We start from the raw sequence: 56,744 nt of genomic DNA, 5'->3' as shown, positions 1-56,744 counted from the left end.
TGACCCACAACACCGCCGGTGACGAAGGCGGCGGGTTGGCCAACGACGACGGAAACGTGACCGTGAGCCACGTCGTGATCAGCGACAACACCGCTGACGACGGTGGCGGCGTGCACGGTGACGGCGACCTCACCGAGATCGTCCACAGCGCCATCACCCGCAACACCGCCAGCGGCCTCGGCGGCGGTATCTACGACGACGGTGACGAATCCCTCCTGCTCCAGCACGTCAAGGTCACCGACAACACCGCCACCTCCGGCGGGGGGCTCTACCTTCTTGAGGACATCGGCGCCACCATTGAGGACAGTAAGATCGTTTACAACACCGCCACCACCGGCAACGGCGGCGGCATCGCCATCGTCGGCGTGGAAGACGGCGACCCCGTGGTGGCCCTGCGCCGCACCACCGTCTCCGGCAACCAGGCCGGGGATGTCGCCGGCGGCATCTACTTCAGTCCATTCAACGACACCACCGTCCTCACCCTCACCGACGTCCGTGTCACCGACAACCTCGCCCAAAACGACCCCGGTGGCGTCTACAACGGCGGCGTGATCGACGTCTTCGGCAAGGTCATCATCATCAACAACCGACCCAGCAACTGCACCGACAGCCCCAACCCCGTACCCACCTGCTTCGGCTGACCGATCCACCACAGCTGACGCCCCCGGCAGTCGCCGGGGGCGTCAGGCGTGCAAGCGGCACCCTTGGGAAGCGGTCCGACACACGTGGTCCCGCCAGCTACTGGGAGGTCGATCGCCCCGACTGGTCGCCGATCAGCAACAGTGACTTGCCGACCGTGGCGCGCATGGCCAGTGCGCGGTGAGCGTCAGCGGCCCGTTCCAGCGGGTAGGTGGCGCCGATCACCGGGTGCAGGCGTCCCCGCGTGGTCCGTTCCAGGGCCAGGCCCAACAGTTCGCGTACGGTCTGTCGGTCCGGCGGGCCGTCCAACAGTGGTGCGAATATCCGAATGCCGCGGCCCGCGGCCGAATCGGGGTCTGGGGTCGCGAGGCCGTCGGCGGTGCCGTAGGTGACGAGCCGTCCGCCGTCGGCGACCGCATCCAGGGTGGCCGTGCCGGTTGGGCCACCAGCCCCGTCGTAAACCAGCGCGACACCGCCGCCTGTTGCTTCCCGCACCTGATCGATCCAGTCCGGTCGGGTGTAGTCGATAGCGATCTCCGCGCCCAGTTGGCGGGCCAGCACCAGCTTGGAGTCGGTGGAAGCGGCGGCTACCACCCGCGCGCCGGCGTTGACGGCTAGTTGCACCAGCAGTGATCCGGCTCCACCAGCGGCAGCGGAGACCAGTACCCACTCTCCTTTCCGCGGCGTGCCCAGTTGGTCCAGGCGGAGCGCGGTCACGCCGTCGTGCACCAGTGCCGCGGCTGCCTCGATGGCCAGGCCGTCGGGAACTGGCAGGATCTCCTCGACGTGCGCGGCGACTCGTTCGGCGTAGCCGGTGCTGGTCTGTACGACTACCCGCCGGCCAATCCATGCCGGGTCCACCCCGTCGCCGGTCTGCACGACTACGCCTGCTCCGCCGCCACCCGGCACATAGGGCAACGTGCGGGGGAAGAAGTCCTGTCCCCAGCCGCTGCGCAGCAGGGTGTCGAGGAAGATGACGTCCGCCGCGGCTAGGGCGACGACAACCTGGCCGGGGCCGGGCGCCGGGTCGGGCAGTTCCGCAGGCGACAGCACCTCTGGACCGCCGAAGGCGGTTACCTGGATTGCGCGCATGTGTAAGTAGCACCCCTTTGGGACAGACAGCATCCCGACCAGGGTTCAACCTAAACCTCGGTTGAGGTCAAGCCACCCGCTCCGACTGTCCGACGTCGCCACCGCCTACGAAGTGGCAGGGCTAGGTTCAGCGACCCAGTGCCCTGCCCCTGACCCCTGCTACGAAGGTGGCCTATGCACTTGGGTCGCAGGGGAGGTGGTGGCCTTCCTGGACCGGGTGCGACCGGTGACCGGACCTTGGGTCATCCACCTGCCCGCCGCCGTGAACGACCTGCTCTCCGCCCAGCGGCTCGACCGGGTGGTGGCGCACTGGGTCCCTGCGATCGGCTCATGCCCGGCGGCCTACGCTGCCGGCTCTGGCCCGACCACGCCGGGGTCTGCGCCCGGCATCCCCGGCGGCGGTGATCCCGGCGGTCTCAGCGCGGGGCGAGGCGGTCGGTGCCGAGGCGGTCGCGCAGTACCTCCGGCACCAGGACACTCCCGTCGGGCTGCTGGAACTGCTCCAGGATGGCCGGGAACAGGCGGCTGGTGGCCAGCGCCGAGCCGTTCAGCGTGTGCACGAAACGGGTCTGCTTGCCACCCGGCTCGCGGTAGCGGATCGCCGCCCGCCGGGCCTGGTAGTCGCCACCCCAGGAGACCGACGAGACCTCCTTGTATTTTCCGGTGCTCGGCATCCAGACCTCGATGTCGAGGGTCTTGCGCATCGCGGCGCTCGAATCGCCGGCCGCGAGCAGGCTGCGCTGGTAGTGCAGGCCCAACCGCTCCACCAGGCCCTCGGCGTGGGCGACCATCGCCTCCAGCGCCGCGTCGGCCTGCTCCGGCAGGACGAACTGGAAGACCTCCACCTTGTTGAACTGGTGGCCGCGCACGGTGCCGCGCTCGTCCGAGTGCGACCCGGCCGCCTCCCGGCGGTAGCACGGGGTGTACGCGAACACCTTCAGCGGCAGCTTCGTGGCGTCCAGGATCTCGTTCTGGTACGCCCCGAGGATCGCCGTCTCGGCGGTCGGCAGCAGGAACTGACCACGGGGGGCGGACTGCCGGCCCAGGTGGTAGACGTCGTCGTAGAACTTGGGGAACTGCCCGGCGGCGAAGCCGGCAGTCTCCAGCAGCAGGTGCGGCGGGAGCAGGAACTCGTAGCCGGCCGCGATGTTCTGGTCGATCAGCCAGTTGACCAGCGCCCACTCCAGCCGGGCGCCCAGCCCGGTGTACATCCAGAAACCGGAGCCGCCGAGCTTCACGCCCCGCTCGTGGTCGACCAGGCCCAACCGTCGGCTCAGCTCGACGTGGTCGCGCACCTTCTCGATCGCCGGTGGCTCGCCGAAGGTCTTCACCACCCGGTTGGCCTCCTTGCCGCCGGGCACCACGTCCTCGGCGGGCAGGTTCGGCAGCTCGCTCATGCGCACCCGGAGCTGGTCCTGCACCTGGCCCAGCTCGGTCTCCAACTCGGCGAGCTGCCGGCGACCGGCGTCGGCCACCGTCGGCTCCGGCTCGCGGCCGGCCCGCTTGGCCTCCGCGTACGCCCGGGCTTCCGCCTTGCGGCGTTGCCGCTCGCCGTCGATCTCGGAGATCAGACTGCGCCGCTGCTGGTCAAGCTGCGACAGCTCGTCCAGCGCCTGGCTCACCTCCGCCGGGTCCAGTCGCTTGGCCAGCGCGGACGCCACCGCGTCGCGGTCTTTCCGGATCAACTCCATGTCGAGCATGCTGCTCCGTACGCCTCCGTCCGGATATCAGGTGGACCATCAGATGCTACCGTCGCGGGCCCACCGCCCCCGGCCTGCCCTCAGCGTCGGCTCCGGCTACCGCACGCGGAAGGTGATGTCGGCGCGTTGGAGCCGCTCCAGCAGGGCATCGCCCATGGCGGTGACCGGGGTGACCTGGCCGGTGGTCGCGGGCAGGTCGTCCAGGGCGAGGCAGAGCGCCGACTCGGCGAGCATCTTCGCCGTCTCGTCGTAGCCGGGGTCACCACCGGCCACCTCGGTGCGTACCTGCTGCCCGCCGCTCTCGGCGAGGAACCGCAGCTGGAACCAGGAGCGGGCCCGCCGTTCGGGGCTCGGGCCCTGCCCGGGGCGCAGCCGACCGAACAGCCAGCGCCGGGTCGGCGGCAGCTTCACCAGCACCGTCACGGCGGCGATCCCGGCCGCCCCAGCGAGCAGGGTGGGGAGCCGCCGTACCGCCGCGAAGTGCCGGTAGCGGAAGTCCGGCCCGTACTCCGGGCGGGCGGCTGCCGAGCGGCGGACCACCTGGGGGTCGATCGTCGGTAGCGGCACAACCCACGTGCCGAGTTCGGGGGAGCGGGCGATCCGGCCGGACACCGCCCGGACCCGTCGGCCCTCCGGTCGCGGCTCGACCGCCCGCCGGGCCGCGGCGGCCCGGCTCGTCTCGCCGGTCCGGGAGAACGCGGTCAGGGCCGAGTGGTACGTGCCGCCGGAGAAGCGGCCCCCAGCCCGGACGAAACCGTCGATGCTGATCGGCGCGCCCGTCGGGAGCTGCTTGAGTGTGAACCAGACACCCAGGTCGTACGGGATCGAGTCGAAACCGCAGGTGTGCACCAGCCGGGCGCCGGTGCGGACCGCTGTCTCGTGGTGTCGTACGTACATCAGGTCGACGAACTCCGGTTCGCCGGTGATGTCGAGATAGTCGGTGCCCGCCGCGGCGCAGGCGGCCACCAACGGCTCGCCGTGGTGGATGTACGGGCCCACGGTGGAGGCGACCACCCGGGCGCGCTCGGCCACCGTCCGCAGCGACGCGGGGTCGGTGACATCGGCGGTGAGCAACGGCAGCTCGGCCAGGGTTGAATCGATGGCGGCGAGTCGACTCCGGACGGCTGTGAGCTTGTCCGGGTTCCGCCCGGCCAGCGCCCAGCGCAGCCCGGGCGGCGCGTGCTGGGCCAGGTATTCGGCGGTCAGGCTCCCGGTGAAGCCGGTGGCGCCGAACAGGACGAGGTCGTACGTCCGCTCCGGAGGCATCTGCCGAGTCTGCCACCTGAGACGGCTATCCGGCAGGGGGCAGATCCGGGCTGAAGACGGCCCGAACGCAGCCGTCCCGTCGGTCCCGGAACAGCGCGTACCCGCGCGCCCCCTCCTCCAGCGGCAGTCGGTGGGTGGCCAGGTACTCGGTCCGTAACTCGTCGCGGGCCATCCGCTCCAGCAGCGTCGGCACCTGCCCCGCCCCGTGTTGCCGCGCACCCCGCACCCGCAACCCCTTGGCGCCGACCGCGTCCAGCGGAAAGGCGTCCACCTGCCCGGTGAACTCGCCGAGCACGACCACGGTGCCGCCCTTTCGGCAGGAGTGCACCGCCTCGCGGACCGCCGGGGGGCGCTCCGCCGCGTCGGTGAACCGCTCGGCCAGGGAACGCGGCCGTCCGTCCCAGGCTGGTCCGACCGCCTCCACACAGATGTCCGGCCCCCGCCCGCCGGTTCGTTCGCGCAGCTCGGCGGGGATGTCCGCGTGCCGTGGGTCGACCGTCTCCGCGTCGGTGTGCCGTCGTGCCATCCGCAGCCGGTCCTCCTGCGGATCCAGGATTATCACCCGGTCGGCGCCGAGCAGGCTGGCCGCGTGGGCGGTGAGTTGACCGACCGCCCCGGCACCCCAGACCGCCACCACGGCTCCCGGGTGGACCCCGCCCAGCTCGGCGGCGAGCCAACCGGCGGGGGCGGCGTCCGCGGCGAAGAGTGCCCGTTCGTCGCTGACCGCGTCTGGGACGCCGTACGCACCGACATCGGCGTACGGGACGCGGACGTACTCGGCGTGCCCGCCGGCGAACCCGCCCGCAGCGGTGGGTCGCCCGAAGGCGCCGGGCACGGCTTGGCCGTACGCCAGCTCGCTCGCCTCCGGCACCAGGCTTCCGTTGTCGCAGCACCACGGTGCGCCGGAGCGGCACTGCCAGCAGGAGCCGCAGGCCACGGTGGAGCTGGCCACCACCCGGTCGCCGACCCGGTGCCGGTGTACCTGTGGTCCCACCGCGACGACCTCGCCCAGGAACTCGTGCCCGAGCACATCCCCGTCGGCCAGGTACGGTGCCCGACCGGCCAGGAGGGGCAGGTCCCCGCCGCAGGTGGCGCTCAGGCGTACCCGCACGATGGCGTCGTGGCCGTTGCGCAGTTCCGGATCGGGTACCTGCCGGACCGCGACCCGGCCGGCGCCCATCCAGCACAGCGCCCTCATCCGGCCAGCCCCCGGTCGATCGGCGAGCGGTCGGCGCGGAGCACCTCCCCGGTCTCGGCGAGCTGCTTGGCCTGTCGCAACGCGGTCCGCACCACCCGGTCGGGGTCGTTGCCGGCCACGTGCGCGGCGAGGCCCGGAAGGGTCGCACCAGGACGGATCCGCGCCGCCAGCTCGGTGCCCCGGCCCGCTGGCGCGGGCCAGACGTCCACCTGGATGGCGCGGCCGAGTCGACGCAGCGGCTCCGGCCGTCGCCCGCCGGGCAGTACCTCGTTGGGCGGCCGGTTGACCGTCACCACCTCCCAACCACCGCCGCCCGGCGGGGCATCGGGACGCGGGTCGGCCGGGTGAAACCGCCGTCGGGCACCGGCGAGCCTCGCCAGCATCCCGGCAGCGGTCCCGGCCCGTCTGGTGCGGTGTCTCACCCCGTGCCTCCCGTCGGGTCGGTCCGTTTGCCCGGGTTTCCGGCTTCCCGCCGGACGCCACTCTTCCCAGCGTCGGCTCAGCCTGGGTGAACCGGGTTCCCCCGGAAGGGGTGAACCGGCACCGGCCGGGTAACCGCGGACCTGGGGAGAACGTGTCCGATGGGGGTGGGCCGATGCCGGCGGAGCGACGGCAGACCACGGGGGCCGGTGCGCCGCTACTGGCCTCCCGACTGACCCCGGGTCCACTACCCGGACCGGTGGTCCTGCGGCCCCGGCTGCTACGGCAGCTTGACGAGGGCACCGCCGGACCGGTGACGCTTGTCGCCGCGCCGGCGGGCTGGGGCAAGACGACGTTGCTCACCTCCTGGTATCAGGCCGCCACCGGCGGCGACCCGGTGCGGGGCGGTCCGGTGACCGGCGCCGCCACCGGGGATCGTGTCGGGTCGCCGACGGAGGTCGGGGCGCGTGCGCCGGGCCCGTCGGAATCGGGGTCCGGCCGGTCCCGGCCGGACCTGGGCTGGGTCTCGGTGGAGGCCGGTGACGACGGCGAACGCCTCTGGTCGTACCTGGCGGCGGCGCTGCGGCCCGACCCGCCGCGGTCGACGGCGTTGGCCGGTCCGCCGCGACTGGACCAGCTGGAGGTGCTGGCCGCGGCACTTGCTGCCCGGGAACGGCCGGTGCTGCTGGTCCTGGACGATCTGCACCGGATCACCGACCCGGCGGCGGTCGCCGGATTGGAGTTCCTGCTCCGCCACTGTGAGCAGCGGCTGCGTCTGGTGGCCGGGGCTCGTGCCGGGGTGCCGTTGGCGGTCCACCGGTGGCGGCTGGCCGGCGAGCTGAGCGAGCTCGGTCCAGACGACCTGGCCTTCACCGGCGACGAGGTCGCCGACCTACTGACCGCACATGGGACGGCCCTTCCGGCGGAGGGGGTCCGGCGGCTGCGCGAGCGCACCGGTGGGTGGCCGGCGGTGCTCCGGTTCGCCGCGCTCGCCTTGCCCGGGCAGCCGGACCCGGCCCGGTGGGTGGGGCGGCTCGGCAGTGACCAGCCGGACATCGCCGGCTACCTGCGGGAGGAGGTCCTTGGCGGGCTGGATCCGGACGACCGGGAGCTGCTGCGAAGCACGGCGGTGGCGGACGCCGCCTGCGCCGGCCTCGCCGACGCGGTGACCGGCCGCCCGGACAACGCCGCGAGGCTGGCCGGGCTGGCCGGCGTCGGCGGCGTACTGCGGCACGACGACGGCCGACCCCCCTGGTACCGCTGTCATCCGCTCCTGGCCGATCTGCTCCGCGACGAGCTGGCCCGGTGGCCCGCCGTTGAGGCGCGGGAGCTGCACCGGCGGGCCGCTGGCTGGTATGCCGACAACGGGCGGCCCGCCGACGGCCTACGGCACGCGCTCCAGGGCGGCGACTGGTCCGGGGCCACCGAGCTGTTCCGCACGACCTGGCCGGAGCTGGCGCCGTACGACCGGGAGTGTTCGCCCGCGCCACCACCACCACCTGCCGAGACCCTGGCGCGGGACCCGGAGCTGGCCGTGGCATGCGCGGCGGAACGGGCGTACGCGGGGGACCTGCCGGCCGCCGAGGGGTATCTGCGGTCCGCCGGGGTGGTGAGTGAACTGCCGGCGCCCCGCCGGGAACGCTTTGCCCGGTTGGTCGCCGCGGTGGAGCTCGCGGTGGTCCGCTGGTCCGACGACATTCCGGCGGTACGCGCCGCCGCCGCCCGGTTACTCGCCACCCATTCGGCGACCGGGGCATCCGGGGGGCAGGACCGTATGCCGGCCACCGCCGAACCGCGCGAGAGCACCGTCGAGGACGCCGACGGGTGGGCGGTGGCGGGCACCGCGCTCGGCCTGGTCGAGGTCGCGGTCGGTGAGTTGGCCAACGCGGAGCGACAACTGGCGGCGGCGTCCCGGGCCGCCCGGGCCGCCGGATGGGTACGAACCGAGCTGGCCGGTGCCAGCCGGGTAGCGCTGTTGCGCGCGGTCCGCGGTGACCTGCGGCAGGCGGAGACCGGGGCCCATTCCGCGCTCGCCCTTCCGCCCGGCCAGGGGTGGTCCTGCCGGACCGACCGCGGGTACGCGTACCTGGCGCTGGCGGTGGTGGCGCTGCTGCGGGACCAGCCCGAGGAGGCGGCGGCGAACCTGGCGTTGGCGGAGCCGGCGACCGGGGAGCCCGCCGCCGGGGCGGTGGTGGCGTGGTGCTGGTCCCACCTGTTGCGGGACTCCGGTGACCGCACAGGTGGGTACCGGCTGCTCGTCTCGGCCCGGGAGCGGCTGGGTGGTCCGCGGGAGCAGTTGGGCGGTCCGCGGGGGGAGCTGGAGCGGTGGCTGCGGGCGGCCGAGGCCGACCTGCATGTGGCTCGGGGTGACCTGGACGTCGCCCGCGAGCTGCTGGTTGGGGCGGGCCCCGAACTCGCGGTGGGCCTCGCTCGGGTGGAGCTCCGGGCCGGTGATGTCCGGACGGCCGAGGCGGTCCTGCCCGACTGGCAGGCGCCCGAGGCGGCGGACTGGCCGCTACCGGTGCGGGTGGAGGCCGCGGTGCTGCACGTGGTGCTGGCCGAGCAGGTGGGCGATGGCCGACGGGCGCACCGGACCCTGGAGGCCGCCCTCGACCTGGCCGGAGCGGAGGGGGTCCGGCGGCCGTTCACCCGCGCCGATCCGGAGATCCGCGACCTGCTGGCAGCGCATCTGGATACCGGAACGGCGCATTGGTCGGTGGTGAGCGACCTGGTCCGCGGGGCGGAGGATCCGGACGAACGGGCCGGGCCGGCCAGGGCCGCGCTGGCCGAGCCACTGACCGAGCGTGAAGTGACCATCCTCCGCTACCTGCAGAGCATCCTTTCCAACGTGGAGATCGCGGCCGAGCTGTCGTTGTCGATCAACACGGTCAAAACCCATGTCCGCAACATCTATCGCAAGCTCGACGCCACCCGCCGCCGGGAGGCCGTCCGTCGGGCCCGGGAACTGCGGCTGATCTGATCTGAACGGCGGCGGCGACCAACACCGCCACGGCGCCGGTCATCCCCGGTCGGCGCCGTCGACCGCCGCCAGCAGGTCGGCGAGGTCGTATCCACCGTTGTGTCGGGCACCGTTGACGAACAGGGTCGGGGTGGCCTGCACGCCGCTGCGGATGCCGCCGACGAAGTCGCGCCGGACTCGGTCGCCGTGGGCCTGCTGATCGGTTTCGGCGTCGATTTCGGCGGCGGAGAGGCCGAGTTGTCCGACGCCGAGCGAGAGATGCACCGGGTCGAGCTGGTCCTGGTGTTCGTACAACCAGTCGTGCATCTCCCAGAACCGGCCTCGGACGCCGGCCGCCTCGGTGGCATGGGCGGCGTTGTCCGCGTACGGGTGCACGTTGGAGATCGGGAAGTGTCGGTAGACCAGCCGGACCGTGTCGGCCCGTTGCCGGAGCAGTTCGGCGAGGTTGGCGTAGGCCACCCCGCAGAACTGGCACTGGAAGTCCGCGTACTCGACGAGGGTCACCGGCGCGTCCACCGGTCCCCGGATATGGTCGCTCTCCGTCACCGGGGTTCGGAGGAGTGGGGTGACCTGGTGTGGGGTCGTCATCACCGCACCACCAAACGGTTGCCGCATGCCGACTGGGCCGGCACGTTCGGATCGGTCATGCCTACCACTGTCGCCGGCAGCGGGGTGAGGAGGGCTCACCCGGCCCGGATGGTTCCCGACCCCGGGCGCCGACGCGACGAGGCGGTTGTGGGGCCGGGGTGCCGGCTGAGCGCGTGCTGGGCGACCACGCCGGGTGGCCTGGGGTCTCCGCCTTTCGTCGCATCGGGCCGCTACATTGGGCCGTGACTGTTTCGGGTCTCGGGTACTTTGGCCCTTGACTGTTTGGGTGGAGAACTGTTCAGGTGGATAGCTGTTCAGGTGGAGAACTGTTCGGATGAGGGCTGTTCGCGTTGGGGGTTGTTCCCGTAAAGACAGTCCCGTAACCGAAGGGTGAAATATTCGGATAAGGCTGACCTGGCATTCGAACCACAAGAACTACTCATCCCAGGGGGTGGCGACCGAGTGTGTGGGAGGAATACTCTCGGTCGCGGCCTGCGTACTGATGAGGCGCCTGTTGACGGGCGAGTGGAGGTGCTCGCGTGAGCCTGTCGATCGTAAAGTCGGTCCTACCCGGGAGCGTCGTGGAGATCTCACCACGCGGTGAGATTGATGTCGATACCGCATACGAGGTGCGTGAGGCGGTCGCTGAGGCCCTGGCCAAGAGCCATCCTCGCCGCATCGAGTTGAACATGCGGTTGGTGACCTTCATCGACTCTGTCGGCATCAGCGCGATGGTTGCCGGCTTCCAGACCGCCGAGGTGAGCGGTGTGCGGCTGGTGGTGACCGAGCCGAGCCGATTCGTACACCGGCAGCTCTGGGTCGCTGGCCTACTCGGCCTCTTCGGCGCCCCCGAGCCCTACTTTGCTCAGGCGACGGCCCCGGAGGTCCTGCCGGGGGGCTGACCAGCTCGTGCTCCGGCGGTGCGCGGGCCGGGAGCTGTTCGTCCGCGGACGGCTCCCGGCCCACGCACCCGGGTTAGTAGACCGACAGGTGCACGTGGTTTGTGTGGTCGCTGGAGGGATCGCCGGCGGCCCCGCTGTACGACTTCCACCCACTGCTGGGCAGCCAGATCTGCCGATACCAGATCACGTACAGCACCGCGAGTTGGTCGGCGTTGCCCACCAGGAACGCCGCCAGGTTGTTGCCGTATGTTCGGTCGTCGCCGGTGGCATCTCCGCCGAAGCCGTCCTGCTGAGCGGCGAAGTCGCAGGCCCGGCCCTTTGGGTGCTCGCCGGAGCTGCCGGGGCGATAGCAGGACACATAGCGGGTGAAGCCGGCCGCCTTGGCCTCGTTCAGCGCATGCAGCGTTCGCGGGGTAATGCAACCATCCGCCGGCGTGGGGTCATTGACGCTGCAGGTTTCGGCCGGCCAGGAGCCGTCCGGGTTGCGCGGGGCCGGGGCTGCCTGGGTCGAGTTCTGGGTGGTGTTGGTGGCGGCGGCTGCGGCGCTGGCCTGCTCGTTGGCGACCGCCAGCGCCTGCTCCGCCTGCTGCTTGCGCTTGGCCATCAGGGCCTCTTGCTTGCGCTGTTCGATGATCTCCGCTTCGCCCGCGCGGGTGTCCTGCGCGATCTGTTCCTGGGTCTGCTGCAACTCGTGTAGAGCACGGTTCTCGTTGGCGGCCATCGCCTCCAGCGTCGCGACGCGGTCCAGGAAGTTCGCCGTTGAGGTGTTGTCAAGCAGCACCGACGCCGTGCGCAGTGGACCGGTCCGATATGCCTGGTCGGCGATCTGCTCAACCAGCTCGGTGCGCTCGGCCTGCTCGGTCTTGGCGGTCTTGAGCTTGGCGGTGAGCTGCTGCTGCCGCTGCACCGACTCGGTCAGGGCCTGTTTGGCGTCCAGGTACCCCTTGCTGGCTGCCTCGAGCTCGGCACGGAGGGCAGGGGTCCCGCCCTCCGGATCGTCGTTCACCGCGATCTGTCGAGCAGGGGGAGCGGCTGCTGCAGGGCCGACCGGGGCAAGGCCGACGCTGAGGGTGAACGCCACGACGATCAGTGCCGCCACCCGGGCGGCGCGGCGTCGTACGGGTGCCACTGCTGGCATATGCAGATGTCCTTCCGTCGACCACCGACCGGGTTAGCTGACGGGTTCGGGACGGAAGATCCCTACCGCTGACGCGGATGCACCCCAGGTACCTGGTTCCCCGGCTCACCCTGGCGGGTGATTAGGCGGCGGCCCCGCCGGCACCGGTGGGTGCCGCCTGGCGAGGCCGGCCCAGAGCCTAACCGGTGCTCCTGAGCCGGGCGTACTCGGCAGTTGGTCAGGGACTACTACCACCCGACGGAACCGCAGTCCCCACTGGTTGGCGCCGGCTCGACCTGTATTGTCGCGTGCTCGATTCGGAAGTCCTCCTTCAGCGCGGACCGGGCGGCTTCGAGGACCGTGCCAAGGTCGGCGGCGGGGGCGATGGTGAGGTGCGCGGAGACTACCTCCATCCCGGAGGTGAGGGTCCAGATGTGCAGGTCGTGCACGTCGCTCACCCCGGATACGGCGACCAGTCGGTCGTGCACCGCGGTGACTTTCAGGTGTTCCGGCGCGGCCTGCACCAGGATGCGTAGGGCCGCCCGGCCGAGCCGCCAGGTCCGCGGCAGGATGAACAGCCCGATCGCCACCGCGACGAGCGGGTCGGCCCACCACCAGCCGGTGCCGGCGATGACCAGTGCCGCCGCGATCACGCCGAGGCTGCCGAGCAGGTCGCCCAGCACCTCGAGGTAGGCACCCTGGATGTTGATGCTCTCCTGTGCCCCCGGGCGTAGCAGCGCGAAGGCGACGATGTTGGCGAGCAGACCCAGGATGGCCACAACCAGCATGGGCCCGGTGCTCACCTCGGGCGGATCACCGAACCGGCGGACGGCCTCCACCAGCACATAGATCGAGACGGCGGAGAGGAGTACGGCGTTGGCGAGGGCGGCCAGCACCTCCAGCCGGTAGAGCCCAAAGGTTCGCTGCGGGTCACTGGTGCGGCGCCGGGTGGCGGTCAGCGCGGCGAGGGCCATGCCGATGCCGAGGACATCGGTGAACATGTGCCCGGCGTCGCTGAGCAGGGCCAGAGATCCGGTGCGGACGGCGGTCACCGCTTCCGTCACCATCAGGGCGGCGAGCAGGGCGAAGGCGGCCCAGAGGCGCCCCCGGTGCCGTTGCCCCGCGTTGGCCACCGCCCCGTGGTGGTCATGTGCTGAACCCACTCGGACACCTTCCGTCGGCTGTCCGGTCCTGCGCCCAACCTATGTTCACATTGCCATGTGTATAGCTATCTGCGGGAAATCGCCCTGAGCCGTGCCGCGAAACCGCGACCAGCGGTGACACCCCGGCGCCCCCCCACCCCGGAAGGTGACACCCCGGGCGGCGCGAACCGGTCGGGCCCCGCTCAACCGGACAGGTCAACCGTGGTGAGCCGTTGGGTGGCGCGGGACAACGCGACGTACAACGTCCGTACGCCCGACCCCGGCTCCGCCCGGATCTCGCCCGGGGCGACCAGGACGACGCCGTCGTACTCCATGCCCTTGGCCTCCAGGCTCGTCACCACCTGCAACCGGGGTGCGTCGATTCCGTCCAGCCAAGCGGCGACCTCGGCCCGGCGCGGCACCGGCGTGACCACGCCGACCGTGCCGGGGACCTCGGCGAGCAGGGTGTTGACCACCGCCAGCACGGTGGTCTCCAACTCAGCCGGCGGCACGCTCAGCCGCACCGGGTCAACCCCGGTGGAGCGGACGGCGGTCGGCAGCGGGAGGTCCGGATCAACCCGTCGGATCTCGGCCGCCGCCACCGCGAAGATCTCCGCCGGGTTGCGGTAGTTGGTGGTCAGGGTGAAATGGTGCCGCGCACGCCGGCCGAGGGCCTGGTCGCGGGCTCGGGACAACTCCGCCGGGTCGCCGGTCCACGCCGTCTGCGCGGGGTCGCCGACGACGGTCCACGAGGCCAACCGCCCCCGGCGGCCGACCATCCGCCACTGCATCGGCGACACGTCCTGGGACTCGTCCACCACCACGTGCGTGTACTCGCGATAGTCCTCGGGGCGTTCCCGGGCCGCCGCTCGGGCGGCGCGCTGCCGATCGCTGAACGTGCTGAGCTCGCGTACCCCGCCGGCCAGCTGGAACGGGTCCCGCCGAGGCCGGGCCGGCTTCATCGGCTTGCCCAGCAGGGCGTCCAACTCGTCGAGTAGCGCGACGTCGGCCACGGTCAACCCAAGGGCGGCCCCGGCCCGGTACGCCTCGTTGAGCAGGCGGACCTCGTCGGCGGAGAGCACTCCCGCGGCGTAGCGGCGCAGCCGTTCGGGCTGGGCCAGCCAGCCGAGTACGTGCCGCGGGTGGAGCCGCGGCCACCACGCCTTGAGGAACTCGCGAAAGTCCGTCCGGTCGGCCAGCTCATCCTCGAACGCCCGCTGCTGCGGCAGGCCGGGAATGCCCACCTTCCGGGCCTGCGCCCAGAGCGCGGCGAAGACGCCGTCGAAGCCGACCCGGCGTACCTCGTTGCGCCGCGCGCCCCGCCGCAACGCCCGATCGCGGATCGCGGTCAGCTCGCGACGAGTCACCCGCAGTAGCTCCCCCCGGTAGAGCAGCCGCAGCTCGTCCGGGGTGCCCGGCGCGGCGTCCCGGGCGGCCCGCTCCAAGACCTGCCGCATCCGCAGCGAGCCCTTCACCGCGGCGACCTCCGGTGGGTCGGTACGGGTCGCCCGGACCCCCGGGAAGAGCCCACCGAGCGCGGCGAGGGTGGCGGTCTCCTCGCCCAGCGACGGCAGCACCGAACCGATGTACTCGACGAACACGGCCGACGGCCCGACCACCAGAATGCCGCCGCCGGCGTACCGGCTGCGGTCGGTGTAGAGCAGGTACGCCGCGCGGTGCAGGGCCACCGCCGTCTTGCCGGTCCCCGGGCCGCCGGAGACCACGGTGACACCGGAGCCCGGCGAGCGGATCGCCTCGTCCTGCTCCCGCTGGATGGTCGCCACGATGTCCCGCATCCCCCGCCCGGTTGCCTGGGACAGGGCGGCCAGCAGGGCACCATCGCCGACCGTCGTCATATCCGGCGGAGTGGCGGCCGGGTCGAGCAGGTCGTCCTCGATCCCGGTGACGCGCTCTCTACTCGAGGAGATCATGCGGCGACGGATCACGCCCAGCGGCTGTGCCGGGGTGGCCCGGTAGAAGGCGGCGGCGGCCGGGGCCCGCCAGTCCACCACCAGTGTCCTGGCATTCTCGTCCCGGATGCCGAGGCGGCCGACGTGCAGCACCTGCCGGTTGTGCAGGTCGAGTCGGCCGAAGACGAGCCCCTCGTGCTCAGCGTCGAGCAGGTGCCGGCGCTGCGCCGCGTGAAAGACCATCGCGTCTCGCTCGACCAGCGCGCCGAAGTTGCCGACCCGGGCCAGGCGGTAGCCGTCGGACTCGGCGCGGACCGCCGCCTGGCGCAGTTCGGCGAGGCGCGCGTACACCCGGTCCAGGTGCCGCTGCTCGACGGCGATCTCCTGTTCCAGCTCGGTCCGGTCGGTCAACGTTCGTTCCTCCTGGCGTCGGCGACCAGCGCGGTGGTCAACCGCACGAGGGTACGCCCCGGCCGTGTCCCGCAAGTTTCAGGTTCGGTGTGGCCCTACCGGACGACCGGCGCGGGGCCGTCGAGAACCTGGCCCAGCACCCCGGCCAGGGCGGTCAGGGTCGCCAGCCGGTGTTGGGCACCGATCGAGGCGCGGAACCCGATCGAGCGGAGTGACGCGTGGGCCACGGCGTGGGTGACCAGGTGAAGGTCGCCGCCGAGCTGGGCCAGGGTGGCGGTGGGCAGCGGCAGACAGCTGGATCGCCCGTGCCCGCGCGCGTCGTAGGTCACCACCCGTACGTCCGGCATCGCCGCCTCCCTGGGCCGTGCGGATCCGCCACCCCGGCGGCACCCGGAGAACGATGCGGCCCGCCGGGATGTCCCGACGGGCCGCACCGTTCGTCGCTCCCCGAGCGGGGCAGCTGGCTGGCGGGAGGGTCAGCCCTCGAAGACGCCGGCCTCGACGAGGCGCTTCTCGGTGGCGTCCCAGCCGTCACCCGGGTGGGTGGTGTTGAGGACGCTCAGCTCGGCCCGGATCTTGGCGGCGTGCCCCGCGGCGGCCAGCGTCCGGATCTCCTCGACGAAAGCGTCGGAGTCGGTGCGCAGGTGTGCCGTCCTGCCGTTGGTCAGGTTACGTACGTACGCGTTCCGGCCGCCGTTGAGCGGGATCACGTACTTGAACTCGCCCAGCACGCTGAGGGCACCACCCTGGCCAGCCTGGCCGGCCCGGACAGACGCGCGCGCGGTCTTCGAGGTGTTACTCGCCACGGAGGTACTCCTTGCAGACGTACGGTGAGGACGCGGGTAAGACGTCCGGGGGCTGGTGCGGACCTCACCCGGTGGGTGATCCCGCGGAGAATTCGCGGCACAGGCCGCCAATGGAACTGTACACGAGCGGGGGCCTGGGTTGGCCACCGCCTCGGGCTGGTCCAACGGGCTCACCCGACCGGCTATTCCGGGACCCGAATTCTCCGAATCCCTAGCGCACCATCCGGCACACCAGTCATGATGTGCCCCGGTAGCCACCTGGCGCGACGAGGTCGTAGGGGAAGACGCACCCCGCTCCCCGGGAGGTCACCGTGCCAACGCGTGGCGTCGTATACGTCCACTCGACCCCGCTCGCCGTGTGCTCGCACGTCGAGTGGGCGATCGCGCGCGTCCTTGCGGCGCCGGTCAACCTGCAGTGGACAGCTCAGCCCGTTGACCCCGGCGCCCGCCGGGCGGAGTGCGGGTGGACCGGCCGCCCCGGAACGGGCGCCGAGCTGGCTGCTGCCCTTCGGCAGTGGCCCATGATCCGGTTCGAGGTCACGGAGGAGCCGGGTCCCGGCGCGGATGGGGAACGCTTCATGTACGTCCCCGGCCGCGGGCTCTTCCAGGCAACCGTCGGCGCGGCCGGCGACATTCAGCTCGGTGAGGACCGATTGCGCAGCATCATGGCGGCTGCCCGGGCGCCCGAGGCCCTCGCCCACGCCCTGGAGAAGGCCCTCGGGGCGGCCTGGGACGCCGAGTTGGAGCCCTACCGGTACGCCGGTGACGGGGCCCCGGTGACGCTGCTCACCCGCGTCGGCTGAGGTCCAACCCCTATAAGGTGAGGTCGCCACGTGTTTCGGTGGCGGCCATTCGGCGCGGGTAGGGTCGACCTGCCCCAACCGGCGTCGAAAGAGTGGGATGGCTCGCGTGTCGATACCTGCACGACGTGGCGGTGTCGCGGTCATCGCGCTGGCCGCACTCACTGCCCTGCTTCTTGCCGGCTGCACCGGCGGCCCGGGGCGCGCGCAGCCGACTGAGGCGACGAGTGGCCCGGCATCCGGCCCGTCGCCCACCGGCCCGGTCGCGGATCCGGCGGCCAGTGCCGCCGCCCTGGCCAGCACGCTGGCGGATGAGGACCTCGTCGGCCAGGTGTTGATGCCGTACGCCTACGGTGCCGCCGCCGATCAGGTCCCGGCCGGCTCGGCCGCCGGCAACCAGGAACTGGCCGGCGTCGACACCCCCGCCCAAATGATCGCGAAGTACCGCCTCGGCGGGCTCATCCTCGTCGGCTTCAGCGCGGACGACCCGACCAGCGGCAACCAGGAGACCACCAACGTTGACAACCCGGAACAGGTTCGGGCGCTGACCACCGGGCTGCGGTCCGCCGCCGCCGACCTGGCCACCGGCGAGGCGCCGTTTCTGATCGGCACCGATCAGGAGTACGGGGTGGTCACCCGGATCACCGACGGGGTCACCATGCTGCCCAGCGCGTTGGCCGCGGGGGCGGCCGGCAAACCTGAGCTGACCGAGGCCGCCTGGCGGGCTGCCGGCACCGAACTCGCCGCGATGGGCATCAACGTGGACTTTGCTCCGGTCGCCGACGTGCTGGTCACCCCCAGCACCGTGATCGGGTCCCGGTCCTACGGCGCTGACCCGTCGGTGGTGGCCGAGCAGGTCAGTGCCGTGGTGAGCGGTCTGCAGGCGACCGGCGTCGCGGCCACCTTGAAACACTTTCCCGGCCACGGGCACAGCGCCACCGACTCCCACGAGGAATTGCCGGTGCTGCCGCAGCCCCGCACCGTGCTTGAGCTGGAGGCATGGCGTCCCTTCGCGGCCGGCATCGAGGCCGGCGCCCTCGCCGTGATGTCCGGGCACCTCGACGTCAGCGCGGTCGATCCGGGCACCCCGGCGACGTTCTCGCACACCCTGCTCACCGAGGTGCTCCGCGGCGAGCTCGGCTTTGCGGGGGTGGTGATCACCGACGGGATGAACATGGCCCCCGCCAAGCGCTGGTCGCCCGGCGAGGCCGCGGTCCGGGCGCTGAACGCCGGCAACGACCTGATCCTCATGCCGCCGAACGTCGGCCAGGCGTACGACGGGCTGCTCGCCGCGTTGCGCGACGGCTCGCTGCCCCGAACCCGGCTGGTGGAGGCGGTTACCCGGGTGCTGACCATGAAGTTCACCCTGGCCGGTGCGGCCACCCCGGAACTGGACGTCCTCGGCGCGCCGGCCCACCAGGCGGCGGCCACCGAACTCGCCACCGCCGCGGTGACCGCGCTGCGCGGCCCGTGTGGCAGCCCGGTCTCCGGGCCGGTCACCGTGACCGCCTCCGCCGGCCGGGAGCACACCCGGGCGATGCTGATCGAGAAGTTGACCGCGGCCGGGGTGTCGGTAACCGACACCGGCGGTGCCGTGGTCCACCTGGTCGGCTACGGCGACAGCGCCGACGATCTGAGCGCCGACGCCGCTGTGACCGTCGCCATGGACACCCCGTACCTGTTGGCCGAGGCGGACTCCCCGGCGTTGCTGGCGACCTACTCGTCGAGCCCGGCGTCGATGACCGGGCTGGCCGAGGTGCTGGCCGGCGAGGCCATCCCGGCCGGCCGTGCACCGGTGCCGGTATCCGGCCTGCCCGCCACGACCTGCGGCAGCTGAGTTACCCGGTCGGCCGGGGCCCGGTCAGCCCGCCGTACGGACCCCCTGTACCGCCAGGCGATACACCGGCAACATGTCGGAATGGTCGGTGAACACGCTCTCGTTGGTCACGAACAGCAGGGCTTGCCCGTTCGCCGAAACGGCCGCTCCCCAGCCGCGGTTCTCCTCGTCAAGCGAGTTTTGGCTGACCCAGGTCGCCTCCACACCGGTGAGGTCATCGACGGTCAGGTCCCGGAACTGCGCCTCGGTGGCCTGCTCGAGCGACGTGTCGGCGAGGAAGGCGTCCAGGGCCGCCCGGGGCGGGACACCCTGCTCGGTGGTCCAGACCCGGAGGAAGCCGCCACCTGGGCCGCGGCCCACCTCGCACCGTACGGTGGCGCCGCCGCGCAACGTCATTCTCGCCGCCATCCCGGCGGCCAACTCCGGATCCTCGGCGGTCGTCGGGTCCAACTCGACGGTCTCGGCCTGCCAGCCCTCGGCGACCGGGAAGGTAACCGGCAGCGGGCACGGCCCGTCCGCGCCACCGGCGGCACCGTCGGCATCGGCCGGGATGATCTCGTCGTACCAGGGCTCGCCGACGGCGGTGTTTTCGGCCGACGAGCCGGGGTCGGCCGACGAGCCGGGGTCGGCCGACGAGCCGGGGTCGGCCGGCTCCTCCTCCGCGCCGCAGCCGGCCGGAACCAGGAGGGCGAGAACGGCCAGCGTGACTGGTAGACGATGACGCAGCACAGTACACATCCCTGGGATCGAATTGGACCGACACGGTAACCCGCCGGCCACTCACCGGGATATATATACCGCAGCCCCCGGACACCGCGGTCGGCGGTGCCCGGGGGCTATCCGATATCCGCTAGAGCGGGATGTTGCCGTGTGCGCCGCGACCGGCCGGTGCCGCCGCGAGAGCCTCAGCGATCTGTCGGCGGGTCTCGGCGGGCTTGATGACGTTGTCGACCACACCGATCTCCAACGCCCGGTTCACGCCACCCGCGACCCGGATCTGCTCCTCGATCAGCTCGGCGCGCAGCGTCTCACGCTCCTCCGGCGGCGTGGCGGCCAGCTTCTTGCGGTGCAGGATGTTCACCGCCGCGCTGGCACCCATCACCGCGACCTCCGCGTTCGGCCAGGCGAAGACCGCGGTCGCGCCGAGGGAACGGGAGTTCATCGCGATGTACGCGCCGCCGTACGCCTTGCGGGTCACCAGCGTCACCCGCGGCACGACCGCCTCGGCGAAGGCGTGCAGCAGCTTCGCCCCGCGTCGGACCACGCCGTCCCACTCCTGGCCCAGCCCGGGCAGGTAGCCGGGGACGTCAACGAGCACGATCAGCGGTACGCCGAGCGAGTCGCACATCCGTACGAAGCGGGCCGCCTTCTCGGCGCTGGAGGCGTCGAGGCAGCCGCCGAGCCGCAGCGGGTTGTTGGCGATCACGCCGACCGTCCGGCCGGCGAACCGCCCCAGGGTGGTGACGATGTTCGGGGCCCACTTGGCGTGCAGCTCGACACCGGGCGCGTCGAGCAGCGCCTTGACCACCGGCTTGACGTCGTACGCCCGGTTGGTCTCGGCCGGCATCTTCGCGGCCAGGTCGTGCCCGTCCTCGGCGGTGGCCGGCACATCGTCTGGGCAGAGTCGGCCCTGGTGGCCGAGGAGGGCCGCGAGCCGGCGCGACTGTGCCAGTGCCTCCTCGTCGTCCCGGCACGTCACGTGGACGACGCCGGAGCGCCGGCCGTGCGGTTCGGGGCCACCGAGCCGGGCCATGTCGACCTGCTCGCCGGTGACGCTGCGGACGACCTCCGGGCCGGTCACGAAGATCCGGCCGGCACCGCTCATCACCACGATGTCGGTGAGCGCCGGCCCGTAGGCGGCGCCCCCCGCGGCGGGACCGAGCACGACGGAGATCTGTGGTACCCGGCCGGAGGCGCGGACCATGGCGGCGAAGACCTGACCGACCGCGTCGAGCGCGACCACGCCCTCGGCGAGTCGGGCTCCACCGGAGTGCCAGAGCCCGAGTACGGGCACCCGCTCCCGGACGGCGGTGTCAATCGCGTCAACGATGTGGCGGCAGCCGTCAAGGCCCATCGCGCCGCCCATCTTCGTGGCGTCGGTGGCGTACGCGATGGCCGGTGTGCCCTCGATCTCGCCGCGGGCACAGAGCACACCGGAGCTGTCGGGTGGGGCGAGTAGGCGGAGCGTGCCCGCGTCGAACAGGGACCGGAGCCGCAGCTCCGGATCCCGATAGTCCACGGTAGAGGTTTCGGGGCCGGCAACAGTGGTGGTCACGTGAGCCTCCAAGGCTGTGGTCTCAGGCCCGCGTGAAGACGAGAGCCACGTTGTGCCCGCCGAAGCCGAAGGAGTTGTTCAGCGCAGCGGGGATCTCCAGGTGGCGCGCCTTGTTGGCGGCCACATCCAGGTCGAGACCGTCGTCCGGGTCATCCAGGTTGATCGTGGGCGGTACCACACCATCCCGGATCGCCAGGATCGTCGCGATCGACTCCAGCGCACCGGCCGCGCCGAGCAGGTGTCCGGACATCGACTTCGTCGCCGTCAGGACGGGGTGGTCGCCCAGCGCCTGGTGCAGTGCCTTGATTTCGGCCAGGTCGCCCACCGGGGTCGAGGTGGCGTGGGCATTGACGTGCACGATGTCGCCCCGAGCGATGTCCGCGTCGGCGAGCGCCTTCGTGATGGCCCGGATCGCGCCGGCGCCCTCCGGGTGCGGCTGAACGATGTCGTAACCGTCGGAGGTCATTCCGGCGCCAGCGAGCCGGGCGTACACGTGGGCACCGCGGGCTGCGGCGTGGTCGGCGCGTTCCAGCACCAGCACTCCGGCGCCTTCGCCGAGTACGAAGCCGTCGCGGGCCTTGTCCCAGGGGCGAGAGGCCTTCTCCGGCTCGTCGTTGCGGGTGGACATCGCCCGCATCGAGGAGAAGCCGGCGATCGGCAGCGGGTGGATGACCGCCTCGGTGCCGCCGGCCACCACCACATCGGCGCGCCCGGCACGGATCATGTCCATGCCGAGGGTGATCGCCTCCGCGCCGGTGGCGCAGGCGCTGGCCACCGAGTGCACACCCGCGCGGGCCTGCAGCTCCAGCCCGATCCAGGCGGCGGGGCCATTCGGCATCAGCATCGGAATGGTGTGCGGGGAGACCCGCCGCGGGCCGGAGGCCTCGAGGATGTCGTCCTGGTTGAGCAGGGTCAGTGCGCCGCCGATGCCCGAGCCGACGCTGACGCCGAGCCGCTCCGGGTCCAGCCCGGAGTCGGCGAGGCCGGCATCAGCCCAAGCCTGGTTCGCGGCGATGATCGCGATCGCCTCGGAGCGGTCCAGTCGGCGTAACTTGATCCGGTCCAGCAGCTCAGCCGGGTCGACCGCGAGTTGGGCTGCGATCCGGACCGGTAGCCGTTCGGCCCAGTCCGGGGTGAGCGCGCTCACCCCGGACTGGCCATTGAGCATGGCGTCCCAGGTTGACGCGACGTCCCCGCCCAGCGGGGTGGTCGCGCCGAGACCGGTGACGACGACGTCAGGGTGGGTCATGATCAGGACTGCGCCTCGATGTAGCTGACAGCGTCCCCGACCGTCTTCAGGTTCTGCACCTCGTTGTCCGGGATCTTGACGCCGAACTTCTCCTCGGCGGCCACCACGACCTCCACCATCGACAGCGAGTCGACATCCAGGTCGTCGGTGAAGGATTTCCCCTCGGCCACGTCGTCCGGGGTCACCCCGGCAACCTCTTCGAGGATCTCGGCGAGGCCGGTGGTGATCTCGTCACGGGTCATTGTTGTTGGTTCCTCTCATCGGGGGGTTGCTTCGCCGCGGTGGCGAAGGGCGGTGTGCCGAGGCGCACCGGGTTTCAGGGGCAGCGGATGACCTGACCGGCGTAGGTCAGGCCACCGCCGAAGCCGAACAGCAGCACCGGTGCACCGGAGGGCACCTCGCGCCGTTCCACCAGCTTCGACAGGGCCAGGGGAATGCTCGCCGCCGAGGTGTTGCCGGATTCGACCAGGTCCTTGGCGACGATCGCCTGAGGGATGTCGAGGCGCTTGACGATGCCGTCGATGATGCGGGTGTTGGCCTGGTGCGGCACGAACGCCGCCAGCTCGGACGGGGCGACCCCGGCCCGCTCACACGCCTGGAGTGCGAGCGGTGCCAGCGCGGTGGTGGCCCAGCGGAAGACGGTCTGTCCCTCCTGCCGCACGTACGGGCGCCACCCCTCGATCCGGACCGCGTCGCCGCGCTCCGGCACCGAACCCCACACCACCGGGCCGATGCCGGTCGGCTCATCCGTCCCGGTGGCGGCGACCACCGCGGCCCCCGCCCCGTCGCCGAAGATGATGCAGGTCGAACGGTCCGTCCAGTCGGTGAAGTCGGAGAGCTTCTCCGCGCCGATGACGATGGCGTTCCGCGCTGCGCCGGCCCGGACAGCGTGGTCGACCGTGCCGAGGGCGTACGCGAAGCCGGAGCAGGCGGTGTTGAGGTCGAACGCGGCGGGGGCGGTGATGCCGAGCCGGGCCGCGACCCGGGAGGCGACGTTCGGGCTGCGGTCGACCGAGGTGCAGGTGGCCACCACGACGAGGTCGATGTCGGCGGTGGTCAGGCCGGAGCCGGCCAGCGCCTTGCCAGCGGCGGCGACGGCCATGTCGGTGACCGTATCGCCGTCGGCGACTCGGCGGCTGACGATGCCGACCCGGTCGCGGATCCACTCGTCGCTGGTCTCCACCAGCTGGGCGATCTCGTGGTTGGTCACCACCCGGGACGGCTGGTAGTGGCCGAGCGCAACGATCCGGCTGCCCGTCATCAAGGCTGTCCTTCCCTATACGGCCATGGGTACCGCGATGTCATGTGTGGCCACCGATCCGGGCCAGCGGCTGGCCCGGCGCCACCGGATCGTCGTGGTGGGCGAGCCATTCGGTGAGCAGGCCGCTGTCGTGGGCGGGGACCTCGACCGGGCCCTGCCGGGTGGCGATGTGGCCAATGACCTGACCGGCGCGCAGGTCAACGCCTTCGGCCAGCTCGTCAGCGGGGACGAAGGTGCCGGCGGCGGGGGAGACCACGACCCGGAACTGGATGATCGGCTCGTGGCCAGCGGGGCCGCTGTGCCGGGCGATCAGGTCTCGCGCGGCGGGCAGGTCGTCCGGGGTGTTGAGGGTGACGATCTCCGGGGCGGCCTCGCCTTTCAGCTCCCGCTTGACCAGGCCGGCGAGGGTGCCGGCCGGGGGTAGTTCAATCACCCCGGTCACACCGAGGTCGGCGAGGGTGCGTAGGCACAGGTCCCAACGGACCGGGGCGGTGACCTGGCGGATCAGCCGCTGCACCATCTCCCGGCCATGGTTCACCGCGGCGCCGTCGAGGTTTGACAGCAGGATATGAGTCGGATCGGTGGGGGTGACGCCGGCAGCCACGGCGGCGAGGGCGGCCTCGGCCGGGGCCATGTACGGCGTGTGGAAGGCGCCGGCCACCTGTAGCTGGCGGACCCGGGCGCGGGCGGGGGGCTCAGCGGCGAGCTTCTCCAGCCCACCAAGGGAGCCGGCGGCCACGACCTGGCCGGCGCCGTTGCGGTTGGCCGGGTGTAGCCCGTGCTTCTCGACGGCGGCGAGCACCTCGTCGGGGTCGCCGCCGAGCAGCGCGGCCATCCCGGTCGGTTCCAGCGCGCAGGCCGCTGCCATCTCGCGCCCCCGGACGGCGGCCAGCGTGACCGCGGCCTCCGGGGTGAGCACTCCGGCGAGCGAGGTCGCGCCCAGCTCGCCGACGCTGTGGCCGGCGGTGAGCGTGACATCGTGCATCGGCAGCTGCTCGGCGGCGAGTAGCGCCGCCGCGACGAGCAGGGGCTGGGTGCGGGCGGTGTCCTTGATCTCGTCAGCGTCCGCGGCCGTGCCGAGGTGCACCAGGTCGACCCCGGCGAGCGCGGACCACCAGCGCAACCGCGCCTCGGCGCCGGGAAGGTCGAGCCAAGGGGTCAGGAAGCCGGGTTTCTGTGAACCCTGGCCGGGGGAGAGTACGGCGAGCACGGGTACGACTCTCCCGGATCCGCGCGGGTAGCGCTGTGCGGTCTTGCACCAAACCGCACTAGAACCTTTGGAGGAACCCTACAAAGATCCACCGGCCCGGTCAGTTTATCGTCCTGCTCTATTGGCAACTGGGTTTTTTGTCCGATTCGGTGTTCGGGTGCCTACCGGGTCGAGTCGACCGACGGTGAGCGCCATCTGGAGCGCGTACGCGTCCCGGGCCGCGAGGGGGGACAGCCCGGTCACCTCCGCCACCCGCCGCAGCCGGTACCGCACGGTGTTCGGGTGTACGAACAGCGCCCGGGCCGCGCTCTCCAGGGTGCCCGTGGCGGTGAAGAAGGCGTCCAGCGTCTCCAGTAGCTCCCCACCGGAGCGGGCCAGCGGGGCGTACACGTCGTGTCGCAGCCGGCGGCGGGCCTCGGCATCTCCGGCGAGCGCCCGCTCCGGTAGCAGGTCGGCGGCGGGTACCGGCCGGGGTGCGGCCGGCCAGGCCGGGGCGGCCCGGAATCCGGCGAGGGCGGCCCGGGCCGAGTCGGTGGCCTCGTCCAGGCTCGGCACGGCCGGGCCCACGACGACCGGGCCGGCACCGAAGGCGTCGAGCAGCTTGCCGGTGGCGGCCATCGGATCGGCCACCCCGCCGAGCACGATGACCAGGCGGTCGCCGTGCACGCCGCCGATCACCTCGGCACCGATGCGCCGGGCCAGCCGGTAGACGGTGTGCAGTACGGCGGAGACCTCCCCGCCTGGGGAGCGGCCCACCGCCACCGCCACCGGGGGCGCGTCCGCCCAGCCCAGCGCCGCCGCCCGGCTGGCCAACACGTCTGGTGAGTCGCCACGAAGAAGCGCGTCAACCAGGAGGGCCTGGAGTCGGGCGTCCCAGGAACCACGGGACTCGGCGGCCCGCGCGTACACCCGGGCGGCGGCGAACGCGATCTCCCGGGAGTAGCGCAGCACCACATCCCGTAACTGCTGCTCCTCCCCGGGGGCGGCGAGGGTCGGGACCCGTTCTTCCACCACGTCGATGGTCACCTTGATCAGGGCTACCGTCTGTTGGAGGCTGATGGAGCGGGCCAGGGCCTGCGGTGCGGTCGCGAAGACCTCGTCGGAAACCTCCTGGGTGCTGTCCGCGGTGCCGCCGCCGGCGCGCAGCCACTGCACCAGGGAGCGGGCGCCGGCCTGCGCCACCAACATGACCCAGGAGCGTTGGTCGGCCGGGAGCTCGCGGAACCAGGGCAGGGTCTCGTCCATCCGCGCCACACTGGCGGTGGCGAGTGCTCCCGCCGCCCGCTCGATCCGGCGCAGCGTGGCCGCCAGTTCGGTTCCCGGCTCGTTCACCGCCCTAGCCTGACACGTCGTTATCTGCGGTGTGGTATCTGGCCGGTTCGTCCGAGATCGGTGATTCGCGGCGATTCCGGAGGTGGCCTGGTACGCGCGCCGCACCGCCCGTCGGTCCCGGCCAGTACGGTGACAGGGGCACGCCGGGGCAGCGCCGGTGGGCGACGGCGAGGGTGAGGAGACCTGGATGGCGCACGGGGAGGCCGAGCGCGGCTGCGCCCAGGACGGGCACTGCCGGCCGGGCCACCACGAGTTGCCGGCAACCAAGCAGCACCGGTGGCTTGCCGGCAGCGTTCCGGGCGAGACGCCGAGCGGGCCCTTGCCGGAGCGCGCTGAGGAGGATTCAGCGGTGCCGCGCCAACGGTCCGCCGAGTCGGCCGGGGCGCCGTCGAGCCCGGTTCGGGGTTGTCTCAGCGGCCTGCCCGGCTGGGCGGGCGCGCACCGGCACGGCCCGGTTCGACCCCGAACGCGGGTGGGGCGACCCGGCCGACCGCCCAGCCGCTGGTGTTGACCCGGCGGCGGGGAAGCGGTCGCTGACGGATGGCGCCGCGGCCGACCGGCGCGGCTCCGGCTGGCGGTGTCAGTGGATCGACCGGAGGCGTCAGCGGGTCCGGCGGCGGATCAGCAGTGCGATCCCGGCCAGCCCGACGGTGATCGTCAGCACGACGGCTATGTTGACCAAGAGCAGCCGGGGCAACCCGCTGAATGCCTCGTCGAGGTTTCCAGCCGGGTCGAGCGCATCTTCCGGAATCATCCGTTCGCTGCCGCCGGCCCCACCGCCAACCAGGTCCACCTGCCGTTCCAACGGCACACCAGCTGTCCGCAGCGTCTCCGACATGGTGAATCGGCCGAAGAACCAGCCGGCGGTGGACTGCTTGGAGTCCGGCTGCTTGGCCGGTCGATAGATACGGGGCCCGCCGGCGGCCTTCGGGTACAGGTCGTAGGTCCGCTGGGGTTTGTCCCCAGTGAGCACGACGACAGTGTATTTAGGACCCAGGTCGACCTTGTCCGGTTTGCTGCTCTGGCCAGCGTCGCCAAGGAAGTTAACCTGGTCGATGACGGCCGCCACCTGGGCCGGGTGGGTGTCGGCGCGGAGGTGTAGCGGCTCGGCCATTCCGGCACCGGTGATATCCACCCCCGCTGGCGGCGGCTTCGATGTCGCCGACGCGGGTGCGGCGATGCCGAGTGAGAGCACTCCCGCTGTGAGACCACCAGCCATGATGGCGACCAATCGCCGTACCCTACGGACCATCGCTGCCTCCTCGCCCCCGTTCGATGGATGGCATCGCTGCGGGCTTAGTGCACGCGGATCGCCGTGGACGCCGGATGCTGGGCCGGACGCCTCCACCTCATTAGACTCCGTTCCGCGACAGCTGGTTGCACCTCCTGGTGAAGAGATTTCAGCTATCTGTGATCTTCAACCCAGGAGTCGCCGATCGCGGCCGGTCGACCCGCGCATTTTACCTAGCGCGCCGGACAACCGGACGGCAGGGTGCTTTTTCGCTCAGGGGAGGCGGAGCCGGGCGGCCCGTAGCCGGGTCAGGGTGCGCTCGCGGCCCAGGACCTCGAGCGACTCGAAGAGGGGGAGGCCGACCCGGCGGCCGGTCACCGCGACCCGGACGGGTGCCTGGGCTTTGCCCAGCTTCAAGCCGTGCGCTGCGCCGACTGCCTCCAGTGTCGACCTGGTCGAATCCGCGTCCCATGAAGGCACCTCGGTGAAGGCGGCGATCACCGCGTCGAGCAGGTCGCCGGCACCGTCCTTCATCGCCTTGGCCCACGCTCCCTCGTCGATCAGCGGCGTGTCGAGGAAGAGGAAATCCACGTTGGGCACGATCTCGCTGAGTACCGCGATCCGGGTCTGCGCCAGCGGTGCCACCGCCTCGAGTGCCTTGGCGTCGAACTCGTCCGGCTGCCACGGCGGAGGTGCGATCGTCGCGGTCCCGGTCAACCATGGCTGGCACGCCGCGATGAAGTCGGCGACCGGCAGCGCCCGGATGTACTCGCCGTTGAACGCGCGCAGCTTCTTCTCGTCGAAGAAGGCCGGGGAGGGGTTCACCTCATCCAGTCGGAACTCCTCCTCGATGGCCGGCCAGGGCACGATCTCGCGGTCGCCGGCCGGGGCCCAGCCGAGCAACATCAGGTAGTTGCGCATCGCGTCGGCCAGATAGCCCTCGTCGCGGTACGCCTCCAGGGCCACCTTGTCCCGGCGCTTGGACAGCTTCTGCCGCTTCTCGTTGACGACGACCGGGACGTGCGCCCACACCGGCGGCTTCACGCCGAGTGCGTCCCAGAGCAGCTGCTGCTTCGGCGTGTTGGGTAGGTGCTCTTCGGCCCGGATGACGTGGGTGATCCCCATCGTCATGTCGTCAACCACGTTCGCGAGCAGGAAGACCGGTGAACCGTCGCTCCGGGCGATCACGAAGTCCTCGATCAGCCGGTTGTCGAAGGTGGGCTCACCCCGGATCAGGTCGACCACCACGGTCGTACCCTCGTCCGGGGTCCGGAAGCGGAGGGCGCGGCCGGCACCCGGACCCAGCTCTCGATCCCGACAGAAGCCGTCGTAGCCGGTGTGTGGGGAGCCGGTACGGGCCTGTACCGCCTCCCGCGTGCAGTCGCAGTAGTACGCCCGCCCGCCCTCGTGGAGCCGGCTCGCGGCGGCGCGGTGCTCGGTCGCGTACGAGGACTGGAAGTAGGGCCCTTCGTAACTGCCGCGTGCGATGCCGATCCACTCCAGCGCGGCCAGGATGCCCTCGGTCCACTCGGGCTTGTTGCGGGCCGCGTCCGTGTCCTCGACCCGGAGTACGAACACCCCGCCCTGCTGCTTGGCGAAGATCCAGTTCTGCAGAGCCGAACGGGCACCGCCGACGTGGAACATTCCGGTCGGGGAGGGGGCGAAGCGCACACGTACCGTCACGCCCCCAGCCTACGGCTGGCCGGGTCGGTGTCGGGAAGGGCCCCTTGCCGTCGACGGAGGCCATACCCATAGTGCCCGGACGGAGGCAAGGGTTTTCGGCGTGTCTTTTACCTACCTGTCCGTTTAAGTCCGAAATAACGCATAGAGTGCCGATATCGTGGGTTGTCCGCACTGGAGGAAGACGGAAAATGATCCTCGTGGAACGCAGCTCGCACGTAACCGCGCCGATCGAAGCGGTCTGGGGTGTCGTGCAGCGGGCTGAACAGCTACCGGCCTGGCTGGCCGGGGTCCGGGCGGCGGAAGTGCTCTCCGGGGAGGGCTTCGGCCGGCGGCAGCGGGTCCAGGCGGGGCGCGGCGCGGCCCATGAGGCCGAGGTGATCGCCTACCAGGAGCCGACCCTGATCGGCTGGCGGGAACGCGCCAAGGGCGCCGGTGCCCGAGCGGAGGCGCGCACCGAGATCTACGTCCAGCTCACCGTGGACGAGGCGGAGGGCGGGACGGTCGTGCGGCTGATCGTCGTACGCTGGCCGGCTGGTCCGGTCAAGGCCGCCCTGCTCCGGCTCGGTCTGCGTCGGGTCGGCGCCGACCTGGAGGACTCGCTCGCCCGGCTGACCGACCTGGCCGCCGTCGGCTGACCGGGGCTCGTCCTGGCGTCAACCCGTTCCGGCGGTGGCTGGGGTCCTAGCCAGGGATCCGGGCCACCGCCGCTGGGTAGCTCCCCACTCCCGGATCCGGCGCGGTCCGCATCCGCACGCGGTCAGAATCCACCCTGCGGTCAGTAACCGCACCAGAGGATGTGGACGGAACACCCCGAGAGACGACACCGGCCCGGCGGGGAACACTCCACGCCGGGCCAGCCGTGACCGTCGGTCAGCTGTCGCCGCCGGTCTCACCGACCGGGGCGGCCCCGATGTCGTCGATGGCGTACTTCTTGGCCGCCTCGGCGGGGACCCCCGCCGGGACCGCGCCGCGGAGCGCGAGCTGCCGTAACGTCGCGACCACGATCGACTCCGCGTCCACGTGGAAGTACCGACGCAGCGCGTGCCGGGTGTCCGACATGCCGAACCCGCAGGTGCCGAGCGAGGTGTAGTCGCCGGGCACCCAGCGGGCAATCAGATCCGGCACCGCGCGCATCCAGTCGCTGACCGCGACCTTCGGTCCGTCGGCGTCGGCCAGCTTGGCCGTCACGTACGGGACCTGCTGCTGCTCCGTCGGGTTGAGCAGGTTGTGCTCCTCCGCCTGGACCGCGTCGCGGCGCAGCTCGGTCCAGGAGGTCACGGACCAGACGCTGGCGGCCACCCCCCAGTCCCGGGCGAGCAGGTCCTGCGCCTTGAGCGCCCACTGCATGCCGGTGCCGGAGGCGAGCAGCTGTGCCGACGGGCCGTCCACCTGGGGCGCCGGCGCGTACCGGTAGATGCCCTTCAGGATGCCCTCGACGTCGACCTCCGCCGGCTCCGCCGGCTGCACGATCGGCTCGTTGTAGATCGTCAGGTAGTAGAAGATGTTCTCCTGCGCCTCGCCGTACATGCGGTGCAGGCCGTTCTCCACGATGTGCGCGATCTCGAAGGCGAACGCCGGGTCGTAGGCGACCACCGCCGGGTTGGTGGCGGCGATCAACAGCGAGTGACCGTCCTCGTGCTGGAGGCCCTCGCCGTTGAGCGTGGTCCGGCCGGCGGTAGCGCCGAGCAGGAAGCCGCGGGCCATCTGGTCGGCGGCCGCCCAGAGCCCGTCCGCGGTCCGCTGGAACCCGAACATCGAGTAGAAGATGTACACCGGGATCATCGGCTCGTTGTGCGTGGCGTACGCGGAGCCGGCCGCGGTGAAGGAGGCGACCGAGCCGACCTCGTTGATGCCCTCGTGCAGGATCTGCCCGCTGGTCGCCTCCTTGTACGACAGGAACAGCTCCCGGTCAACCGAGGTGTAGCGCTGGCCGTGCGGCGAGTAGATCTTCCGCGTCGGGAAGAGCGAGTCCATCCCGAAGGTGCGGGCCTCGTCCGGGATGATCGGTACCCAGCGTCGGCCGAACTCCTTGTCCTTCATCAGGTCCTTGAGCAGCCGGACGAAGGCCATCGTGGTGGCCACCTTCTGCTTGCCGGAACCACGCTTCACGTCGGCGAAGCTCTTGGGGTCGGGGATGGTGAGCCGCTTCGTGCCGGACCGTCGGGAGGGCAGGTAGCCGCCGAGCTGCCGGCGCCGCTCGTGCAGGTACTCGATCTCGTCGGACTTCGCCTCCGGCCGGTAGTACGGCGGCAGGTAGGGGTTCTCCTCCAACGCCTTGTCCGGGATGTCCAGGTAGAGCCGGTCGCGGAAGGTCTTCAGGTCCTCCAGCGTCAGCTTCTTCATCTGGTGGGTGGCGTTGCGCCCCTCGAAGTGCGAGCCGAGCGTCCAACCCTTGATGGTCTTGGCCAGAATCACCGTCGGCTGCCCGGTGTGCTCCACCGCGGCCTTGTACGCCGCGTAGAGCTTCCGGTAGTCGTGGCCGCCCCGCTTCAGGTTCCAGATCTCGTCGTCGCTGAGGTGCTCGACCATCTTGCGGGTCCGCGGGTCGCGGCCGAAGAAGTGCTCCCGGATGTACGCCCCGGACTCCGCCTTGTAGGTCTGGTAGTCACCGTCCGGCGTGGTGTTCATCAGGTTGACCAGCGCGCCGTCGGTGTCCCGGGCGAGCAGTGGGTCCCACTCGCGGCCCCAGACGACCTTGATGACGTTCCAGCCGGCGCCCCGGAAGAACGCCTCCAGCTCCTGCATCACCTTGCCGTTACCGCGGACCGGTCCGTCCAGGCGTTGCAGGTTGCAGTTGATGACGAAGGTGAGGTTGTCCAGCTCCTCCCGAGCGGCGGTCCCGATCGCGCCCAGCGTCTCCGGCTCGTCCATCTCGCCGTCGCCGAGGAACGCCCACACGTTCTGGTCAGAAGTGTCCTTGATGCCGCGGTGGTGCAGGTAACGGTTGAACCGGGCCTGGTAGATGGCGTTGACGCCGCCGAGGCCCATCGAGACGGTGGGGAACTCCCAGAAGCTCGGCATCAACCGGGGGTGCGGGTACGACGGCAGCCCGCCGCCGGGGTGCGACAGCTCCTGGCGGAACCCGTCGAGCTGGTGCTCGCTGAGCCGTCCCTCGAGGAACGCCCGCGCGTACATGCCGGGGGAGGCGTGCCCCTGGTAGAAGAGGTGGTCGCCGCCCCCCGGATGGTCCTTACCCCGGAAGAAGTGGTTGAAGCCGACCTCGTAGAGCGAGGCCGAGCTGGCGAACGTCGAGATGTGCCCACCGACGCCGATCTCCGGCCGCTGGGCCCGGTGCACCAACACCGCCGCGTTCCATCGGATGTAGGCCCGGATCCGCCGCTCGACGTGTTCGTCACCGGGGAACCAGGGCTCCTGCTCCGGGGCGATGGTGTTGATGTAGTCCGTGGTCGTCAGGGATGGCACCCCGACCTGACGCTCGCGGGCTCGTTCCAGCAGGCGCAGCATGACGTAGCGGGCGCGCTTCGTCCCGCGCTCGTCGATGACACCGTCGAGCGACTCGACCCATTCGCCGGTCTCGTCGGGGTCGATATCCGGAAGCTGGCTCGGCAGACCGGCACTGATCACCGGGCGCTTGCGTTCCGTGGCCACAGGCGTTCCCTCGGTTGGATTTTGGTCAGGTTATAGCGCCATCCTGCCTTCTCGAGGCGCTCCCCGTCACTTCACCCGCAGGAGACGCGACGCTCGACACAGGTACTCGTCGGTAACTTCATCTGGGGTGGCCCGACGATGTGTCGGTGTCACGGGTCGGCCAGGACCGGCCGCGGGGCAGAATTCACATATGCGTACCGAAGTGATAGCCGTGCAGACAGGCGCACGCCTCACCGTCCGGAACATCACCGACGAGGCGGACCGGTTCGTTGCCGGACAGGGGGACGGCCTGCTGCACGTCTTCGTGCCCCACACCACCGCCGGGCTCGCGCTCATCGAATTCGGCGCCGGGTCCGACGATGACCTACGTCAGGTGATCAACGACCTACTGCCCGCCGACGATCGGTGGCGACACCGGCACGGGGCCCCCGGGCATGGGCGGGACCATCTGCTACCCGCTTTCCTGTCGCCGGATGCCACGCTGCCGGTGTGTGCCGGGCGGCTCATGCTCGGCACCTGGCAGTCGCTGTGCCTGGTTGACCCGAACGGGGACAACCCAACCCGCCAGGTCCGGTTCTCGTTCCTGCCCGGCTGACCGGTTCTCGTTCCTGCCCGGCTGACCGGCCCGACGAACCGGCTGACGGCCCGACGAGCAGCACCCTTCTCGGGGCGGTGCGGGTTCCGACACCGGGTGCCGCCGTTTCGGGAACCGGCCACCGCAACTGGTGTGGCGGGTAGGGTGCCGGTCATGGCGCATCGCACCGTCGAGCGGGTCGGCTCCCCCGCCGGCAACCGGTCTGAGCTGGCCGGGGACGCCATCCGTCGGATCATGCAGATCGCCTCGACCATCCGGCAGGACCAGGAAACCGACATCACCCGGCTGGGGCTCACCCCCGCCGTGGCCCGCGCCCTGTACGAACTCGACCCGGACCGGCCGCTGCCGGCCCGCGACCTCGCCGAGCAGTTGCGCTGTGACCGGTCCAACGTCACCGCCCTGGTAGACCGGTTGGAGCAGGCGGGCCTGGTCGAGCGCCGGATCGACCCGGCCGATCGGCGGCAGAAGACACTCGTGGTGACCGCAACCGGGCGGCTGGTACGAGTGCGGGTCCACCAGGCGATGTCCGAGTCCCGGCTCCTCGCCGGTCTCAGCGATGAGGAAATCAGCGCCCTGCGGGTACTGGTGACCAAAATGTCCGAGTGCGGCTGTCCGCAGGCCGGCGCGGCGGAGTAGACCGGGCGCCCTCGCCGTCGCGGAGAGGCATCGTGGCCTTGGTCGATGCCGGATACGTCGGAGTGGTGCGGCGTGTTGCGGCAGTTGACCCGTTCGTACCGTAAGGCCCGTTGGCCCGTCAGGTTCTGGTCACCGACGATGCCACCACCCAGGGTGCCCGCACACTCCCGGCAGGGTAAATTCCGTTCCACCCGGTGTGCCACTTGCGCGCCGAGCCGCAACTGTGTGGACTTGGCTCACGGCGTCAACCGACGCCGTGAGCTGGATGAAAGAGGAGGCACGCGACAGTGAGCGCGACCGCTGGTCAGGCCGCCGACGGGGTACGCAGCCTGGCGGACCGGTTCGGAATCGAGCCGGGGATGGTCGTCATGGAGATGGGGTACGACGACGACGTCGACCAGGATCTCCGAGACGCACTGACCGACCGCTGTGGGGAACTGGTTGACGAAGACACCGACGAGGTGGTCGACGCGGTACTGGTGTGGTACCGGGACGGCGACGGTGACCTTTTCGAGCTGCTCGTTGATGCCCTCGGCCCGCTGGCGGACAGCGGAATCGTGTGGCTACTGACGCCGAAGGCCGGACGTGAGGGGCACGTGGAGCCCAGCGAGATCGCTGAGTCCGCGCCGACCGCCGGTCTGCAGCAGACCTCCACGATCAACGCCGGCCGGGACTGGAGTGGCGCCCGATTGGTGCTGCGCCGTGGGTCGAAGAGTAAGAAGTAAACGACTCCACACCGCTAAGCGCCCGCCGTATGGCAGGCTTTCGTGACGTTGACCCGATCCGCAAGGAGTTCCGTATGCCCATCGAGGTAGGCGCACAGGCGCCGGACTTCGTGCTCAAGGACCAGAACAACCAGGAGGTTCGGCTCGCCGACTTCCGTGCCAAGCGCAGTGTGCTCCTGGTCTTCTACCCACTCGCCTTCACCGGTGTCTGCCAGGGTGAACTGTGCGAGGTACGGGACAACCTGAACCAGTACGTCAACGACGACGTTCAGGTGCTCACCGTCAGCGTTGACTCGGTGTACGCCCACAAAATCTGGGCGGACCAGGAGGGCTACCAGTTCCCGCTGCTCGCCGACTTCTGGCCGCATGGCGCGGTCGCTCAGGCATACGGGGTCTTCAACGACGTTGCTGGCATCGCCAACCGGGGCACTTTCATCATCGACAAGGCGGGTGTGGTCCGCTTCGCCGAGATGAACGCGCCGGGTGAGGCCCGGGACCAGCAAAGCTGGCATAAGGCGCTGGCTGAGGTTGCGGCCGCCTGACACCTGGTCGACCGTCGGGGCGGTGCCGGTGGCGGCAGGGTAAGCTTGCCAGCCTCCGGCCCGTCTCACCGGCGCCCGGGGCGCGTAGCTCAGTGGGAGAGCACTCGCCTTACAAGCGAGGGGTCGCAGGTTCGAAACCTGCCGCGCCCACCCCGTACCACCAGCACCGACTAACCACACTCGTCTTGCGCCCGTCCGGCGGGCGGGAGGTCGCCCGGGCCACGGATCAGGTAGATCGCGACCAGCAGTAGGTAGGCCAGCAGGCTGAGGATCGGGTTGATGAAGACGATGGCAAAGGCGATCAGGTAGAGCAGCGGGCGGATGAGGTATCGGCGGGAGACCGACGCCGCCAGTTGGGGATCGAGATCCGGGTTGAGTAGTCCCCGCCAGCGTGCCCACCACCAGGCCAGGTTGAAAAACAGCGCTTCGCCGAGCACCGCGCCGACGTAGATCGCGGCCGACAACTGCTGGTCCACATCGCTGCCGCGAAGGTGGTCCGAGAGCTGGTTGGCCGTGAACGGGATGGCCGCCACGAACATCAGCATCAGCAGGTTCAGCACCAACAGCATCTGGTCGACCCGGACCACGTATCGCCAACTGTTGTGGTGGGACAGCCAGATCTGGCCGACGATGGCGAAGGTGATGACGTAGGCGAGGAAGGCCCGCCACTCCTGTTGGAGCCGCGACACCAGGTCGGTGTCGGCCGCTCCCTCCGGGTTGAACTGGAGCAGTTCCACCGCCATCAGCGTCAGCGCGACGGCGATCACGGCGTCGCTGAATGCCTCCACCCGGGCGGTGTCCCGGGACATCTCGCTGTCTCGCCGATACCGGTGTCTCGGCCCTCCACCCGCCTGCGTCACGTCATCCCTGCCCCCGCCAGATCCGCACACCTGATGGTCACCCGACGGGGGTGGTGTGCGTGGCGAAACCACTCTCAGTCGGCCGGAGCGGACTACTTCCGAGGGCGACCGGGCGCGGGTGTCGGTCGATGGGTGCCGCGCACGCCATGACGAGTGCCGTCGCGGCGTCGACGACTGGGCTGGCGCGGACGGCTCACCAACGGGGAGGTTGCTCCGGAGAAGTGGCGGCAGGAAGCACTTCGTCGAGTCTTCGGAAACGTAAGCCGCGTGCTGTGAGAGCCGGCAGCGCGCGTTCGACGCCAGCGGCTGTCTCCGACCCAGGGCGGTTGAAGTGTGCCAGCAGGATGCCTCCGGGGCGGAGCCGCAGGAACTGCTGGTAGACCTGGTTGGCGCTTGCGGTGGCGCCGGAGTCGCCGTTGACGCTGAACATCACGATCCACTCGCCCATCGCCCGGGACACCTGGGTGGCCACGTTGTCGGCGTGGGCTGTTCCAGGGCGGAAGAACTTCGGTTGGAGGCCGTAGTTGGTGGCCATCCACGTGTGCATTCCGGCGATCTCGTCGTACACCTCGGCAACGTTTTTCGTGCCGGCAATTCCGTACGCAGAGCGACCGGAAACTGACAATGGGCGATGGTTGGTGCCGTGATTGCCGATTTCGAACAGAGGGTCAGCGACGAGGCTTTCGAATTCCGGTCGATGAGTGGTTGCCCAGCGCTGGTTGACGAACAGCGTGGCCGGTATGCGGTGCTTCCGCAGCGTGCTGATCAGCCGTTCGTCGTAACCGCTGCTGTCGCTGCATGCGTCGAACGTCAGGCAGGCGGAGTCGCGGGTCAGTGCGGCGTCGGTCGGAAACGTCGACCAGGAATCCTCCGGGTGTAGCCCCCAGTAGCGCGGCGTCCGGGCGCCGTACCGGCTGATGAGCTCTGGCCGGGGTGGTAGCGCGCCGGTGGCGCCAGCCGTTGGTGATGGTGGCGCGGGGCTGGCGCCGATCTCGACGGGTTCTGTCCAGGCACTATCGATTCCCTGGGGAGTGCGGTCGGTCCATCGGGGGGCTAGTTTCGCCCCGGCGAGAACGGCTAGCCCGCCAAGCGTTCCGACGCCGGTCAGCGTCATCATCTTTCTGCGACTGAATAATTGTTTCGGTCGTTCCCGACCGCTGACTTCCTCCGGCCCGCCTGTCATTTACGGATCATACCCGTCAACGTGAGTTATGTTCGAATTTTGCCCGAGGTTCGAGGGCTCCTGCGCGGTCCTGGCGGCACCGCACCTGGTTGTCGGCGGGCGTACCGGGTCGGGTGGCAGCGGGTCGAGCGGGGCTTCGGGCGGCGTGATCGGAATATGTAGATCGCGTGACGTGATCCGCCGAGGGAGCGAAGGGCTGTCCTCCGGATGTCAACGTAATGTTGACAGGTGACCTCAGTGATCGCACGCCTGGCCGAAGTCAGGAACGCCCGAGTCCACCTTGATGAGCGGGAGTTGGAACTCATCGACCGCGCCCGCCACGCGGGTGTCACCTGGGCCGAGGTGGCCACCGCGTTGGGTTTGCGCAGCCGACAGGCCGCGGAGCAGCGCCGCCAACGTCTCGCGGTGGCTCAACGGTCCCGGCGGCACGCGCTCGATCGTCGCTACTCCGCCCGGATCGCGGCGTTGCGGGCGGCCGTGGTTGACCTTCAGCGGTGGATCGACGTGGACCGGGGCTGGGATGCCCGGTTCCCGGCGGCGGCGCTGGTGCGCGGGACGGCAGCGCAGGCGGTGGATTCGGCGCCGGGGGCGTTGTACGCCCTGGCCCGGCATCTCGTTGCTGACCTGGCGGAGGTGGGGGCTGGCCGGCTGCCGCTACCAGTTCGAGCGGTTGCCAGGAGGATCGAGGCCGCGATGTCAACAGATGATTGACGCCTTCCTCTGGTCTTGCTTGGACCCAGCTCAAGGATTGAGGATCTGAGTCACCGGAGCTCAACCTGGGGGGGCCAATGCAGCGCAACGTTGGGCTTTTTGTGGCCATTTCCGGGCTGTCGGGCCTTGTCGGTGGGGTCCTGTCTCTGGTGCCCGGAATCTGGATCCTCGACCTCACCGATTCCAGTAGTCTCGCCGCACTCGCGCAACTCTGCCTGTACGCCCCGGTGCTGGCTGGCCCCTGGCTGGGAGGCGTGCTGGACCGAACGCCAAAGCGGCCGCTGCTCATCGGAGTGAATCTCTCCTTGGTCGTGGCGCTTTCGTGCCTGTTCGCCGTGGCGGGGCCGCGTCACACCTGGCTCATCTTCGCCGTTCTGGTCGCGTTCGGGGTCAGCCGCACCTTGGTTGATGCGGGCGAGACAGCACTCCTGCCAGCTGCCCTCCCCGCCGGGCAGCTCGGGAGCGTCAACGGCTGGCGGTCCAGCGCAAAGGAAGGCATGAAGCTCGTGGCTCCGTTGACCGGCATCGGTCTCTACGCATGGCAGGGCGGCGCCGCGGTTGGCGCGCTCGCGGTCGTACCAGCTTTGGTTGCCGGCCTGTATGCCGGCCTGCGGCTGACTCCGGTGCCACTCGAAAGACCACTCGATCGGCGGCGGGCCCCGCGCGCCGGGCTTGCCGTCCTACTCGGGCGAACCGCGATTCGGGTCCCGGTCTTCCTCGCCTCCGTCTCAATCGCGATGTCGGGCTTCACGACGGCCGGCTACTACGCCATGGTCACCACCGAGCTGAATCTGCCGTCGACGTTTCTGGGGGTTTTCGCCAGTGTTCAAGGGCTGGGCGCCATCCTTGGTGGACTGGTCGTGGGTCGATTTATCACCCGGCGGGGGACAACCGCCGTCGGTATCGCCGGTACGGCCGTGTTCGCCGCTGGCTGCCTCTGCCGTTGTCTGCCGTGGTCGCCGGCTGCGTTCGGGGCCTCCATAGCGGTGGGAGTCGGCTTACCCTGGACGCTGGTCGCAGCGGTGACCGCGACGCAACGGCACACTCCGGCGGGGCTGCTCGGGCGAGTTTCCGGGCTGGTCAACCTGGTGATGTTCGGGCCTGTCGCGGTCGCGATCCCGCTCGGCGCCGGGGCTGTTCACCTTGGCAGCGCAGTTCCACTCTCCGCCGCGGCAGGGATCTGTCTCGCCGCCGCCATCGCGCTCCACCGCCCCCGCTCGCGGCAGGTGCGCCGGGCAGGTCCGGGCGAGCCGACGCCCAACGGCGCTTCGGTCACCAGAGCCGCCAGGACGCAGGCAAGCAGTCGGAACGGGTTGTCCGGTTCCGCGACAGACCTGGAACAGTCGGCACCGGCGGCGACATTCGGGCAATAGGATCGCCGGTATGCACGGTGCTGCGGGCCACCGGAGGCCGGGTGGGGAGCCGTGAGCTACGCCGATGTCAACGGGCTTCGAATGTGGTACGAGTGGCACGGCACCGGACGGCCGCTGGTGTTGCTGCACGGCGGCTTCGGGTCGACCGAAGTGTTCGCCCCGCTCCTGCCAGCCCTGACGGAGCGGCGCAGCGTCCTCGCGGTGGATCTTCAGGGGCATGGCCGCACCGCCGACGTGGATCGTCCGCTCCGGTACGAGTCACTGGCCGACGATGTGGCCGCGTTGACCACGAAGCTCGGTTTGGCTGAGGTTGACGTGCTCGGCTACTCGCTGGGCGGCGGGGTGGGGTTGCGTACCGCGATCCAGCATCCGGACCGGGTCGGCCGGCTGGTGGTGGTCTCCGCGCCCTGCCGCCAGCAGGGCTGGTATCGGGCGACCCGCGCCGAGATGGCCCAGCAGGACGAGGCGGTTGGGGAGCGGATGCGGGGCACTCCAGCGCACCAGCGCTACCTCCGGATCGCACCCCGGCCAGCCCAGTGGCCCCAGCTGTGGGCGAAGTCGGGCGAGCTGCTGGGGCGCGAGTACGACTGGTCGCCGGAGGTGGCCGCCCTCGTCCTGCCCACGCTGCTGGTCTTCGCCGACGCGGACTCGGTGACCACCGCGCACATGGTGGAGTTCTTCGGGCTGCTCGGCGGTGGGCACCGGGACGCCGGCTGGGACGGCACCGGTCGGTCGGCCGCCCGGTTGGCGGTGCTGCCCGGACTCACCCACTACGACATCCTCTCGTCCCCGGCTCTGCCGGCGGCGGTGCTGCCCTTCCTCGCCCACCCCGCCGGTCCCCCGGGCTGACGCCGGCCCCGGCCCGGCGACGGTTCCCCGCCGGCCGCTTCGGCCCTCACCGCCGTCGGGCTCCACCCGTCGCCCGGGGCAGGACTGTTATTCGGCGTACCGGGAATTCGCGTGGACGCACCCGGGGGAGGAGCGACGGATGACAGCTGGCACCGGCCTGACCATCGGTGTGCTCGGCTCGTACGGCGGTCGTAACCTCGGTGACGAGGCGATCCTCACCGGCCTCCTGGCCGACCTGCGGGAGCAGGAGCCGAACGCCCGGATCATCGTCTTCTCCCGCAACCCCGATCACACCCGGGCGGCGCACCCGGAGGTGGAGGCGGTGCCGTGGGAGGGGGTGAGCCGCACCGACTCGTCCCCGCTGCTGGCTCAGCTCGATCTGCTCATCCTGGGGGGCGGCGGCATCCTCTACGACCAGGAGGCCCGCCGCTACCTGCGGGTTGTCCGGGTCGCCCAGGAGCGCGGCCTGCCGCTGCTCACCTACGCGGTGGGGGTCGGCCCCCTCAGCGAGATGGTGGATACCGGGATGGTCCGCGAGACGCTGGCTGGGGCGACCCAGGTCACGGTACGGGACCAGGAGTCTCGGATGCTCCTGGAGGAGGCGGGGCTGCTCAACCCGATCACGGTCACCGCGGATCCGGCGTTTCTCCTGGAGCCTGAGGACTTCCCCGTGCACCTGCTTCGGGAGGAGGGAGTGCCGGCGGGGCGGCATCTGGTCGGGATGAGTGTGCGGGAACCGGGGCGGGCCGCCGAACGGCTCGATGTGGACGGCTACCACCGGCTCCTGGCCCAGATCGGTGACTTCTTGGTGCACCGAATCGATGCTGATGTCCTTTTCGTCCCGATGGAGCGGGACGACATCCGGCACTCCCACGGCGTGCTGTCACACATGGTCGCCGCCGAACGCGGGCGCATCCTGCACGGCAGCTACTCACCCCAGCAGGTGCTCGGCCTGATGCGCCACTTCGACCTGGCGGTCGGCATGCGGCTGCACTTTCTGATCTTCGCCGCGATGGTGAACACCCCGTTTCTCCCCCTGCCGTACGCCGGCAAGGTCTTCGACCTGGCCCAGCGCCTCGGCGTCCCCGCCCTGCGCGGGGTGGAGCGGGAGGTTGAGGGCCCGCTGCTGGCCGAGGTTGACCGGCTGTGGGACGAGCGGGAACAGCGCGCCGAGGCCACCGCCCGGAGGGTCGCCGCGGTGTGCGAGGAGGCCCGGGGCACCTCGAAGGTGACCCGCGTGGTGTTGGAGAGTCTCCGGACCCAGTCGATGGTCTCCGTGGACGGGTGAGCCAGAGCCGGTCAGACCGCCGGACCCCGCCAGCAGTAGCGCCACCTCCGGGCGTCTCCCCCCACCGTCTCCAGCTCGTAGATCTCGGCGTCGGCGAGTCCGCCGTCGCCGAGGTGGTGGTGGGTCAGCGGTGGGCGACCGTTCGGGTCCAGTTCGACGGTGACGGTCTGCCCGTCGGACGAACCACCGGCCAGCGGAATCTCCACGGTTGGCGCCATGCGCCCATCCTGCCCCGACCGGTGCGCCGGCGGAGCGGAAGCGGCGGCCCCGGAAAACAGGTACGGGTCCGGAGCGGGTCTGCTACAGCGGTGCCGAGCCGCGCTGCCGCCCCGCCTATCCTGGGCCGGGGGTGCCAACGAGGGGAGATCGCGTGCTGGTAGTCCACGGGTCGTGGCGGCTCGACAGCGGGCTCGCCGTCTGGGCCGAGGACAGCACACCGCCAGCCCGGGCACCTCGGCGGGCCGGGCGGGCGCCCCGCGAGCGACCACACCCGTTCGCCGCCGGGCACCCCGTGCTCGCCGCAACCCTGGCTGAGGTCGCCGAGCCGACCATGCCCGGCACGGCGTTGCTCACCCTGCCCACCCGAGCTGGTTCGCCGCTGGACTCGCCGGAGCTGGTCCGCTCCGCGCCGGTCGATCCGCTCCGGGGACCGGTCACGCTGGCCGGGTGGCGGGTGCCGGCCCTGGTGTACGCCCCGGACACCGCCCTGTCGCTGCTCGCGCGGATCACCGCGGCCGGTGCGCTACCGGACGCCGTACCCGGCGCCACCCTGCGTCACCTCGCGGAGCTGGCGGCCTTCGCGGTGGACCTCGCCGCCCGCGGTCGGGTCCTGCCCGGCATCCGGCCGGAGCCCGGCGACGACCCGCGACCGGTTGCGCGAACCCGGCGCCGTACGGGCGCCACCCGCGCCAGTCGAGCCGCCCCGGCCCGGATGACGTCGACGTCGGAGGAACACGCCAGCGCCATCGCGCGGGCGGTGTGGCGGCCGCTGCTCACCGGCGCGGACGCCGGCTGGGCTCGTGCCCTCGCCCTCGCCCTGCCGCCCGCGGCCCGCGCCGCCGTCGAGGTCGATCTGGATCCGCTCGCCGTGACCGCACCGGAGATGCCGGTAACCGGCGGAGCCGAAGCGCCCGCCAAGGGTGGTGGTGCGCCGGCGCGGGCCCGGGGTGCGAGGCGACCAACGGCGGCGGTCGGGGAACCCGGGGAACTGGTGGCCGAGGCGCTCGACGCGCTCACCGACGCGGCCGTGCGGGCCGCCCTCGCGGAGACCGCCCTTGCCCGGGGAACTCGGCCGCGGGGTGCGGTCACGGCGTGGCTGGCGGCGCTCACCGGCCCGCGTCGTGACTTTGTCGCCGACGCGGTGGAGCTTGACACCCTGCGCGGTGAGCTGGACGCCTGGCAGCGCGATGCGGTGGGAGGGTCGGTCCGGGCCAGCTTTCGGCTGGTGGAGCCACCGACGGACGGGTTCGTCGAGGCGGCGGCCGGCGGGCCGGTCGCGGCCGAGGGGCCGTGGCGGGTCGAGTTCGGCCTGCAGCCCGCTGACCAGCCCGGCCTGCACGTTGACGCCGTACGGATCTGGCACGAGCCGGTGAACCTGCCCGGTCCAGCCGCTCCGCAGGAAGCCCTGCTGGCCGAGTTGGGGCGGGCCAGCCGGCTCTGGCCGGAGCTGAACTCGGCCCTGCGCACCGCCACCCCGGAGGCGCTGGAGCTGGACACAGCGGGCGCGCACCACTTTCTCCGCGACGGCGCGCCGGTGCTGCACGCGGCCGGGTTCGCGGTGCTGTTGCCCTCGTGGTGGCGGCGTCCCTCATCCCGGCTCGGCGCTCGCCTACAGGCCCAGAGTCGCACCGCTCCGGGCACCGTGGCCGGGGCCGGCGGTGGGGTGGGGCTGGATGCCCTGGTTGACTACCGCTGGGAGGTGTCCCTCGGTGACCAGCCGCTGACCGCCGAGGAGTTGGAGTCGCTGGCCGAGCTGAAATCCCCGTTGGTCCAGCTGCATGGGCGCTGGGTGGAGCTGGACCCGAAGCGTCTCGCCGCCGGCCTGCGGCTGCTCCGCTCCACCGGCGAGCTGACCGTCGGTGACCTGCTGCGGCAGGGCCTCGCCGACCCCGCCGCCGACGCGCTGCCGGTGCTCGAGGTGGCGGCCGACGGTGCGTTGGGGGAGCTGCTCGCCGGAGCCGTGGAGCGGCAGCTCACCCCGGTGGACCCGGCCCCGTCGTTCCGCGGGGTGCTCCGCCCCTACCAGCGGCGGGGGCTGGCCTGGCTGGTCTTCCTCCAGTCCCTCGGCTTGGGCGGGGTGCTCGCCGACGACATGGGTCTCGGTAAGACGGTGCAGCTACTCGCGTTGCTCGCCGGCGATCCCCCGGGCGTGGGCCCGACCCTGTTGGTCGCTCCGATGTCGCTGGTCGGTAACTGGCAGCGGGAGGCGGCGACCTTCACCCCAGGCGTACGGGTCTATGTGCACCACGGCGCCGAGCGGGCCCGGGGGGCGGCGTTCACCGCGGCGGTGGCGGGCGCGGACCTGGTCCTCACCACGTACACGGTGGCTGCCCGCGACGCGGGGGAGTTGGCGGGGGTCGACTGGCATCGGGTGGTGGTGGACGAGGCGCAGGCCATCAAGAACGCCTCCACCCGGCAAGCCGAGGCGGTTCGCGTGTTGCCCGCCCGGCATCGGATCGCGGTCACCGGCACCCCGGTGGAGAATCGGCTCGCTGACCTCTGGTCGATCATGCAGTTCGCCAATCCCGGACTGCTCGGCCCGGCCGCCGAGTTCAAGAAGCGGTACGCCGAACCGATCGAGCGGCACGGCGACACGGAGGCGGCCGAGCGGCTACGCCGGATCACCGGCCCGTTCGTGCTGCGTCGGCTCAAGACCGACTCCTCGATCATCTCCGACCTGCCGGAGAAGCTGGAGATGGAGGTGGTGTGCAGTCTGACCGCGGAGCAGGCGGCCCTCTACCGCGCGGTGGTGGACGACATGCTGGCCCAGATCGAGTCCAGCGAGGGGATCGCGCGGCGAGGGCTGGTGCTGGCCGCCATGACCCGGCTCAAGCAGGTCTGTAACCATCCGGCGCACCTGCTGCGGGACAACTCGGCGCTGGCCGGCCGCTCCGGCAAGCTGGCCCGGCTGGAGGAGATCCTCGACGAGGTGCTCGCCGCGGGGGAGAAAGCCCTGCTCTTCACCCAGTACGCCGAGTTCGGCGGCATGCTGCGCAGCCACCTGTCGGCGCGGTTCGGACAGGAGACGTTGTTCCTGCACGGCGGCGTCGGTAAGGCCGACCGGGACGCGATGGTGACCCGGTTCCAGTCCCCGGATGGCCCCGCGCTCTTCGTACTCTCGCTCAAGGCCGGTGGTACCGGTCTCACCCTGACCGCGGCCAACCACGTCGTGCACGTTGACCGTTGGTGGAATCCGGCGGTGGAGGACCAGGCCACGGACCGGGCGTTCCGCATCGGGCAGCGGCGGCGCGTTCAGGTCCGTAAGTTCGTCTGCGCCGGCACCGTGGAGGAGAAGGTCGCCGCCCTCATCGCCGACAAGCGCCGGCTCGCCTCGACCGTGGTGGGCGCCGGTGAGCAGTGGGTGACCGAGCTGTCCACGGCGCAGTTGCGGGAGCTGTTCCAGTTGGAGGCCGGGGCGGTGGCCGAATGAGCCCGCGGGCCGCCGGCAACGACAAGCCGGGCCGCCGAGCCGACCGGTTCGCCGACTACGGTCCACCGCGTCGGGTCGCCGGTGGGTTGCGAGCGCGCAGTACCCGTGGCGCGATCGGCACCTCCTGGTGGTCCCGCCGGTTCCTGGAGGTGCTGGAGTCCTTCGCGCTGGGCACCCGCCTCACCCGTGGTCGGTCGTACGCCCGGGCGGGGCAGGTGCTGCGGCTGGAGGTGACGCCGGGCGAGGTGACGGCCGCGGTGCAGGGCTCGCGGTCCCGGCCGTACGAGGTGCGGATCACGCTGGCACCCTTCCCGGCGACGCTCTGGTCCCGGGTGGAGGAGGAGCTGGCCGCGCAGGCGTTCTTCAGCGCGCGGCTACTCGCCGGTGATCTTCCCGCTGAGCTGGAGGAGCTGTTTGCCGCCGCGGGTGCGCCGCTGTTCCCCGCCGGTCTGGCCGAGCTGGGCCAGTGGTGCAGCTGCCCCGACGGCGCGGTGCCGTGCAAGCATCTCGCCGCGACCTTCTACCTTCTCGCCGAGGCGTTCGACGCCGACCCGTTCGCGCTGCTGCACTGGCGCGGCTGTGGTCGAACCGAGTTGCTGGACCGGCTGCGGGTGCGCCGGGGTGGTGGTGCCGCCGCCGTACCCGAACAGTCTGATTCGGACGAGGCGGCTGCGGTGCCGGTGACCGGCGCGGTGTCCTCGGCGCCGGTGCCGGTGCCGGTGCCGGTGACGGGTGCGGCGCGGTCGGTGGCGGGTTTGCCGGCGGCGTCGCTGGCCGACGCGGTCGATCGGTTCTGGTCCGCGCCGGTTCCGCTGCCCGACCGGCCGCCGACTTTGGCGGCGGGAACCGAGCTGCTGTTGCGGCAGCTTGGTGCGCCCGCCCCGGCCATCGGTGGCCCCGGGCTGGTGGAGCGGCTACGCCGGGCCTATCGGCGGCTCGGCGAGCAGGGCAGCGGCTGACCGTGCGTGGCGGAAGACCGGGTGATTCATAGCCAGCGGCGCCGGAAGCGCCACATGACCACGGCGTTGGCTACCAGGACCACCGCGCAGACCGCACCAGCCGTCGGGCCGGCAAGCACAGTTGTCGCGGGGAGCGCCGCCCAGAGCACGATGGTCAACAGCATCAACCACCGGCCCCGGTGACCTTTAGCGCGATGGTCCAGCCGGGCGAAGAATGCCGGGTCGCTCTCCCGGAGGTTGCGGGTGATCTGCTCGAACCTGCGCTGATCCTCTTTGCTGAGCATGTGCCATCCCCTCACGTGTTCAGCGGCTCGCCGGGCATACCCGCTGCGGTAGCGGCTCACGCTCCTGCTGCTGACACTTTCCGACGTACGGGCGGCATGCCCTGGGCTGGCGGCTCGGGCGCGGCTCGGTGCCGGCGGCCAGGTAGCTGGGGCTTTTGTCCTGCTCGGTAGCCTTGGCGTGGCTCAGTGCCCTTAGTGATGGCGTAGAACCCCAAGGTTGGTATATCCCTTGCCGGTCAGTATCCCTGCCGAGGAAGCGGCAGGTGGCCGGGGACCAGCTGCTCCACTGCCAGTGGTACCCCGCTCGCCCGCAACTCCGCGATCAGGCTGTTCTGCACCAGGTACGAGTCGGGGAGCTGCCAGCGGGCCTGCTCCGGGGCGACCACCCAGCGCACTGCTCCCTCGGGTAGCCGGGTCGGCGGGGCGGGAATCCACGAACCCGGGCCGTGCCGTACCACGTGGAAGCAGTGTTCAAGTTCGGGTCGAAGTGGGTCGCCGGGTCGGACCAGGAACATCCACCGCCCGGTGGGGGTGGACAGCACCGGCCCGCGTATCCCCGGTCCGGCCGGATGGTTCTGGACCGCGAGGAGTACGTCTCGTCCGACGTGGGCTGGCACCTCCAGGACGTCGAAGGCCCGGCCGGTGGGTAGGAGCACGCCGTGCGGCCGGGTGCGCCACCACGTCGCGATCCGGGCCGGGTCGGCGCTGGCGGAGTGTTCCCAATCCACCAGTGCGGGATGGCAGCCGACGGTGGGACAGCCCGCCCGCCCGCAGACGAAGCGGCTGCGGGCCAGGCACGCGCCGGGAGTCACCTCCCAGCCGTGCAGCGCGTAGCGTACGGCGACGCGGCGTAGCCGTACCCGCTCCAGGGGTGACAGCTGAGCGACCCGCGGTCCGATATTCCCCCACATATGTGCCATCTCCCCTCGCCGGATCTGGTTGTGCCGGTGGTGTCTGTCGAGCACCGTCACTGCCTTGACCCGCGATCGTTGAGTTGACGAACGGCCGGTGCAACTTGCATGAATGCTAGGAGCGTCGGCTGATCAGCTGACGTACATACTGTGCGATCAAGAAAAATCTGAACAAAGCGCTGTGCCCGCGACAAACCAGGCTTATCGGCTGGAATGGACGCGTAGGAAAGGATGGGACATGGACGAGCTACCCATCGGGCGTCGGGTGGCCTACTGGCGGGGGCGACGCAAGATGTCCCAGCAGGTCTTCGCCGACCGGCTGGGTAAGTCGAAGAGCTGGGTGGACAAGGTCGAGCGCGGGGTACGTCGGCTGGACAAATTCTCCGTCATCTACGAGATCGCCGACACTCTCCGGGTTGACGTGCAGCTACTGCTCGGCAAGGACCCGGAACGGCGTTCTGACGCGCTGAACTGCATCGACCAGACCGAGGTGCAGGAGATTCGGGCAGCGCTGGAGCGGTACGACGCGATGAGCGCCTACTTCGACGCGGCGCCGTACCCGCCGCCCCTGCCCGACATGCGCAAGGCCGTCACCCACGCCTGGCTGACCTATCAGTACGGTCGATACGGGATGCTGACCCGCTCGCTTCCCAAGCTGCTGCGGGATGCCCAGGCGGCCGACGCCGGCTTCGCCGGCGACGACAACCGCGAGGCGGCGCACCTGCTCGGGCAGGTCTACCAGATCGCCTCGTCGGTCCTGCGCAAGCTGGGGGAGTGCGATCTGGCGTGGCTCGCCGCCGATCGGGCGATGGCGGTCGCCCAGCGGGCCGACGATCCGCTGCTGGCCGGCATCGCCACAGCCCGGGTCGGTAACGCCCTGGTGGCGATGGGGCGCCCCTTCCCGGCTCTGGAGGTGAATGTCGCGATCGCGAACCGGTTGGCCCCGGGCGGTAACAACGACGCTACCCCGGACCGACTGTCGGTCTACGGCATGCTGCTGCTCCAGGGGGCGATGGCCGCCTCCCGGATCGGTGACACCGCCACAGTGGATGACCTGCTGGGTGGCGCCGACGAGGCGGCCACCGCGCTCGGCGGCGACCAGAACCACTACTGGACCTCTTTCGGGCCCACCAACGTGAAGCTGCACCGCGCCGCGGCCGCCGTAGAGCTCGGCGACGGCGGCCGAGCGGTCGAGGTCCACCAGCGGATCGGGCCGGAGTTCAACGCCCTGCTACCCGAGCGCCGCGCCCACCACCTGCTCGACATCGCCCGGGGCTACGCACAGGTTGGTGATGTGGTGAACGCCGGCGAGATGCTGCTGCAGGGTGACCGGCTCGCTCCGTCCGAGATCCGTTGTCGACCGATTGCCCACGAGGTGATGTCCGACATCCTGCGTCGCACCCGGGGAACCCCGTCCGCCTCGATCGCGGAGTTGGCTGAACACATGGGAGTCGGAATATGAGTCTGGATGCCTCGCCGGCCACGTCGCAGTCGGCAAGCGCCGAGCACCGGGTGCTCTACGTACTCGCCTGCGGTTCGCCACTCGCCCGCCGCGTCGGCCGGCTCGTCGAACTGGCCCAGCAGGCCGGGTGGGAGGTCTGTGTCGTCACCACCCCCGACGGCGCCAAGTTCGTTGACCGGCCAGCGCTGATCCGACAGACCGGCTACCCGGTCCGTAGCCACTACAAGAACCCGGGCGATCCGGATGTCCTGCCGCCGGCGGACGCGATGATCGTCTGCCCGGCCACGGTGAACACGATCACCAAATGGGCGGCGGGGATAGCCGACACCCTCCCCCTCGGCCTGCTCGTGGAGGCGCAGGGACGCGGGGTGCCGTTGGTTGCGGTCCCGTTCACCAACGCGGCGATGGCCGCCCACCCAGCGTTCCAGGTGGCCCTTGGCCGGCTCTCCGAATGGGGCGTCACCGTGCTCTTCGGCGATCACGTCATTCCCCTGCATCCGCCCGGGTCCGGTGAGCGCCACCTACCCGCCTTCCCCTGGGAGGCGGTGGTGGCCGCATTGCCGGAACCAACCGTGGCGACCAGGGTCGCCTGACCGCCCGCCCCGGGTGGCGACGCATCCCGTCCCCGCGCTCGTAGGTAAGCTGGCCCGCCGTGAGGACACCCGAATTCCCGCCGACCGTCGCCGACATGGTGACCGAGTTGGAGCGGCGCTACCCACCGGCGTGGGCACAGGAGTGGGACCGCGTCGGTCTGGTCCTCGGCGACCCGAACGCGCCGGTCCGCCGGGTGCTCTGCGTGGTGGACGTGGTGCCGGAGACGGTCACCGAGGCGATCGACGCCCGGGCCGACCTGATCGTGGCGCATCATCCGCTGCTCCTGCGGGGGGTGTCGTCGGTCGCCCCGACCACCTATAAGGGGCGGATCGTCCACCAGCTGATCAAAGCCGATGTCGCGCTGTACGTGGCGCACACCAACGCGGACGTCGCCGAACCGGGCGTTTCCGACGCACTGGCCGCCCGACTCGGGCTGACCGGGCTCCGGCCGCTGGCGCCCCCCGCCGTCGGCGCACCCGCACACGGTGCCGGCCGGGGGATCGGCCGCATCGGCGAGCTACCCGAGCCGATGACCCTCGCCGAGCTGACCCGGCACGCCGCCGCGGTGCTACCGGCCACCGCCTGGGGCGTACGCGCCGCCGGTGACCCGCACCGCACGGTGCGTACGCTCGCCGTCAGCGGCGGATCGGGCGACAGCTTCCTCACCGCCGCGACAAGCGCCGGGGTGGACGCGTACCTCACCGCTGACCTGCGGCACCACCCCACCAGCGAGCACCTGGCCACCGGCGGTCCAGCGCTGCTCGACGCCGCGCACTGGGCGACCGAACGCCCGTGGCTGGACGACCTGGCCGCCGTCCTGCGGGAGGCGACGGGCGTCGATACGCTCGTGTCCGACCTGGAGACTGACCCGTGGACCGTACACGCCGCCCCGCCCGCGGCGGACAACAAGGAGCCCCACTGTGAAGGCTGAACCGTTAGTCCAGCGCCGCCTGCTCGACCTGGCCGGGATCGACACCACCCTCGCCCAACTCGCGCACCGTCGCCGGACGCTGCCCGAGCGGGCCGAACTGGACGCCCTCGCCCGGGAACTGTCCGCGCTGGAGGACGAGCGCGCCCGCGCCCAGGTGGCCATCGATGACCTGGACCGGGACATCGACCGGCTGGAACAGGACGTTGACCAGGTGCGAGCCCGTAAGCGCAAGGACGAGGACCGCCTCGCCGCCGGCGTCGGACCGGCCCGGGAGTTGGAGGCGCTCCAGCACGAGTTGGCCTCCCTCAACCGCCGTCAGGGTGACCTCGAAGACGCCGAACTGGAGCTGATGGAGCAGCGGGAGACCGCGCAGGGCGTTCTGACCGGGATCGAGAAGCGGATCACCGAGGCCCGGGAGAAGCGGGATGCCGTCGAGCAGCGCCGCGATGACAGCCTGCGCGAGATCACCAAGGAGGAGGAGTTCAAGCGCGGCGCCCGCCAGCCCCTCGCCGCCGACCTTCCCGGTGAACTGGTCGCGCTCTACGATCGGATTCGGGCGGAGAGTGGGCTCGGCGCGGCCCTGCTCACCGGCGGTCGGTGCGGCGGGTGCCGGCTGGAGCTCTCCGGCGCGGACCGGGCCCGGATCCGCGCCGCGGATCCGGACGACGTGGTGCGTTGCGAGGAGTGCCGCCGGATCATGATCCGTACCAACGAGTCCGGGCTGTAGTCGTGGCGCCGCGGGTGGTCGTCATCGAGGCCGACGGTGGATCTCGGGGTAATCCCGGTCCGGCCGGATACGGCGCGGTGCTCCGCGACCCCGACACCGGTGAGGTGCTCGCCGAACGCTCCGCCGCGATCGGCACCGCCACCAACAACGTCGCCGAGTACCGGGGCCTGATCGCCGGCTTGGAGGCCGCCGCCGAGCTGGGGGCCGCCGAGGTGGAAGCCCGGTTGGACTCCAAGCTCGTGGTCGAGCAGATGTGCGGCCGGTGGCAGATCAAAAACCCCGGCCTGCGTCCGCTCGCCGCGCAGGCGGCCGGGTTGGTCGGCCGATTCGCCGCCGTCCGGTTCACCTGGATTCCGCGAAACCGCAACCAGCACGCCGACGCCCTGGCCAACGCCGCCATGGACGCCGCCGCCGGAGCACCAGCCCGGCCAGCGAAGCGAGCAGTCGAGGAACCCCGACCGGTGGCCGCCGCCGACTCGCCCGCCCGCGCGGCGGCCCGCGAGGCCGCGGCCCGCGCCGCCACTGCCCGTACCAGCGGGACCGACCCGGCCACCGCCCCCGCCTCCTGGGAGCCGCGCCCCAGCTTCACCGCGACCCGGCTGGTTCTGATCCGGCACGGGGCGACCGACTACACCGAACAGCGCCGCTACTCCGGCCGGGTGGACGTACCCCTCTCCGACCACGGTCGGGCCCAGGCCGAAGCCACCGCCAACCGGGTGGCCGCGCTGGCCCCGTCGGCCGCGGCCGTGGTCAGCTCCCCACTGAGCCGGTGCCGGGACACCGCCGGGGCCATCGCCGCGGCGCTCGGGGGAAAGCCGGTCCGCGACAACAACGACCTCGTCGAGTGTGACTTCGGGGTCTGGGACGGCCACACCTTCGCGGAGGTGCGGGAGCGCTGGGCCAGCGAGATGGACGCCTGGCTCGCCGCCACGACGGTCGCCCCGCCCGGCGGAGAGTCATTCGCCGACGTCGCCACGCGCAGCCGCCGGGCGGTTGATGAGCTGCAGAAGGCGTACCCGGGGGAGACCGTCGTGGTGGTCTCGCACGTCTCACCGATCAAACTGATCCTGCGGGACGCCCTCGGGGCCGGAGACACGCTGCTGAATCGGCTGTTCCTCGATGCGGCCGGCATCTCCGTGGTGGACCTGTGGCCCGATGGCGGAGTGGCCGTCCGCTCCGTCAACGACACCGCCCACCTCCCGGCCAGCTGATCAACCCCGGCTTGCTGGCCTACTCCGCCGCTGGTCCATTCAGCTTCTGGTCCGCCAGAGCAGGTACAGGCCGATCACTGTCCCGAAGGTCACAATCACCGTTCTGAGCACCATCGGTGGCAACCGGGGGAGCAGTCGCGCGCCCGCGTACCCACCGACCAGCGTCGCCGGTGCCACCACGGCGACCGCCGCCCAGTTCACCGGCCCGAACAGCGCGAACACCACCAGCGTGGTGAGCCCGACCGTCGCCGAGAGCAGATTCTTGACGGCGCTGACCCGGACCAGCGACGCGTCCAGCACCAGCGCCAGGCCCGCCACCAACATCACCCCCAGCGCCGCGCCGAAGTAGCCGCCGTACACCGCGGCGAGCGCGACCATGACCTGGACCCAGACGGTACGGTGGCGCGTCGACCGGTCGCGGGGGTGCCCGACGAACCGGCGCAGCGGCCCCTGGAACGCCAGCACCGCCGTCGCCCCGAGCACCAGAAACGGTACGACCAGCTCGAACGCCCGGGCCGGCGTGGCCAACAGAAGCACGGTGCCGGCGACCGTACCGAGGACGGTGGCGGGCAGTAGAGCCACCAACTCCCGACCACGCGGTAGCTCCGCGCGACTGCCCGCGACGCTCGCCGCGTACCCGGGGAAGGCCGACACCGAGTTACTCACGTTCGCCGATACCGGTGGCAACCCGGCGGCGATCATCGCCGGGAAGGTGATCAGTGAACCCCCACCGGCCACCGCGTTGAGCGTGCCGGCGGCGAGGCCGGCGGGGACGAGCAGCGCGGCGTCGGCGATGTGCATGCTCAGGCAGGCTAGTACGCCCCGGGGACCCGCCCACCCGCGGCACCCGGTGCAGGGCGTAGGTGTGTGCTGCTGTGGTCCGTTGGGGCGGAAATGGGCACGGCGACCGCGTCGTTAGGATGAGTGCGCGACGGACGAGTCGACCGGGCGGTCGCGTCGGCGGGCTCCGGCCCGCCGTCGAGGAACGTCCGGACTCCACAGGGCAGGGTGGTTGCTAACGGCAACCCGGGGTGACCCGCGGGACAGTGCCACAGAAAACAGACCGCCGTTCCCTAACGGGGACGGTAAGGGTGAAACGGTGGGGTAAGAGCCCACCAGCACCCCGGGTGACCGGGGTGGCTCGGTAAACCCCACCCGGAGCAAGGCCAAGAAGGGGCCGTCATCCGCAGAGACGACGACCCGCGCAGGCGATCGAGGGCTGCCCGCCCGATGTCTGCGGGTAGGCCGCTGGAGCCTGTCGGTGACGGCAGGCCGAGATGGATGACCGCCGCCGGCGCGTGCCCTCGGGTCCGCGTCGCGCACAGAATCCGGCGTACAGGTCGACTCGTCCGTCGCCCACCAGCTCAGAGCCATGATCAAGGATCTGAGCTGGTCGTATATCTGGGCGTCAATGGTCATCCTCGGTCAAGATTGGCCAGCATTTGACGGCCTGACGACGGCCTGACGGCCTGGAGACGGCCTGATCTTGGAGGCAGCGAGGCTCGCCTGTGATTGCGTATGTCGATCTGTGGTGCCGACCATTCGGATGTCGCTGGCGTCGTAGGTCTCCACTCCGCCGCGAGGTATGCGAGGCGGTTAGGGGAAGACCATCTCCCCAGTTTCTCCCAGGGCTAGGCATGTGCTGTCGATCTTGAATCGACTGGTCAGGTGACGTCGCCCCGAGGGATCATGAGGCGTGACCGATGCTGATGCGGTGCTGGGGATCGCGGATTTGCGCCGAGCGTGCTCGATGCTGTTGGACGTGGCGGAGAGCCGGTTCGGTCCTCAGATCCAGCCGTCACAGCTCGGCGTTGACTACTACTGGAACGTCGATCTTCGTGCGGCATTCGCGATGGTCCCGCGGCCGGAGCTGGAGATCGACTGTGGGCAGAGCAGCGACGATCTCGCGGAGCTGTCCAGCCTCCTCCAGCGAGATCCGGAGGACGTCGTATCGCTGTGGCACGACATCCCGCACGTGAGCGGGCTCTTGCGGCTGCTGGCGTACCTCGACCTGCCTGACTCTGGCGAGGTTCGCGGTAACTAGCTGTTGTTGCCGATTACCGGAGCCAGATGATGGCAGCGATGAGGATCAGACTGGACCGGTAGAGCGATGCGCGTTTGGCGTAGCGGGTAGCCAGGTCGCGCCATTGTTTGAACCGGTTGAAGCACCGTTCCACGACGTTGCGTTTCTTGTAGATCACCTTGTCGAAGGCTGGTGGTCGCCCGCCGGCGCTGCCTCTGGCCGCTCGGCGGGCGACTTGGTCGGTGCGCTCCGGGATGGCATGCCGGATCCCGCGTCGCCGCAACGCCCGACGAGTTGAGTCATGCGCGTAGCCCTTATCCGCGATCAATACCTCGGGGCGTTTGCGAGGGCGCCCAGGGCCCGGCTCGTTGACTCGGATCGCATCCAGCAACGCCAGCAGCTGCGGGTTGTCGCCGGCCTGACCTGGAGTGAGCAGGATCGACAGCGGCCGTCCGCGTCCGTCAACGGCGAGGTGGATCTTCGTGCTCAGCCCGCCCCGGGACCGGCCGATGCCCTCACCATCTTGCGCACCAGGCGTCGCCGGACTTGTCGGAGAGCCCCCCTTTTGCGGGCGCCAGCGGCATGCTGGTGCGCCCGCACGACCGACGAGTCGATGCTGATCGTCCACTGCACCGGTGTGCCGTCGTCATGCACCTGCGCCGCCGCGAGGATCCGATCCCACGTGCCGTCGGCGGTCCACCGTCGCAGGCGTTCGTGGCAGGTCTTCCACGGCCCGAAGCGTTCCGGCAGATCACGCCACGGAGCACCCGTACGCAGCTTCCACAGAATCCCGTTGATGACCTGACGGTGATCCCGCCACCGCCCCCGCGCACCACCCGGCTCGGGCAGCAACGGCGCGATCACCGCCCACGCCTCATCGGTCAGCTCACCACGACGTACCACCGGCACATCGTCAACGACCAACCCCTACAAGATCGGCAGGACACGCCCTAGGCATGTGCTGCCGTGTCGCCCGGTACGCGCTGGGCTACTGCTCGTCGGTTCGCTGGGTCGGCCGCTTCTCGGCGATCCACGCCACTACCGCATCCCGCTCCCAGATCCGCCCGGTCGCCAAGGTGTCCAGCGGTGCCGGGAATCCGGGGCGCGCCACGATCTCCGATGCACGCTGCCGGCTGACACCGCCCAACAGTTGTTGGATCTCCGACATGCCCGCGAGCCGCATAAATCCGACCGTACGGACTTGCCGAGTAGCAACCCTGTCAAGTTGACGGGCTTGACACCTGTAAGGTGGAGGCTAGTCGCTGTGCCGGTGGTGGAGGACCCGAACCCGCCGCCGGCACGGCGAACGCCCAGCCCGGTCGGTAACTCCGGACCCTGCCGGGCAGGGCATCCATCAAGAAGAGGAGCCCGTATGCCTGCCGAGGAGTACGCCCGCACACGGCCGCAACCACGTCCACCGGAGCCTGGCCACGAAGTGTGGATCACCCGTAACGCCTCGGTGCAGTTCGCGCGACAGCCAAGCTTCGTGTTCCGGGTGATCTCGGTGTGCTCACAGCCCACGTACCTGGGTTGGGTGTGGCTGACCGGCTACCAGCTCGACGGCCAGGGCCATGCTGTCGCCCGCCGGGAGATCTACGTCCGGCTCGCCGGCCTACGCCGTGTTCCTTGCTCTGACGCGCGGCTGAGGTCGTAGTCGGCCGCGTGTCACGAGCCGGGCACCCGACGGACGCCGCCACAGTGGCGCAGTTGACCTCAACGCACCCCAACGGCGGGCCCGGCTCCTGGAGGGTTTACCTGGTGCACGACGGCCACCGCCTCCCTCCCAGATGCCAGGGTTTGACCCAACCCGGACCGCAGTCCAACCGGGCGCAGGGAGTCGTCCGCCCGTGCACGACGAACACCGCCCCCCTACCAGGTTTCTTGCCCGTGGCTCGCTGGCACGGCATCTCCAGGGCTGTACTGCGACGATGCCCGCCCCGGCATCACAGCGCGGTGTTCCGGCCGGTTGCCCCGAGCCTGCCGCCAGCGGTCGGCGTGCCGAGCTGGATGTGTGCATCTGTCCGGTCTCGGGACCTGCGTGACACATCGGTATCAGGACCTGCGTGACACTCCGCCAAGTGTTGGTGGAGATGAGCGTGATGGAACAGCGGTATCGGGCCGTCCAGGACGTGCTCGCCGGTTCGACGGTCACAGATGTCGCCGAACGGTTCGGCGTCTCCCGACAGGCGGTGCATCGCTGGCTGGCCTGGTATGCCGACGAGGGGCTGGAAGGGCTGGCCGATCGGTCCAGCCGGCCACATTCCTCGCCCAGTCAGATTCCGTCAGAGGTGGAGGCGCTGATCTGTGAGCTGCGCCGGAACCATCCTCGCTGGGGTGCCCGTCGTCTCGTCTTCGAGCTAGGCCGCCGGGACTGTCCTGGGCCGGTTCCGTCGCGGATCACGGTGCATCGGGTACTGATCCGACACGGGCTGGTCACCCCGACACCTCGCCGCCGTCGTCGTGAGGACTACAAGCGGTGGGAACGCAGTCGACCGATGGAGCTGTGGCAGCTGGACATCGTCGGTGGTATCCGCCTCGCTGACGGTGGTGAGGCAAAGGTCGTCACCGGCGTT

At 70.9% G+C, this 56,744-nt stretch carries 53 protein-coding genes, 1 tRNA gene, 1 other RNA gene, 1 pseudogene and 1 riboswitch (1 of these 57 running past the window's edge); of the genes and pseudogenes, 27 read left to right on the top strand and 29 right to left on the bottom strand.

Annotated elements, in window-relative coordinates; translation table 11 throughout:
- On the top strand, window positions 1-641 hold the end of the coding sequence (locus T398_RS20315) for a right-handed parallel beta-helix repeat-containing protein (protein ID WP_496449141.1). Its footprint begins 748 nt before the window's first position; the window shows 641 of its 1,389 coding nt (coding positions 749-1,389); its start codon lies beyond the left edge, outside the window; its stop codon occupies window positions 639-641.
- Window positions 642-738: 97 nt separating this feature from the next.
- Here the strand turns inward: T398_RS20315 and T398_RS20310 are convergent, their stop codons facing one another.
- The 5 genes from T398_RS20310 to T398_RS20290 all read right to left on the bottom strand — a co-directional run bounded on the left by T398_RS20310 (window position 739) and on the right by T398_RS20290 (window position 6,278).
- On the bottom strand, window positions 739-1,731 hold the full coding sequence (locus T398_RS20310) for a zinc-binding dehydrogenase (RefSeq protein WP_496449105.1): 993 nt from the start codon (window positions 1,729-1,731) through the stop codon (window positions 739-741).
- A 416-nt stretch (window positions 1,732-2,147) separates the two neighbouring features.
- Window positions 2,148-3,431 carry a serine--tRNA ligase gene (gene serS / locus T398_RS20305; protein WP_496449103.1) on the bottom strand — a complete coding sequence of 428 codons (1,284 nt, stop codon included), beginning with the start codon at window positions 3,429-3,431 and terminating at the stop codon, window positions 2,148-2,150.
- A gap of 96 nt (window positions 3,432-3,527) precedes the next feature.
- Complete coding sequence (locus tag T398_RS20300; protein ID WP_496449101.1) at window positions 3,528-4,697, bottom strand: saccharopine dehydrogenase family protein; 1,170 nt, start codon at window positions 4,695-4,697, stop codon at window positions 3,528-3,530.
- Between the two features lie 25 nt (window positions 4,698-4,722).
- The gene (locus T398_RS20295; RefSeq protein WP_496449100.1) at window positions 4,723-5,895 is read right to left on the bottom strand and encodes an alcohol dehydrogenase catalytic domain-containing protein; all 1,173 of its coding nucleotides are present in this window, start codon (window positions 5,893-5,895) and stop codon (window positions 4,723-4,725) included.
- A complete protein-coding gene (locus T398_RS20290) occupies window positions 5,892-6,278 on the bottom strand; it encodes a hypothetical protein (protein ID WP_496449140.1) in 387 nt (128 codons plus the stop codon). Before T398_RS20290 ends, T398_RS20295 begins: the two co-directional genes overlap by 4 nt.
- A gap of 212 nt (window positions 6,279-6,490) precedes the next feature.
- Between T398_RS20290 and T398_RS20285 the strand changes: the two genes are divergently transcribed.
- Window positions 6,491-9,295 carry a winged helix-turn-helix domain-containing protein gene (locus tag T398_RS20285; RefSeq protein WP_496449098.1) on the top strand — a complete coding sequence of 935 codons (2,805 nt, stop codon included), beginning with the start codon at window positions 6,491-6,493 and terminating at the stop codon, window positions 9,293-9,295.
- A gap of 39 nt (window positions 9,296-9,334) precedes the next feature.
- On the opposite strand, the gene T398_RS20280 is transcribed toward T398_RS20285, so the two are convergent.
- Entirely contained in the window at window positions 9,335-9,883 is a 549-nt protein-coding gene (locus tag T398_RS20280; protein WP_496449096.1) for a DsbA family protein, read from the bottom strand.
- Window positions 9,884-10,422: 539 nt separating this feature from the next.
- Between T398_RS20280 and T398_RS20275 the strand changes: the two genes are divergently transcribed.
- On the top strand, window positions 10,423-10,785 hold the full coding sequence (locus tag T398_RS20275; RefSeq protein ID WP_026323026.1) for an STAS domain-containing protein: 363 nt from the start codon (window positions 10,423-10,425) through the stop codon (window positions 10,783-10,785).
- A gap of 73 nt (window positions 10,786-10,858) precedes the next feature.
- On the opposite strand, the gene T398_RS20270 is transcribed toward T398_RS20275, so the two are convergent.
- The 5 genes and pseudogenes from T398_RS20270 to T398_RS20250 form a co-directional block, all read right to left on the bottom strand.
- Window positions 10,859-11,914, bottom strand: coding sequence for a coiled-coil domain-containing protein (locus tag T398_RS20270; RefSeq protein ID WP_496449138.1), 1,056 nt, complete (start codon window positions 11,912-11,914; stop codon window positions 10,859-10,861).
- 15 nt (window positions 11,915-11,929) lie between these two features.
- Window positions 11,930-12,061: riboswitch (cyclic di-AMP (ydaO/yuaA leader) on the bottom strand.
- Window positions 12,062-12,150: 89 nt separating this feature from the next.
- The gene (locus tag T398_RS20265) at window positions 12,151-13,065 is read right to left on the bottom strand and encodes a cation diffusion facilitator family transporter (protein ID WP_496449093.1); all 915 of its coding nucleotides are present in this window, start codon (window positions 13,063-13,065) and stop codon (window positions 12,151-12,153) included.
- 182 nt (window positions 13,066-13,247) lie between these two features.
- A complete protein-coding gene (locus T398_RS20260) occupies window positions 13,248-15,365 on the bottom strand; it encodes a HelD family protein (protein WP_496449091.1) in 2,118 nt (705 codons plus the stop codon).
- Between the two features lie 224 nt (window positions 15,366-15,589).
- Window positions 15,590-15,703 (bottom strand): annotated as a pseudogene (locus T398_RS20255) (alpha/beta fold hydrolase); the annotation flags it as partial.
- Between the two features lie 138 nt (window positions 15,704-15,841).
- The gene (locus T398_RS20250; RefSeq protein WP_496449089.1) at window positions 15,842-16,171 is read right to left on the bottom strand and encodes a hypothetical protein; all 330 of its coding nucleotides are present in this window, start codon (window positions 16,169-16,171) and stop codon (window positions 15,842-15,844) included.
- Between the two features lie 311 nt (window positions 16,172-16,482).
- On the opposite strand from T398_RS20250, the gene T398_RS20245 reads away from it, so the two are divergent.
- Both T398_RS20245 and T398_RS20240 read left to right on the top strand, forming a co-directional pair.
- A complete protein-coding gene (locus T398_RS20245) occupies window positions 16,483-16,974 on the top strand; it encodes a DUF3145 domain-containing protein (RefSeq protein ID WP_496449088.1) in 492 nt (163 codons plus the stop codon).
- A gap of 97 nt (window positions 16,975-17,071) precedes the next feature.
- Entirely contained in the window at window positions 17,072-18,808 is a 1,737-nt protein-coding gene (locus T398_RS20240; protein ID WP_496449086.1) for a glycoside hydrolase family 3 protein, read from the top strand.
- 24 nt (window positions 18,809-18,832) lie between these two features.
- Here T398_RS20240 and T398_RS20235 read toward each other — a convergent pair whose 3' ends face one another.
- The 7 genes from T398_RS20235 to T398_RS20205 all read right to left on the bottom strand — a co-directional run bounded on the left by T398_RS20235 (window position 18,833) and on the right by T398_RS20205 (window position 26,240).
- On the bottom strand, window positions 18,833-19,546 hold the full coding sequence (locus T398_RS20235; protein WP_496449084.1) for a lipoprotein: 714 nt from the start codon (window positions 19,544-19,546) through the stop codon (window positions 18,833-18,835).
- Between the two features lie 112 nt (window positions 19,547-19,658).
- Complete coding sequence (locus T398_RS20230; protein ID WP_496449082.1) at window positions 19,659-21,083, bottom strand: acyl-CoA carboxylase subunit beta; 1,425 nt, start codon at window positions 21,081-21,083, stop codon at window positions 19,659-19,661.
- Between the two features lie 22 nt (window positions 21,084-21,105).
- Window positions 21,106-22,332: a beta-ketoacyl-ACP synthase II gene (gene fabF, locus T398_RS20225; RefSeq protein WP_496449080.1), complete on the bottom strand. Its 1,227-nt coding sequence runs from the start codon at window positions 22,330-22,332 to the stop codon at window positions 21,106-21,108.
- A gap of 2 nt (window positions 22,333-22,334) precedes the next feature.
- The gene (locus tag T398_RS20220; RefSeq protein ID WP_012183711.1) at window positions 22,335-22,574 is read right to left on the bottom strand and encodes an acyl carrier protein; all 240 of its coding nucleotides are present in this window, start codon (window positions 22,572-22,574) and stop codon (window positions 22,335-22,337) included.
- 74 nt (window positions 22,575-22,648) lie between these two features.
- Window positions 22,649-23,593 (bottom strand): beta-ketoacyl-ACP synthase III, encoded by a 945-nt coding sequence (locus T398_RS20215; protein ID WP_496449079.1) that lies wholly within the window; start codon window positions 23,591-23,593, stop codon window positions 22,649-22,651.
- A gap of 40 nt (window positions 23,594-23,633) precedes the next feature.
- Entirely contained in the window at window positions 23,634-24,803 is a 1,170-nt protein-coding gene (locus T398_RS20210) for an acyltransferase domain-containing protein (RefSeq protein ID WP_496449077.1), read from the bottom strand.
- Between the two features lie 105 nt (window positions 24,804-24,908).
- A complete protein-coding gene (locus tag T398_RS20205) occupies window positions 24,909-26,240 on the bottom strand; it encodes a PucR family transcriptional regulator (RefSeq protein WP_496449075.1) in 1,332 nt (443 codons plus the stop codon).
- A gap of 82 nt (window positions 26,241-26,322) precedes the next feature.
- On the opposite strand from T398_RS20205, the gene T398_RS20200 reads away from it, so the two are divergent.
- The gene (locus T398_RS20200; protein WP_496449073.1) at window positions 26,323-26,646 is read left to right on the top strand and encodes a hypothetical protein; all 324 of its coding nucleotides are present in this window, start codon (window positions 26,323-26,325) and stop codon (window positions 26,644-26,646) included.
- Window positions 26,647-26,736: 90 nt separating this feature from the next.
- On the opposite strand, the gene T398_RS20195 is transcribed toward T398_RS20200, so the two are convergent.
- Window positions 26,737-27,387: a hypothetical protein gene (locus T398_RS20195; RefSeq protein WP_496449071.1), complete on the bottom strand. Its 651-nt coding sequence runs from the start codon at window positions 27,385-27,387 to the stop codon at window positions 26,737-26,739.
- A 252-nt stretch (window positions 27,388-27,639) separates the two neighbouring features.
- Window positions 27,640-29,037: a glutamate--tRNA ligase gene (gene gltX, locus T398_RS20190; RefSeq protein ID WP_496449137.1), complete on the bottom strand. Its 1,398-nt coding sequence runs from the start codon at window positions 29,035-29,037 to the stop codon at window positions 27,640-27,642.
- 200 nt (window positions 29,038-29,237) lie between these two features.
- On the opposite strand from gltX, the gene T398_RS20185 reads away from it, so the two are divergent.
- Window positions 29,238-29,684 (top strand): SRPBCC family protein, encoded by a 447-nt coding sequence (locus tag T398_RS20185; RefSeq protein WP_496449069.1) that lies wholly within the window; start codon window positions 29,238-29,240, stop codon window positions 29,682-29,684.
- 235 nt (window positions 29,685-29,919) lie between these two features.
- Here the strand turns inward: T398_RS20185 and aceE are convergent, their stop codons facing one another.
- Entirely contained in the window at window positions 29,920-32,658 is a 2,739-nt protein-coding gene (gene aceE / locus T398_RS20180) for a pyruvate dehydrogenase (acetyl-transferring), homodimeric type (RefSeq protein WP_496449067.1), read from the bottom strand.
- Between the two features lie 190 nt (window positions 32,659-32,848).
- Between aceE and T398_RS20175 the strand changes: the two genes are divergently transcribed.
- The 5 genes from T398_RS20175 (at window position 32,849) to T398_RS20155 (ending at window position 35,306) form a co-directional block, all read left to right on the top strand.
- The gene (locus T398_RS20175) at window positions 32,849-33,253 is read left to right on the top strand and encodes a YjbQ family protein (protein ID WP_496449065.1); all 405 of its coding nucleotides are present in this window, start codon (window positions 32,849-32,851) and stop codon (window positions 33,251-33,253) included.
- 153 nt (window positions 33,254-33,406) lie between these two features.
- Entirely contained in the window at window positions 33,407-33,889 is a 483-nt protein-coding gene (locus tag T398_RS20170) for a MarR family winged helix-turn-helix transcriptional regulator (protein ID WP_496449063.1), read from the top strand.
- 287 nt (window positions 33,890-34,176) lie between these two features.
- Window positions 34,177-34,614, top strand: coding sequence for a DUF3052 domain-containing protein (locus T398_RS20165; RefSeq protein WP_018216517.1), 438 nt, complete (start codon window positions 34,177-34,179; stop codon window positions 34,612-34,614).
- Window positions 34,615-34,688: 74 nt separating this feature from the next.
- Entirely contained in the window at window positions 34,689-35,156 is a 468-nt protein-coding gene (locus T398_RS20160) for a peroxiredoxin (protein ID WP_496449061.1), read from the top strand.
- Between the two features lie 78 nt (window positions 35,157-35,234).
- Window positions 35,235-35,306, top strand: a tRNA-Val gene (locus tag T398_RS20155).
- Window positions 35,307-35,326: 20 nt separating this feature from the next.
- Here the strand turns inward: T398_RS20155 and T398_RS20150 are convergent.
- Window positions 35,327-35,965, bottom strand: a complete 639-nt coding sequence (locus T398_RS20150; protein ID WP_496449059.1) for a TMEM175 family protein — start codon at window positions 35,963-35,965, stop codon at window positions 35,327-35,329.
- 244 nt (window positions 35,966-36,209) lie between these two features.
- Window positions 36,210-37,130 (bottom strand): polysaccharide deacetylase family protein, encoded by a 921-nt coding sequence (locus tag T398_RS20145; protein WP_496449136.1) that lies wholly within the window; start codon window positions 37,128-37,130, stop codon window positions 36,210-36,212.
- Between the two features lie 297 nt (window positions 37,131-37,427).
- On the opposite strand from T398_RS20145, the gene T398_RS20140 reads away from it, so the two are divergent.
- The 4 genes from T398_RS20140 (at window position 37,428) to T398_RS20125 (ending at window position 41,420) form a co-directional block, all read left to right on the top strand.
- Entirely contained in the window at window positions 37,428-37,910 is a 483-nt protein-coding gene (locus T398_RS20140; protein WP_496449057.1) for a hypothetical protein, read from the top strand.
- 77 nt (window positions 37,911-37,987) lie between these two features.
- Window positions 37,988-39,283 (top strand): MFS transporter, encoded by a 1,296-nt coding sequence (locus T398_RS20135; RefSeq protein ID WP_496449055.1) that lies wholly within the window; start codon window positions 37,988-37,990, stop codon window positions 39,281-39,283.
- Between the two features lie 51 nt (window positions 39,284-39,334).
- Window positions 39,335-40,132, top strand: a complete 798-nt coding sequence (locus T398_RS20130; RefSeq protein ID WP_496449053.1) for an alpha/beta fold hydrolase — start codon at window positions 39,335-39,337, stop codon at window positions 40,130-40,132.
- A gap of 139 nt (window positions 40,133-40,271) precedes the next feature.
- Entirely contained in the window at window positions 40,272-41,420 is a 1,149-nt protein-coding gene (locus T398_RS20125; RefSeq protein WP_496449052.1) for a polysaccharide pyruvyl transferase family protein, read from the top strand.
- Window positions 41,421-41,431: 11 nt separating this feature from the next.
- Here the strand turns inward: T398_RS20125 and T398_RS20120 are convergent, their stop codons facing one another.
- Window positions 41,432-41,638, bottom strand: coding sequence for a DUF8847 domain-containing protein (locus T398_RS20120; protein WP_018216512.1), 207 nt, complete (start codon window positions 41,636-41,638; stop codon window positions 41,432-41,434).
- Window positions 41,639-41,790: 152 nt separating this feature from the next.
- Here T398_RS20120 and T398_RS20115 point away from each other — a divergent pair, with 152 nt between their 5' ends.
- Both T398_RS20115 and T398_RS20110 read left to right on the top strand, forming a co-directional pair.
- The gene (locus tag T398_RS20115) at window positions 41,791-45,069 is read left to right on the top strand and encodes an SNF2-related protein (protein WP_496449050.1); all 3,279 of its coding nucleotides are present in this window, start codon (window positions 41,791-41,793) and stop codon (window positions 45,067-45,069) included.
- Entirely contained in the window at window positions 45,066-46,028 is a 963-nt protein-coding gene (locus T398_RS20110) for an SWIM zinc finger family protein (RefSeq protein ID WP_496449049.1), read from the top strand. The genes T398_RS20115 and T398_RS20110 overlap by 4 nt, the downstream gene beginning before the upstream one ends.
- A gap of 26 nt (window positions 46,029-46,054) precedes the next feature.
- Here T398_RS20110 and T398_RS20105 read toward each other — a convergent pair whose 3' ends face one another.
- Window positions 46,055-46,312 carry a DUF3040 domain-containing protein gene (locus T398_RS20105; RefSeq protein WP_018216509.1) on the bottom strand — a complete coding sequence of 86 codons (258 nt, stop codon included), beginning with the start codon at window positions 46,310-46,312 and terminating at the stop codon, window positions 46,055-46,057.
- Between the two features lie 236 nt (window positions 46,313-46,548).
- Window positions 46,549-47,232, bottom strand: a complete 684-nt coding sequence (locus tag T398_RS20100; RefSeq protein WP_496449134.1) for a bifunctional DNA primase/polymerase — start codon at window positions 47,230-47,232, stop codon at window positions 46,549-46,551.
- Between the two features lie 229 nt (window positions 47,233-47,461).
- Here T398_RS20100 and T398_RS20095 point away from each other — a divergent pair, with 229 nt between their 5' ends.
- The 5 genes from T398_RS20095 (at window position 47,462) to T398_RS20075 (ending at window position 52,148) form a co-directional block, all read left to right on the top strand.
- Complete coding sequence (locus tag T398_RS20095; protein ID WP_496449047.1) at window positions 47,462-48,685, top strand: helix-turn-helix domain-containing protein; 1,224 nt, start codon at window positions 47,462-47,464, stop codon at window positions 48,683-48,685.
- On the top strand, window positions 48,682-49,278 hold the full coding sequence (locus tag T398_RS20090) for a flavoprotein (RefSeq protein WP_496449045.1): 597 nt from the start codon (window positions 48,682-48,684) through the stop codon (window positions 49,276-49,278). The genes T398_RS20095 and T398_RS20090 overlap by 4 nt, the downstream gene beginning before the upstream one ends.
- Before the next feature lie 95 nt (window positions 49,279-49,373).
- A complete protein-coding gene (locus T398_RS20085) occupies window positions 49,374-50,210 on the top strand; it encodes a Nif3-like dinuclear metal center hexameric protein (RefSeq protein ID WP_496449132.1) in 837 nt (278 codons plus the stop codon).
- Window positions 50,200-50,937 carry a zinc ribbon domain-containing protein gene (locus T398_RS20080; RefSeq protein ID WP_496449043.1) on the top strand — a complete coding sequence of 246 codons (738 nt, stop codon included), beginning with the start codon at window positions 50,200-50,202 and terminating at the stop codon, window positions 50,935-50,937. The genes T398_RS20085 and T398_RS20080 overlap by 11 nt, the downstream gene beginning before the upstream one ends.
- Window positions 50,938-50,939: 2 nt before the next feature.
- Window positions 50,940-52,148, top strand: coding sequence for a bifunctional RNase H/acid phosphatase (locus tag T398_RS20075; RefSeq protein WP_496449041.1), 1,209 nt, complete (start codon window positions 50,940-50,942; stop codon window positions 52,146-52,148).
- A 39-nt stretch (window positions 52,149-52,187) separates the two neighbouring features.
- Here the strand turns inward: T398_RS20075 and T398_RS20070 are convergent, their stop codons facing one another.
- Window positions 52,188-52,949, bottom strand: a complete 762-nt coding sequence (locus tag T398_RS20070; protein ID WP_496449039.1) for a sulfite exporter TauE/SafE family protein — start codon at window positions 52,947-52,949, stop codon at window positions 52,188-52,190.
- Between the two features lie 135 nt (window positions 52,950-53,084).
- On the opposite strand from T398_RS20070, the gene rnpB reads away from it, so the two are divergent.
- Both rnpB and T398_RS20060 read left to right on the top strand, forming a co-directional pair.
- Window positions 53,085-53,500: RNase P RNA component class A (gene rnpB, locus T398_RS20065), an RNA gene on the top strand.
- A 344-nt stretch (window positions 53,501-53,844) separates the two neighbouring features.
- The gene (locus T398_RS20060; RefSeq protein ID WP_496449037.1) at window positions 53,845-54,192 is read left to right on the top strand and encodes a hypothetical protein; all 348 of its coding nucleotides are present in this window, start codon (window positions 53,845-53,847) and stop codon (window positions 54,190-54,192) included.
- A 13-nt stretch (window positions 54,193-54,205) separates the two neighbouring features.
- Here the strand turns inward: T398_RS20060 and T398_RS20055 are convergent.
- Window positions 54,206-55,074 (bottom strand): IS5 family transposase gene (locus tag T398_RS20055; RefSeq protein ID WP_496449035.1). Its coding sequence is split into 2 segments (ribosomal slippage): window positions 54,206-54,738 and window positions 54,738-55,074, totalling 870 coding nucleotides; the frame shifts between segments, so codons are not numbered across the junction.
- A gap of 85 nt (window positions 55,075-55,159) precedes the next feature.
- Window positions 55,160-55,354, bottom strand: a complete 195-nt coding sequence (locus T398_RS20050; protein WP_018223125.1) for a hypothetical protein — start codon at window positions 55,352-55,354, stop codon at window positions 55,160-55,162.
- Between the two features lie 189 nt (window positions 55,355-55,543).
- On the opposite strand from T398_RS20050, the gene T398_RS20045 reads away from it, so the two are divergent.
- The gene (locus T398_RS20045) at window positions 55,544-55,825 is read left to right on the top strand and encodes a hypothetical protein (protein WP_496449034.1); all 282 of its coding nucleotides are present in this window, start codon (window positions 55,544-55,546) and stop codon (window positions 55,823-55,825) included.
- Window positions 55,826-56,261: 436 nt separating this feature from the next.
- Window positions 56,262-56,744, top strand: a 483-nt coding sequence (locus tag T398_RS20040; protein ID WP_496449130.1) for a helix-turn-helix domain-containing protein, incomplete at its 3' end; no start/stop codon positions are given.

It is taken from the genome of Salinispora goodfellowii, assembly GCF_059570675.1.
Note: the sequence above shows the minus strand (reverse complement) of the source record. Positions and strands in the feature narration are given on the sequence as shown.

Coding starts and splice junctions, on each gene's coding strand:
- T398_RS20085 (WP_496449132.1), top strand. CDS start 49,374: ATGGTGACCGAGTTGGAGCGGCGCTACCCACCGGCGTGGGCACAGGAG.
- T398_RS20300 (WP_496449101.1), bottom strand. CDS start 4,697: ATGCCTCCGGAGCGGACGTACGACCTCGTCCTGTTCGGCGCCACCGGC.
- T398_RS20135 (WP_496449055.1), top strand. CDS start 37,988: ATGCAGCGCAACGTTGGGCTTTTTGTGGCCATTTCCGGGCTGTCGGGC.
- T398_RS20185 (WP_496449069.1), top strand. CDS start 29,238: ATGATCCTCGTGGAACGCAGCTCGCACGTAACCGCGCCGATCGAAGCG.
- T398_RS20290 (WP_496449140.1), bottom strand. CDS start 6,278: ATGCTGGCGAGGCTCGCCGGTGCCCGACGGCGGTTTCACCCGGCCGAC.
- T398_RS20215 (WP_496449079.1), bottom strand. CDS start 23,593: ATGACGGGCAGCCGGATCGTTGCGCTCGGCCACTACCAGCCGTCCCGG.
- T398_RS20070 (WP_496449039.1), bottom strand. CDS start 52,949: ATGCACATCGCCGACGCCGCGCTGCTCGTCCCCGCCGGCCTCGCCGCC.
- T398_RS20240 (WP_496449086.1), top strand. CDS start 17,072: ATGGCTCGCGTGTCGATACCTGCACGACGTGGCGGTGTCGCGGTCATC.
- T398_RS20170 (WP_496449063.1), top strand. CDS start 33,407: ATGGCGCATCGCACCGTCGAGCGGGTCGGCTCCCCCGCCGGCAACCGG.
- fabF (WP_496449080.1), bottom strand. CDS start 22,332: ATGACCCACCCTGACGTCGTCGTCACCGGTCTCGGCGCGACCACCCCG.
- T398_RS20105 (WP_018216509.1), bottom strand. CDS start 46,312: ATGCTCAGCAAAGAGGATCAGCGCAGGTTCGAGCAGATCACCCGCAAC.
- T398_RS20120 (WP_018216512.1), bottom strand. CDS start 41,638: ATGGCGCCAACCGTGGAGATTCCGCTGGCCGGTGGTTCGTCCGACGGG.
- T398_RS20090 (WP_496449045.1), top strand. CDS start 48,682: ATGAGTCTGGATGCCTCGCCGGCCACGTCGCAGTCGGCAAGCGCCGAG.
- T398_RS20160 (WP_496449061.1), top strand. CDS start 34,689: ATGCCCATCGAGGTAGGCGCACAGGCGCCGGACTTCGTGCTCAAGGAC.
- serS (WP_496449103.1), bottom strand. CDS start 3,431: ATGCTCGACATGGAGTTGATCCGGAAAGACCGCGACGCGGTGGCGTCC.
- T398_RS20200 (WP_496449073.1), top strand. CDS start 26,323: ATGGCGCACGGGGAGGCCGAGCGCGGCTGCGCCCAGGACGGGCACTGC.
- T398_RS20280 (WP_496449096.1), bottom strand. CDS start 9,883: ATGACGACCCCACACCAGGTCACCCCACTCCTCCGAACCCCGGTGACG.
- T398_RS20145 (WP_496449136.1), bottom strand. CDS start 37,130: ATGACGCTGACCGGCGTCGGAACGCTTGGCGGGCTAGCCGTTCTCGCC.
- T398_RS20095 (WP_496449047.1), top strand. CDS start 47,462: ATGGACGAGCTACCCATCGGGCGTCGGGTGGCCTACTGGCGGGGGCGA.
- T398_RS20195 (WP_496449071.1), bottom strand. CDS start 27,387: ATGGTCCGTAGGGTACGGCGATTGGTCGCCATCATGGCTGGTGGTCTC.
- T398_RS20235 (WP_496449084.1), bottom strand. CDS start 19,546: ATGTGTACTGTGCTGCGTCATCGTCTACCAGTCACGCTGGCCGTTCTC.
- T398_RS20050 (WP_018223125.1), bottom strand. CDS start 55,354: ATGCGGCTCGCGGGCATGTCGGAGATCCAACAACTGTTGGGCGGTGTC.
- T398_RS20285 (WP_496449098.1), top strand. CDS start 6,491: ATGCCGGCGGAGCGACGGCAGACCACGGGGGCCGGTGCGCCGCTACTG.
- T398_RS20150 (WP_496449059.1), bottom strand. CDS start 35,965: ATGTCCCGGGACACCGCCCGGGTGGAGGCATTCAGCGACGCCGTGATC.
- T398_RS20175 (WP_496449065.1), top strand. CDS start 32,849: ATGCGTACCGAAGTGATAGCCGTGCAGACAGGCGCACGCCTCACCGTC.
- T398_RS20125 (WP_496449052.1), top strand. CDS start 40,272: ATGACAGCTGGCACCGGCCTGACCATCGGTGTGCTCGGCTCGTACGGC.
- T398_RS20045 (WP_496449034.1), top strand. CDS start 55,544: ATGCCTGCCGAGGAGTACGCCCGCACACGGCCGCAACCACGTCCACCG.
- T398_RS20310 (WP_496449105.1), bottom strand. CDS start 1,731: ATGCGCGCAATCCAGGTAACCGCCTTCGGCGGTCCAGAGGTGCTGTCG.
- T398_RS20295 (WP_496449100.1), bottom strand. CDS start 5,895: ATGAGGGCGCTGTGCTGGATGGGCGCCGGCCGGGTCGCGGTCCGGCAG.
- T398_RS20100 (WP_496449134.1), bottom strand. CDS start 47,232: ATGGCACATATGTGGGGGAATATCGGACCGCGGGTCGCTCAGCTGTCA.
- T398_RS20110 (WP_496449049.1), top strand. CDS start 45,066: ATGAGCCCGCGGGCCGCCGGCAACGACAAGCCGGGCCGCCGAGCCGAC.
- T398_RS20220 (WP_012183711.1), bottom strand. CDS start 22,574: ATGACCCGTGACGAGATCACCACCGGCCTCGCCGAGATCCTCGAAGAG.